The organism is Streptomyces sp. NBC_00846, from assembly GCF_045207325.1.
GTDB lineage: Bacteria > Actinomycetota > Actinomycetes > Streptomycetales > Streptomycetaceae > Streptomyces.
Window position 1 is genome coordinate 288358 of sequence record NZ_CP108847.1, and the last position, 55492, is coordinate 343849.

Annotated in this window: 54 protein-coding genes and 5 pseudogenes (1 of these 59 cut by a window edge); 32 read left to right on the top strand and 27 right to left on the bottom strand. The window is 69.0% G+C overall.

The window, feature by feature from the left end:
- Positions 1–146: 146 nt before the first annotated feature.
- From OG936_RS38615 to OG936_RS38630, 4 genes are all read right to left on the bottom strand, one after another.
- Positions 147–698 (bottom strand): TerD family protein, encoded by a 552-nt coding sequence (locus OG936_RS38615; RefSeq protein WP_331755279.1) that lies wholly within the window; start codon positions 696–698, stop codon positions 147–149.
- Positions 628–1962 (bottom strand): hypothetical protein, encoded by a 1335-nt coding sequence (locus OG936_RS38620; RefSeq protein WP_406500833.1) that lies wholly within the window; start codon positions 1960–1962, stop codon positions 628–630. The genes OG936_RS38615 and OG936_RS38620 overlap by 71 nt, the downstream gene beginning before the upstream one ends.
- Before the next feature lie 169 nt (positions 1963–2131).
- The gene (locus OG936_RS38625; protein ID WP_331755281.1) at positions 2132–2548 is read right to left on the bottom strand and encodes an SsgA family sporulation/cell division regulator; all 417 of its coding nucleotides are present in this window, start codon (positions 2546–2548) and stop codon (positions 2132–2134) included.
- A 246-nt stretch (positions 2549–2794) separates the two neighbouring features.
- The gene (locus OG936_RS38630) at positions 2795–3184 is read right to left on the bottom strand and encodes a hypothetical protein (RefSeq protein ID WP_331755282.1); all 390 of its coding nucleotides are present in this window, start codon (positions 3182–3184) and stop codon (positions 2795–2797) included.
- A gap of 151 nt (positions 3185–3335) precedes the next feature.
- On the opposite strand from OG936_RS38630, the gene OG936_RS38635 reads away from it, so the two are divergent.
- Complete coding sequence (locus OG936_RS38635; protein ID WP_331755283.1) at positions 3336–3767, top strand: hypothetical protein; 432 nt, start codon at positions 3336–3338, stop codon at positions 3765–3767.
- 112 nt (positions 3768–3879) lie between these two features.
- On the opposite strand, the gene OG936_RS38640 is transcribed toward OG936_RS38635, so the two are convergent.
- Complete coding sequence (locus OG936_RS38640) at positions 3880–5586, bottom strand: alpha-L-fucosidase (RefSeq protein ID WP_406500834.1); 1707 nt, start codon at positions 5584–5586, stop codon at positions 3880–3882.
- 702 nt (positions 5587–6288) lie between these two features.
- Here OG936_RS38640 and OG936_RS38645 point away from each other — a divergent pair.
- Positions 6289–7407, top strand: coding sequence for a PP2C family protein-serine/threonine phosphatase (locus OG936_RS38645; protein WP_406500836.1), 1119 nt, complete (start codon positions 6289–6291; stop codon positions 7405–7407).
- 1679 nt (positions 7408–9086) lie between these two features.
- Here OG936_RS38645 and OG936_RS38650 read toward each other — a convergent pair.
- From OG936_RS38650 to OG936_RS38660, 3 genes and pseudogenes are all read right to left on the bottom strand, one after another.
- Complete coding sequence (locus OG936_RS38650) at positions 9087–9851, bottom strand: hypothetical protein (RefSeq protein ID WP_331755286.1); 765 nt, start codon at positions 9849–9851, stop codon at positions 9087–9089.
- Between the two features lie 94 nt (positions 9852–9945).
- Positions 9946–10488 carry a DUF4232 domain-containing protein gene (locus OG936_RS38655; protein ID WP_331755287.1) on the bottom strand — a complete coding sequence of 181 codons (543 nt, stop codon included), beginning with the start codon at positions 10486–10488 and terminating at the stop codon, positions 9946–9948.
- A 688-nt stretch (positions 10489–11176) separates the two neighbouring features.
- Positions 11177–12502: pseudogene (locus tag OG936_RS38660) on the bottom strand (ISL3 family transposase); the annotation flags it as partial.
- Between the two features lie 381 nt (positions 12503–12883).
- On the opposite strand from OG936_RS38660, the gene OG936_RS38665 reads away from it, so the two are divergent.
- From OG936_RS38665 to OG936_RS38700, 8 genes and pseudogenes are all read left to right on the top strand, one after another.
- Positions 12884–13150, top strand: coding sequence for a hypothetical protein (locus tag OG936_RS38665; protein ID WP_331755288.1), 267 nt, complete (start codon positions 12884–12886; stop codon positions 13148–13150).
- Positions 13151–13485: 335 nt separating this feature from the next.
- Positions 13486–14604, top strand: coding sequence for a PP2C family protein-serine/threonine phosphatase (locus tag OG936_RS38670; protein WP_331755289.1), 1119 nt, complete (start codon positions 13486–13488; stop codon positions 14602–14604).
- Between the two features lie 312 nt (positions 14605–14916).
- Positions 14917–15321 (top strand): annotated as a pseudogene (locus OG936_RS38675) (integrase core domain-containing protein); the annotation flags it as partial.
- 131 nt (positions 15322–15452) lie between these two features.
- Positions 15453–16202, top strand: a pseudogene (locus OG936_RS38680) (transposase); the annotation flags it as partial.
- 226 nt (positions 16203–16428) lie between these two features.
- Positions 16429–17634, top strand: a complete 1206-nt coding sequence (locus tag OG936_RS38685) for an IS4 family transposase (RefSeq protein ID WP_331755290.1) — start codon at positions 16429–16431, stop codon at positions 17632–17634.
- A gap of 401 nt (positions 17635–18035) precedes the next feature.
- A complete protein-coding gene (locus tag OG936_RS38690) occupies positions 18036–18467 on the top strand; it encodes a DUF3592 domain-containing protein (RefSeq protein ID WP_331755291.1) in 432 nt (143 codons plus the stop codon).
- Positions 18468–18700: 233 nt separating this feature from the next.
- Positions 18701–19159 (top strand): SRPBCC family protein, encoded by a 459-nt coding sequence (locus tag OG936_RS38695; protein ID WP_331755292.1) that lies wholly within the window; start codon positions 18701–18703, stop codon positions 19157–19159.
- Positions 19160–19511: 352 nt separating this feature from the next.
- Positions 19512–20054 (top strand): DUF1707 domain-containing protein, encoded by a 543-nt coding sequence (locus OG936_RS38700; protein WP_331755293.1) that lies wholly within the window; start codon positions 19512–19514, stop codon positions 20052–20054.
- Between the two features lie 259 nt (positions 20055–20313).
- Here the strand turns inward: OG936_RS38700 and OG936_RS38705 are convergent, their stop codons facing one another.
- From OG936_RS38705 to OG936_RS38720, 4 genes are all read right to left on the bottom strand, one after another.
- The gene (locus OG936_RS38705) at positions 20314–20568 is read right to left on the bottom strand and encodes a hypothetical protein (RefSeq protein ID WP_406500837.1); all 255 of its coding nucleotides are present in this window, start codon (positions 20566–20568) and stop codon (positions 20314–20316) included.
- Between the two features lie 475 nt (positions 20569–21043).
- A complete protein-coding gene (locus tag OG936_RS38710; protein ID WP_331755295.1) occupies positions 21044–21784 on the bottom strand; it encodes an alpha/beta hydrolase in 741 nt (246 codons plus the stop codon).
- Positions 21785–22149: 365 nt separating this feature from the next.
- Positions 22150–22446 carry a hypothetical protein gene (locus tag OG936_RS38715; protein ID WP_331755296.1) on the bottom strand — a complete coding sequence of 99 codons (297 nt, stop codon included), beginning with the start codon at positions 22444–22446 and terminating at the stop codon, positions 22150–22152.
- A 28-nt stretch (positions 22447–22474) separates the two neighbouring features.
- Positions 22475–23188 carry an SDR family oxidoreductase gene (locus tag OG936_RS38720; protein WP_331755297.1) on the bottom strand — a complete coding sequence of 238 codons (714 nt, stop codon included), beginning with the start codon at positions 23186–23188 and terminating at the stop codon, positions 22475–22477.
- A gap of 196 nt (positions 23189–23384) precedes the next feature.
- Here OG936_RS38720 and OG936_RS38725 point away from each other — a divergent pair.
- A pseudogene (locus OG936_RS38725) lies at positions 23385–23573 on the top strand (sulfurase); the annotation flags it as partial.
- Between the two features lie 102 nt (positions 23574–23675).
- Here the strand turns inward: OG936_RS38725 and tnpA are convergent.
- Positions 23676–24104 carry an IS200/IS605 family transposase gene (tnpA, locus tag OG936_RS38730; RefSeq protein WP_331755298.1) on the bottom strand — a complete coding sequence of 143 codons (429 nt, stop codon included), beginning with the start codon at positions 24102–24104 and terminating at the stop codon, positions 23676–23678.
- Between the two features lie 23 nt (positions 24105–24127).
- Between tnpA and OG936_RS38735 the strand changes: the two genes are divergently transcribed.
- The 5 genes from OG936_RS38735 (at position 24128) to OG936_RS38755 (ending at position 28423) form a co-directional block, all read left to right on the top strand.
- Entirely contained in the window at positions 24128–25408 is a 1281-nt protein-coding gene (locus OG936_RS38735; RefSeq protein ID WP_331755299.1) for a transposase, read from the top strand.
- 41 nt (positions 25409–25449) lie between these two features.
- The gene (locus OG936_RS38740; protein ID WP_331755300.1) at positions 25450–26232 is read left to right on the top strand and encodes an MOSC domain-containing protein; all 783 of its coding nucleotides are present in this window, start codon (positions 25450–25452) and stop codon (positions 26230–26232) included.
- A gap of 248 nt (positions 26233–26480) precedes the next feature.
- Complete coding sequence (locus OG936_RS38745; RefSeq protein ID WP_331755301.1) at positions 26481–26897, top strand: type 1 glutamine amidotransferase domain-containing protein; 417 nt, start codon at positions 26481–26483, stop codon at positions 26895–26897.
- Positions 26898–27251: 354 nt separating this feature from the next.
- Positions 27252–27923 carry a hypothetical protein gene (locus OG936_RS38750; protein WP_406500840.1) on the top strand — a complete coding sequence of 224 codons (672 nt, stop codon included), beginning with the start codon at positions 27252–27254 and terminating at the stop codon, positions 27921–27923.
- A gap of 47 nt (positions 27924–27970) precedes the next feature.
- Positions 27971–28423: a hypothetical protein gene (locus tag OG936_RS38755; RefSeq protein ID WP_406500842.1), complete on the top strand. Its 453-nt coding sequence runs from the start codon at positions 27971–27973 to the stop codon at positions 28421–28423.
- A 177-nt stretch (positions 28424–28600) separates the two neighbouring features.
- Here OG936_RS38755 and OG936_RS38760 read toward each other — a convergent pair whose 3' ends face one another.
- The 3 genes from OG936_RS38760 to OG936_RS38770 form a co-directional block, all read right to left on the bottom strand.
- Complete coding sequence (locus OG936_RS38760) at positions 28601–28732, bottom strand: hypothetical protein (RefSeq protein ID WP_331755305.1); 132 nt, start codon at positions 28730–28732, stop codon at positions 28601–28603.
- 311 nt (positions 28733–29043) lie between these two features.
- Positions 29044–29250, bottom strand: coding sequence for a hypothetical protein (locus OG936_RS38765; RefSeq protein WP_406500844.1), 207 nt, complete (start codon positions 29248–29250; stop codon positions 29044–29046).
- A gap of 299 nt (positions 29251–29549) precedes the next feature.
- The gene (locus OG936_RS38770) at positions 29550–30074 is read right to left on the bottom strand and encodes an ATP-binding protein (RefSeq protein WP_331755306.1); all 525 of its coding nucleotides are present in this window, start codon (positions 30072–30074) and stop codon (positions 29550–29552) included.
- A gap of 506 nt (positions 30075–30580) precedes the next feature.
- Between OG936_RS38770 and tpg the strand changes: the two genes are divergently transcribed.
- A complete protein-coding gene (gene tpg, locus OG936_RS38775; protein WP_331755307.1) occupies positions 30581–30919 on the top strand; it encodes a telomere-protecting terminal protein Tpg in 339 nt (112 codons plus the stop codon).
- 95 nt (positions 30920–31014) lie between these two features.
- Here tpg and OG936_RS38780 read toward each other — a convergent pair whose 3' ends face one another.
- Positions 31015–32046, bottom strand: a complete 1032-nt coding sequence (locus tag OG936_RS38780; RefSeq protein WP_406500846.1) for an endonuclease/exonuclease/phosphatase family protein — start codon at positions 32044–32046, stop codon at positions 31015–31017.
- A gap of 578 nt (positions 32047–32624) precedes the next feature.
- On the opposite strand from OG936_RS38780, the gene OG936_RS38785 reads away from it, so the two are divergent.
- Complete coding sequence (locus OG936_RS38785; RefSeq protein WP_331755308.1) at positions 32625–32825, top strand: hypothetical protein; 201 nt, start codon at positions 32625–32627, stop codon at positions 32823–32825.
- 60 nt (positions 32826–32885) lie between these two features.
- The gene (locus OG936_RS38790; RefSeq protein WP_406500848.1) at positions 32886–33338 is read left to right on the top strand and encodes a glycerol-3-phosphate dehydrogenase C-terminal domain-containing protein; all 453 of its coding nucleotides are present in this window, start codon (positions 32886–32888) and stop codon (positions 33336–33338) included.
- Positions 33339–33564: 226 nt separating this feature from the next.
- Here OG936_RS38790 and OG936_RS38795 read toward each other — a convergent pair whose 3' ends face one another.
- Entirely contained in the window at positions 33565–35124 is a 1560-nt protein-coding gene (locus OG936_RS38795; protein WP_331755310.1) for an aldehyde dehydrogenase (NADP(+)), read from the bottom strand.
- A gap of 145 nt (positions 35125–35269) precedes the next feature.
- On the opposite strand from OG936_RS38795, the gene OG936_RS38800 reads away from it, so the two are divergent.
- The 7 genes from OG936_RS38800 (at position 35270) to OG936_RS38830 (ending at position 42220) form a co-directional block, all read left to right on the top strand.
- Positions 35270–36430, top strand: a complete 1161-nt coding sequence (locus tag OG936_RS38800; RefSeq protein WP_331755311.1) for an FAD-dependent oxidoreductase — start codon at positions 35270–35272, stop codon at positions 36428–36430.
- Complete coding sequence (locus OG936_RS38805; RefSeq protein ID WP_331755312.1) at positions 36427–36681, top strand: (2Fe-2S)-binding protein; 255 nt, start codon at positions 36427–36429, stop codon at positions 36679–36681. Before OG936_RS38800 ends, OG936_RS38805 begins: the two co-directional genes overlap by 4 nt.
- The gene (locus OG936_RS38810) at positions 36674–38110 is read left to right on the top strand and encodes an FAD-dependent oxidoreductase (RefSeq protein ID WP_331755313.1); all 1437 of its coding nucleotides are present in this window, start codon (positions 36674–36676) and stop codon (positions 38108–38110) included. Before OG936_RS38805 ends, OG936_RS38810 begins: the two co-directional genes overlap by 8 nt.
- Positions 38111–38119: 9 nt before the next feature.
- Positions 38120–39016, top strand: coding sequence for a dihydrodipicolinate synthase family protein (locus tag OG936_RS38815; RefSeq protein ID WP_331755314.1), 897 nt, complete (start codon positions 38120–38122; stop codon positions 39014–39016).
- A gap of 1 nt (position 39017) precedes the next feature.
- Entirely contained in the window at positions 39018–40019 is a 1002-nt protein-coding gene (locus tag OG936_RS38820; RefSeq protein ID WP_331755315.1) for a proline racemase family protein, read from the top strand.
- A 207-nt stretch (positions 40020–40226) separates the two neighbouring features.
- Positions 40227–41282: a proline racemase family protein gene (locus OG936_RS38825; RefSeq protein ID WP_406500886.1), complete on the top strand. Its 1056-nt coding sequence runs from the start codon at positions 40227–40229 to the stop codon at positions 41280–41282.
- The gene (locus OG936_RS38830; protein WP_331755316.1) at positions 41279–42220 is read left to right on the top strand and encodes an ornithine cyclodeaminase family protein; all 942 of its coding nucleotides are present in this window, start codon (positions 41279–41281) and stop codon (positions 42218–42220) included. The genes OG936_RS38825 and OG936_RS38830 overlap by 4 nt, the downstream gene beginning before the upstream one ends.
- A gap of 65 nt (positions 42221–42285) precedes the next feature.
- Here OG936_RS38830 and OG936_RS38835 read toward each other — a convergent pair whose 3' ends face one another.
- Positions 42286–42990, bottom strand: coding sequence for a GntR family transcriptional regulator (locus OG936_RS38835; RefSeq protein ID WP_331755317.1), 705 nt, complete (start codon positions 42988–42990; stop codon positions 42286–42288).
- A gap of 426 nt (positions 42991–43416) precedes the next feature.
- Between OG936_RS38835 and OG936_RS38840 the strand changes: the two genes are divergently transcribed.
- On the top strand, positions 43417–45741 hold the full coding sequence (locus OG936_RS38840) for a collagenase (protein ID WP_331755318.1): 2325 nt from the start codon (positions 43417–43419) through the stop codon (positions 45739–45741).
- Between the two features lie 445 nt (positions 45742–46186).
- On the opposite strand, the gene OG936_RS38845 is transcribed toward OG936_RS38840, so the two are convergent.
- On the bottom strand, positions 46187–46777 hold the full coding sequence (locus tag OG936_RS38845; RefSeq protein ID WP_331755319.1) for an HAAS signaling domain-containing protein: 591 nt from the start codon (positions 46775–46777) through the stop codon (positions 46187–46189).
- Entirely contained in the window at positions 46774–47148 is a 375-nt protein-coding gene (locus OG936_RS38850) for a PadR family transcriptional regulator (protein WP_331755320.1), read from the bottom strand. Before OG936_RS38850 ends, OG936_RS38845 begins: the two co-directional genes overlap by 4 nt.
- A gap of 62 nt (positions 47149–47210) precedes the next feature.
- Here OG936_RS38850 and OG936_RS38855 point away from each other — a divergent pair, with 62 nt between their 5' ends.
- Positions 47211–47555: a hypothetical protein gene (locus tag OG936_RS38855; RefSeq protein WP_331755321.1), complete on the top strand. Its 345-nt coding sequence runs from the start codon at positions 47211–47213 to the stop codon at positions 47553–47555.
- Between the two features lie 456 nt (positions 47556–48011).
- Here OG936_RS38855 and OG936_RS38860 read toward each other — a convergent pair whose 3' ends face one another.
- The 5 genes from OG936_RS38860 to OG936_RS38880 all read right to left on the bottom strand — a co-directional run bounded on the left by OG936_RS38860 (position 48012) and on the right by OG936_RS38880 (position 51293).
- Entirely contained in the window at positions 48012–48458 is a 447-nt protein-coding gene (locus tag OG936_RS38860; protein WP_331755322.1) for a hypothetical protein, read from the bottom strand.
- Entirely contained in the window at positions 48455–49429 is a 975-nt protein-coding gene (locus OG936_RS38865; protein ID WP_331755323.1) for a hypothetical protein, read from the bottom strand. Before OG936_RS38865 ends, OG936_RS38860 begins: the two co-directional genes overlap by 4 nt.
- 135 nt (positions 49430–49564) lie before the next feature.
- The gene (locus OG936_RS38870) at positions 49565–50329 is read right to left on the bottom strand and encodes a hypothetical protein (protein WP_331755324.1); all 765 of its coding nucleotides are present in this window, start codon (positions 50327–50329) and stop codon (positions 49565–49567) included.
- Between the two features lie 106 nt (positions 50330–50435).
- A complete protein-coding gene (locus OG936_RS38875; RefSeq protein ID WP_331755325.1) occupies positions 50436–50564 on the bottom strand; it encodes a hypothetical protein in 129 nt (42 codons plus the stop codon).
- A gap of 138 nt (positions 50565–50702) precedes the next feature.
- A complete protein-coding gene (locus OG936_RS38880; RefSeq protein WP_331755326.1) occupies positions 50703–51293 on the bottom strand; it encodes a hypothetical protein in 591 nt (196 codons plus the stop codon).
- 136 nt (positions 51294–51429) lie between these two features.
- On the opposite strand from OG936_RS38880, the gene OG936_RS38885 reads away from it, so the two are divergent.
- A complete protein-coding gene (locus OG936_RS38885) occupies positions 51430–51660 on the top strand; it encodes a transposase (RefSeq protein WP_331755327.1) in 231 nt (76 codons plus the stop codon).
- Between the two features lie 58 nt (positions 51661–51718).
- A complete protein-coding gene (locus tag OG936_RS38890; RefSeq protein ID WP_331755328.1) occupies positions 51719–52681 on the top strand; it encodes a hypothetical protein in 963 nt (320 codons plus the stop codon).
- 293 nt (positions 52682–52974) lie between these two features.
- Here the strand turns inward: OG936_RS38890 and OG936_RS38895 are convergent.
- Positions 52975–53121: pseudogene (locus OG936_RS38895) on the bottom strand (integrase); the annotation flags it as partial.
- A gap of 679 nt (positions 53122–53800) precedes the next feature.
- On the opposite strand from OG936_RS38895, the gene OG936_RS38900 reads away from it, so the two are divergent.
- Positions 53801–54748 (top strand): Ku protein, encoded by a 948-nt coding sequence (locus OG936_RS38900; protein ID WP_331755427.1) that lies wholly within the window; start codon positions 53801–53803, stop codon positions 54746–54748.
- Positions 54749–54768: 20 nt separating this feature from the next.
- Positions 54769–55492, top strand: partial view of an ATP-dependent DNA ligase gene (locus tag OG936_RS38905; RefSeq protein ID WP_331755329.1) — the 5' portion only. Its footprint extends 230 nt past the window's final position; 724 of the gene's 954 nt are visible here — the first part of the coding sequence; the start codon lies at positions 54769–54771; the stop codon falls past the right edge of the window.

Here is a 55492-nt window from a genome sequence, read left to right on the forward strand (position 1 = left end):
TGGGTGCCGAGCGGGCCGCCCCTGGGTGCCTTCCCTGGGAACGGTGCTGACACCGTAGGAGTCATGAGAGCAGAAGGAACGACACCGGAACCGGAAACCCCTATGCAGAGTGGCCTCACGTCTCTGGGGGAGGTGGCATGCCGATATCAGGCGGATGGGCCGGTTTCACGACTCGGGGGACTGCCCATGATCCTGGTGAAGGCCGCCGGTTCCTCGTCGTATCCGCGGATGCCCGGGCGGAAGGCCCACGCTCCGGAGTTGTCGCGTACGAACTCGCCGACCGTCGCCGCCGTCGCCTCCAGGACACCGCCGAAGTCGTCCTCGGCCAAGATGGTGTAGCCCTCGCGCAGGCGCAGGCCGCGGCCGAGCACGCCGGCGAACGTCCTGCGGCTGGCGTTCTGGTGGATGACAACGCCGACCACCACACGCGCGTACCGGCTGTCGAGGCGGTCGAGCTCCAGCGTCATGACCTCGTCCCAGCCGAGGCCCTTGCCGTCTTTGCTGTCACGGTTGAGGTAGATGGTGCCGTCTGGGGAGCGGCTGTCCCAGTGCACTATGTAGGAGGGGTCTCCGTAAGGGGCAGCCGCCAGGTAGGTCGCGGCGACGATGTCGAGGTGGCTGGCCGGTTCACCGATGGGGCTCGGATCCCACTTCAGCGCGACCTCGATCTTGCGAATGTCCTTGCTGGTGCTGTTCAACAGCCCCGTCTCCCTCGTATCCACGTGCTTTCCATCCCAACTTCTTTGAGACCAAGGACGATTGTCCATCGTGCCACGTCCCGGCGGGGCGGGGCGCGCGGTCGAGGTCGGCGAGCAGACGTTCGGCGTCGGTCATCAGTGATCCGTACACGTGCCAGGCGCCCGGCTCGGTCAGTGTGCCCTGCTCGATCTCGCCGGTCATCATCGTGTGCCACGCGGCGGCGTCGTCGATGGCCCGGCGCAGTCGCTCGCGGGCGTCGTCCTGGGCCGGACCCTCGGCCGGGCCGGGGGTGGCGAAGCATGTCACCGCCTCGCCCGCCGCCTCCAGGGTCGCCGCGTAGCGATCGAGGAACATCTGCCCCAGGCGGTGGTCGTCGACGGCGTCGGCCAGCGTCCGGGCGATGCCGCGGACCTGGAAGGTGATCCGGTGCAAAGCCCGCAGGGCCTCGCCGTGACCCGACAGCTCGCGTCGTCCGCGTACGACGACGCACCGAGTGTTCCAGCGCAGGCTCTCCTGACTCTCACGGACGTCCTCGTGCGCCCGCACCGCCAGGTCCTCCAGACGTCTGCCCTTCTCCAGCCAGGTGTGCGCACGGTCGGCGGGTTGCCGTTCCCTCAGCCCGCGGCCCATGTCGACGAGCAGCTCCCCCATGGCCACGGCCAGACCGCGTACCGCGGAGTCGGAGGCGCTCAGGTGCACGGGCGGCAGGATGACGGCGTTCACCGCGATCCCCACCGCCGCTCCGGTCAGCGTCGCAAGGGTCAGCGCGACCACATGGCCCACGGGAACGGCCGTCGCCGCGGCCAGGGCCAGCACCGCCGTCGAGGCGACCTGCAGACGGCCGTCCGACCCCCGCCGCCCGGCCACGACCAGCGCGATCGCCGGGATGACGGCGGCGCTCCCCGCAGCCGGGCCCAGCAGCCACATGACGGCCACGGCCACCGCCAGCCCGGCCGCCCGGGCGCCCACGCTGCGCAGTGCCTGCGTCACCGACCGATAGACGGTGGGGGCGCTGACCATGGCCAGCGCGGTGGCCACGGCGAGATACCGCTGCTCCCGCGGCAACCACCACGAAGCGGCCTGCCAGGCCAGGAGGGTCGCGATCAGGACCTTGGCGGTCCGTACCGCTGCCGGCCGTATCGTCGCGGACCGTATCGCCGCAAGCCATACCGACCGGACGACTCGCGGTGGCCACCAGGCCCGACCCGCGTTCCGCCACCACACGGCGACGGCCTGACCTCGCGCGAGGACGTGTGCTGTCATGCTTTCGGCTCCTGCTTCGTCCTTCATCCGCGACGGCGCTGCGCCGCTCATCCGATCGGCAGCCGCCGATGCCCCCTCTTCGCGGAGCGCTCGGCGGCCTCCGGCATCTGCCCCCTCGCCCCGGCCCGCCGCGAAGGCGGCTTCCCCGAGGTCCTCGCGGCGGGTACGTTCAGGACGCCCCGTTCAGGAACCGGTCGAGGTGGCCGTCCAGGTCCAGTGCCTCGGCCTCCTGGGTGGCGGGCACCAGCTGGTAGGTGCGCAGCAGCCAGTGCTTGAGGGCCGGGAGCGGAGCGATGAGGTGGGCGGAGCCGCCCGGAGAAGTCAGGAGAAGGTGCAGGAGGGCATTTGGGCCGGTCCCGGTAGGCCGTACCCGCACGTCGCCCTCTCCGCTGGGTGCCAGCATTCCCCGGGCGAGCAGCTCGCGTGAGATGACCCAGAGTACGGGGCCTCGGACGAGGTCTTGGAAGAGGAACTCCACCACCAGCGGGTCCTGCGACCTGTACAGCAGGTGGGCTGGTACCGGGAGCCGTGCGCCCAGGGGCGACACGAACTCCATGTCGAGCATGTGGTCTACGCAAGTGATCATGGCTTTGTGTTGGTTCGGGGGCCGGGGCGGCGCCTGGGCTCTGGTGGCGGTGGTTGCGGGGCCTTCGCGCGGGGCGCGGGGGCGGTATGCGGTGTCATGGCCGTTGCTGTCCCTTGAGCGGCCATGACACCGCATACCGCCCCCGCGGTGCCCGCCCGCATGTGGTGCGGGGGGTGATTCGGGCCGTGTCATTTGCCTGTCGGTGTGCGGCGGCCAGGGCGGTGATGTTCCTGGGGTCCGCGATTCTCAGCGGTGTGAACGGTCGTGGTGCCCCAGGCTGTCCCAGTAGGTGTGTCCGTGGTTCTCGGCCCAGCGGATCTGGTCGAGGACCCACTGGCGACGGTCTTCGTCGATCCGTGCCTGGTAGCCGTGGCGGTCGTCGTGCCGGATCCAGTGGCGGCCTCCATCGCGATCCTGCTTCCAGTGGCCACGGCCGTCGCTGCCCCGGCCGCCGGGTGCGCTGTGCCGGTCCTCGTTGTGGTGGTCGGTGATTCGGACGGTGGATACGGCGCCCGGCTGGGTGCTGCTCGGGTGCGTCGCCGCCGAGGCGGTGCCACCGGTGGCGAGGAGCCCGGCTGCGGCGATGGCGGTCGAGGTGATCGCGACGACAGTCCGACGGACGGTCCTGCTTGTCATGATTTCCTCTCTTTCTCCACCCTGCGATGTGAATGGGTGAATTAGTGCGTGTTTGCCTTGCTGACATTGAAGACACTAACCCCAAATGGTTGAACAGTGAACTACCTGAACTGCCTCTGGTGGGTGAGGTCCACCACGCGCCGAAGAGCCGTTGCGTCGGAATATTCGCGCGAAACCCGATGTTGCGAGCCGGTTCCCGGGCGGCTCGGCCTGCGCGCACCCGGGCGAGGAGGCGCCGTTCGACGGCCGCGCACTGGTCGCCCAGCTGCGCGGGCGCCTGAGCGCGGCGGCGGCAGCGGCGGGCGGCGAGTACCCGGACAACGACGAGCTGTTCATCGCCCCCGACTTCAGAGCGCCCAGGCTCAAGGCCCGCCGGGCGGAGAAGCCGCGCGGGAGCGCGCAGGTGCCGGAGCAGGCCGTCTACGCCCAGGTCTCCGACAACGACCTCCCCCGAGTCGCGCAACGCATCCTTGCCCGAGGGAACCTGACCGCCGCGATGCGGCAGCGGGCCATGCACGAGAAGACGGGTCAGCTCGTCGACGTTGTCTCCGAGGCCGTCCGCGAGAGGTCGTCGGGGCCGTAAGAACGCCGCGGGTGGTGAGGGCGCTGTGCACCCCACCGCCCGCGGCGCTCATGAGCCGGAGAGAGGACCCCGGTGCCGGCTCGGGAGGGAAGTCGCCACCGGGACCGGACGCTCAGGAGTTCCCGCGGTAGCCGTCGACGGTGATGTTCGTGACGGTCGCCCCCAACGGATCAGCGAAGTAGTCGGGGTCGGCCGGCGCGATCGTGATCGGCGTGATCCGTTGCGATCGGTACCGAAGGCCGTCCACCGCTCCGGAAGCCAGCTGCGCTCCAGTGGCCACCACGGACGTCTCGCCGAGGGTGATCCGGTACTTCGTGTCCGCCTTGAACGTGCCGGACACGGTGACCCTGGCCGCGTTCCAACCGCTGTTGCCATCCTGGCCGGCCAGCCACCCGGTCACGGAGGACGCATTGCGGCCGCCGTTGATGGGTGAGAGCCGACTGGTCAGAGAATCGGCGGCGATCGAGAAGTGCTGGTCCGCGCTGACGGCGGTGCCGGCCGGCCGCACGAGCGGCGCACCGTCCGTGTGCACCTTGATGACCGGCAGGTCGGCATCGGTCGGCTGAGCCGGCAGGGTGATCACCAGATCGTTGCCGTCCGTCCGGTACGGCAGTTGGTCAGCCGTGCCGTCCACCGTGACATCGAGGATCGTGCTGGCCATACCGGGCAGCCTGATGTCGCCACCGCCGTTCGGCCAGTTGCTCACGCCGAGGTAGACCGCGTTGCCCTTGATCGTGCTGTCGCCCCAGGACATCCGGCCGTAGAGCGTCGGCCGGGCACCCTCGACGGCGTTGGGGTGGCGTGCATTCCAGGCGCCGATTCCGGCCATCACACCGGCCTGGAAGTCGTCGATGGCGCCGTTGTCCTGCGGTCCGACGTTCAACAGGTAGTTGCCGCCGCCCGAAGTCACGGTGAACAGGGACCTGACCTGCTGGGTGGTCTTGGACGTCTTGGAGGCGTCGGAGCGATCGGCGCTCGGCCAGGTGCAGTAACCCCAGCACATCGGGAAGATCGAGTAGGCAGACTGCCACGGCGCCTGCAGCTGCTTGGTCGGCACCGAGTTGTCGCCGCCGACCTCGAAGTCGCCCTTGTTGTTCCAGACCCGGGAGTTGACCATGGTCTGTGGCTGCAGCCGGTGCACCGTCGCTGCCATCTCCGCGCTCTGTGCGGCGGTCGGCTTGCCCATGTCGAACCACAGTTCGTCGAGCTGCCCGTACTTCGTCAGCAACTCGGTCAGCTGCGACTTGATGTACGGCATCATCGAGTCGGGAATCGGGTTCAGGTTCTGATACGGCTCGGGGGTCTGCAACGTCCAGTCGATGATGGAGAAGTACAGACCGAAGCCCATGCCCTGAGCGCGGCAGGCGGTGCTCAGCTCCTTGATGGGATCACGGCCGAACGGTGTCTGAGCGACGACGTTGTAGTCGGTGGTCGCGGTGTCCCACATGGCGAAGCCGTCGTGGTGCTTCGACGTGAGCACCAAATACTTGGCACCCGCCGCCTTGGCGGTGGCGCACCACTGGGCAGCGTCGAACTTGTCGGCGGTGAACTGGTGCGCGCCGGCCAGGTAGTCGGAGGTCGGGATGTTCATCCACGCCTTGATCTGCTCCGGGTAGCCGATGGTCTGCTGCACCCCGTTGTAGTAGCCACCGTAGGAGGAGAACATGCCCCAGTGCACGAACATGCCGAACTGGAGCTTCTCCCAGTTCGCGATGTTCGTGTCGGTGCTCAGCGGGATCGCTGCGGGGTAGGCATCGATGGGCTTGGGGGCCGGATTGGCCTGGGCCGGGCCGCCGGCGGCCAGAGCACAACCGGCCACGAGGGCGACTGTCGCGAACGCCGCCTTCAAACTTCTGGTCAAACCGGTGACTTGGGGGTGCACGTCACTGTCCTCCCGCTGCTTCTGCAGCCGTGTGTGAGTGGGATCTCCTGGCATCCGACTGGAGACTCAAACATCGGTTCTATTGATCTTGAAGCTGCCTAATAAAGCCTGTCAAGGGCACTTGCAGCGAGAAGGGCTGAAATCATCGGAGGTATGGCGTCGACAGGTCGCATTGGGTGGGGCGAGCCCCCGTGGCCGGGGTCCGAGTAGGAACGGACCAGGAATCCGGCGTTGCTGTCAGAGATCGGTGTACTTCACCTACGACCAGGGCGCCGGCGCGGTCGGCATTGATGAGGACAAGAGACAACTGCCCGACGCCCTCACCTGCCAGAGGTCTGACGGCAACCGGTTCACCTTCGGCGGGCCGCCGGTCACCGGGCGACCCGCCCGGCACGCTCCGTCTCCTACGCAGCCCAGTCGAGTCCGCGTTCGGCCAGCTGCTGGAGCTTGTCGACGGCAGGGCCAGTGGACGGACAGAACGAGGCCGCCGCGGGAAGGCTGAGAGAAGCCCCGACCCGTGCTCGTCGGCTGGCTGGGGGTGCACTATCGATGGAGCATAAGGGGTATATGGGTGTGCGACGTGTCTGGGATCACTTTCGGGAGCATCCAGCCGGTGGTGGGCTGGTTGCGGTCCCGTTCGTGCTGATTGTGACGATCGTCGCGCTGGATATCTACACCGGGCGCGATATCCATCTGGGCCCACTGCTGGTCATCGCGCCCGCTCTGACCGCCTCCCTCGCCGGGCCACGGCTCACCGCTCTCGCCGGGGTCCTGGCAGTGGCGGCCCAGGTGTTCATCGCCGTCTTCCTCGGCGGACTGACCACGCCCGACCACTTGGCGCAGATCATCGCGCTGACCGCGCTCTCCGCCTTGGTGATTTTCATGCGGTGCGTGCGGGAGCGGCGCGACCGGGCGCTGAGCCGGGCACGCTCCGTGGCGGAGACGGCTCAGCGTGTTCTGCTTCGGCCTCCGCCACGCCGGATCGGGCCGTTGCAGGTGGCATGGCTGTATATGTCCGCGGAGGACGAGGCCGAGATCGGGGGTGATCTGTTTGCGTTCGCCCGCGCCGCGCATGCCGCGACCCGGGTGGTCATCGGTGATGTCCGGGGCAACGGGCTGGCCGCCATCGGTGAGGCCTCGCTGGTGCTGGGGGCATTCCGTGAGGGCGCTCACCGGTATGCCACCCTCCCCGGGCTGGTAGCTGCCCTCGGAGACAGCGTCTCCCGGAACCTGGAGGACGTGACGGACACCGAGCACGACCCCGGCGAGCACTTCATCACCTGCCTCGTCCTGGAGATCCCCGACGGCGCCCCGTCGGCCGCCGAGATGATCAATTGCGGGCATCCGCCGCCTCTGCTGGTGCACGATCAGCAGGTCACGGTCCTGTATGCCCGACAGCCCCTGCCTCCGCTGGGCGTGTGCGAAGGAACGATCGAGGACGACAGCATCGACCCGTTCACCTTCGAAGGCGGTGACATGCTCGTCCTCTACACCGACGGTGTCATCGAAGCCCGCTCGCCGTCCGGAGCGTTCTACCCGCTCGCCGAACGGGTCGCCTCCTTCCCCGCCACCAACCCCGACACCCTGCTGCACCACATCCACCGCGATCTGCTCGCCCACGTCGGCGGCCACCTCGCCGACGACGCCGCCCTCCTGGTCATCGAACGCACCCCGTCCCACCGGCCGCACCTCACACCCCATCCCATTGGTCACCAACGGCACCACCTCAGTGGATCGCCCCCGCCCCCAGGCTGCTGAACCCAAGAACCGGGCGCCGGCAACGGTTTCGGCAGCGCTTCGTATCCGGCGAGGCAGAGCCTGAGGCGGCACTGGTCTTCGGCTTCGACGAACACATGCTGCCCCCAGCGGCCATCGATGTCGGCGCCGAGGTTTGCTGGTGGCGGCTTCGACAACGGCTTGCCCTCCGGAGAAGCCCGCAACCTCGAAGAGAGCGATTCGCCATTGCCCCGGGGTCGGATCGCAGTCCACACTGATACGTCGCGCGCGGCCACCGTCTCCCCCTCCCGCGTCCCACCGCGGCATCAAGCGGTACGTGCACACCCAGCCCCGCGAGACGGTGCCCCACCCCGGCTCCACCTCACCGGTACAGGACGCGCATGCGACGTTCCACCCTCATCACCCGGGCCCTCGGCAGCACCGCACTGGTCTGCGCCGCCGTGGCCCTGTCCCTGGTCTTCGTACGCTACGACGCGCCCGCGCCGCGCTGGGACATACTCGGGGCGCTCGGAGCGGCCGCCCTCACCGCCGGAGGGTGGATGCTCGCCTGCCGTACGGCGCCACCACTCGGCGCCGCGCCATCCACCGCGGCAGACAGGCCGCCGCTCCCGCACCGCCTCCCGCTGCCCGCCCGTGACGTGGGCCGGGCTACCGGAACCGTCCTCCTTGTCCTGACCCCGCTCGTCCTGACCCGGCTGGCCGCCGGTTCGGGTGGGGTGCTCTCCGGACTGCTGATCATCCTGGTCCTCGTGGTGACGGTGAAAGCACTCCTCTTCGCTCGCAAACGGGGCGGTGAGGCCGTGGAGCGCAGCAAGTTCCGGGTACTGACGGACGACGCCACGCGGGGCGAGCTCCACGCCGTACGTGTCCGGGTCGGCGAACCCGTACGGATGCGCTACCTCCAGCGTGGCGGCAAGCCGGGCGAACTCGACGTCACCCAGTTCCACTGGCTCGTCCTCCAGGACGGCGAACGTGGCATCAGACTCAGCAACGCCCCCGAGGAGGTGGGCCGGGCGACCCTGCGCCTCGCCGGCCAGGACGGCTGGCTCTGCTGGCCGGAGCGGTGGAAGCTGATCGAGGCGGAACTGCCCGCATCATTTGTTTCCGACAGCGGTGAAGTGCTCATGGGGCTCACGGACCCTGACGAGGCGCGCCCGTACCTGACCGGAACACGCCCCCCCATCGTCCGACCGCGCCGTCCGGCGCCTGCCCCGCACGGCCAAGTTTGCCGCACCCGTACACACCCGGATCCTCGGCGGCGTCCTGCTCGCTGCCCTGCTCACCGCCCCCGTCCTCTACATCGGCCCCGACCGGCTACCGGCCCTGCTCGACTGGCTCCTGTGCGCTTCGGCGGCGGCGATCCTGATCGTCCTCGCCCTCCGCGGTTGGGGAGAGGCAACCCGGTCGCTGCCCGAAGGAATGTCCTGGACCGTACAGGAGGAGTCGGACCCGTCGATCGCATGACGCAGGCGGGCGGGACCGAGCGCCGTGCGCCCGGATCCAGCCAGCCCGCAGCCGCCGGAGTGAAGTTCTCCAGGGCACGCGGGAAACGTGACGAAGCCCTTCCCCGGTGGGGGAAGGGCTTCGTGAGTGAGCGCTGGGCAGGCCTTGCACCTGCATTTCCCCGCAGGAAGCGGGGCGTCTTTCCTTGGACCACCAACGCAGTGTCAGTCGCCGTGAGTTGCGGCGAACTTTCAAGATCAACTATAGCGCATGCGGCCGTCGGTCGGCCCCCGGCCATCGCGGAGGCGGTGGAGTGGCAGACAGACGGTGCTGAACAACGCGGTGATGGCGTATCCGACCGAGAAGAAGGTACGGATTCCGCGCGTCCGCAGGTCTCGGACGTGGGTGAGGAAGGCTTTGGCGGATCCGGCACTGTCGGTGCGAACGAGGATGTCGGTGCCGTGCCGGTGGGCGTCGGGGAGCTGCGCGAGCGCGTCGCCCGGCACCGGAAACTGCGGGGATCGGTCCGATCTGCGGGGGAGGTGCCAGATCCAGGTGCCGCGGTGAAGCCTTCGGGCCGAGGCGAAGCCGTGGTCGCCGCGTAGCCGTACCTCTACGTTCAGCGGTTCGCGGAACGGGGTCAGCTCGGTCGTGTCGTAGCCGATGCGGAAGCTGACCTCGGCTTCCTTCCAGTCCAGCCGATCGGCTTCCGCGATTCGCTCGCGCGCGATCCGGGCGCCTTTACGGAGGAACACGGGGTCATGGATGACCAGGGCGTCCGTCTCCAGGGTGAGCCGGGGTCTGGACAGCAGAGCCCTAACAGTCTCCACCTGAGCCGGAACGGTCGCGAAGGACGCCGCACCGGCTGCCACGGCCATCGCGGTGCCCAGCACATCGGGCTGCCCCGCAGCGGCGTCCAATCCGAATGCGAGGGCCGTCAACGGCAGGCCCAGCCCCCACGGAGGCACGGCGAATACGGCGAATACGGCCCGCCATCGTGAACGGACAAGCGCGATGTCCATGACCGGCGATGCCAGGCGGCCAGGGCCGGCCATGCCAACATCGCCCGCTGGCCACCAGCGACGCTGAAGGGAAGCTCAGAGGCTGTCCAGGTGGTTACAGCCCGACCGGGTTGAGGTAGGTGGCCGGGCGGGTGGCGCCGTCCTGCTTGAGGATCTGGCCGCCAAACGGCCACTTCAGGGTGAAGTACTCCGTCTCGTTCGGCGGGGTGACCAGGAACTTCGCCGGAACGAACTTCTCCTTCTGCGGAGTGGACTTGGCCACCGGGAGCAGGTTGATGCTGAAGTCCACCGTGTCCCCCTGCTTCAAAATCATCTTTTCGGGCTTCTTGGAGGAGCGCGCCAGCGACCAGGTGCGGTCGGTCTTCTGAGCGCCGATCATGTCTACTCCGGCGAAGCCGGACAGGGTGCAGGTGCGCTTGCTCTGGTTGGTGAACCAGATGTACGCCTGGGTCTGCTTCTTGGTCTGCTCCATCTCCGGCTTCGCGTCATCCCCCATGGCGAAGCCGGCCTTCAGGTCGGCGGTGTGGCAACGGGTCGGCTCGGCCTTGGCGGGGGCGGCCGAGGCCGGGACGGCGGTAGTGGCCGTGCCGGCGACGACGACGGCCGCAAGGGCCACGGCGGTCAGATTGCTCTTCATGAAGTTTCGGGTTCCCCTCGAATGAGAATCGGCGCGCGAGGTCAGTGCGCGCCTACGCACCTGAAGATGTGCAATGCCTGGGGGAGGTTCGGTGTGCCGGAGAACCTTTTTCCGACAGCCAGGCTCGCGACTGTGGCCGCGTACAAGAACTCATGCGGTGTGGCGCCGCCGCCGAGTGCCGTGACCACGCGTTCTCGTTCTCGGCGCGCGTGGGCACGGGTGCCAGTGACGCCCATGACGGCCGGGGCGTACACGCGGTGCACGCGGCAGGCCCGCGACCGGGGGGCGGTCGCGTTTCTCCCCGGAGTTGCGGCACGCGCCGCTGGTAGCGAAGAGGGGGCAGTTTTGCGGTTGACAGGCGGCAGATCCAGACGGCGGTCCTGGGGAGTGCGGACTCGGAGGAGCCGCTGATGCTGCCGCTGGAGGCGATCGAGCTGGACGCCTTCCGCCGTCGGCACGAGCACGACACGTTCTGGTGCGGGCTGCTGCTTGGTGGCTGCGGCGGCCGGCTGACCACGAAGCTCTACACCGACCTCGTGTGCCACTTGGCTCACCACCCGGGCCCGGACGGACTGCCCCAGGTCTGCCGGCGCCACGCCCGGGGAGTCGCCAGCGCCGACCACCTGTACGTGAAGTCCGCAGCCGCGGCAGGTCGACCGTCGCGCCCAGCGCCACGCGGTCACGGCCGGGGCAGGTCAGCGGTGCGAACCGTAGTGATCCAGTTGGTGAGTTTGGCGTCGTTGCCCTCCGCCGGGGCCAGTAGCTGGGCGAACTTGCCGGCGGGGGAGGCGAGTTCGGTCATTTCGGGGCAGGTTCCGGTGAGTTCTCGCAGTAGCGCGGTGTCCTTGTCACGCAGGTTCTCCGGGCGTGTGAGCAGGAGACGGGCGAAGCGCTGCGGGGTGGTGACCGGCTTGTCGCCCTCGGCGCGGCCCTGGGTGATGTAGCGGTAGAGCAGGTTGAGGCTGCCGGTGTAGCCCAACTCCTTGATCTCCCGGAAGAGCTGGAGGACGGGGACGGCCGGGTCCGCGGCGCGGCGGGTGCGCAGGTGGTCGCGGTAGGGGTCGACGAGCGTGGGCTTGTAGCGGGGTGCGCGGCGGTCCCCGGTGGGCTCCTTCATGCGGGAGTAGCGCTTGACGGTGTTCAGGGCGACATCGAGGCGGCGGGCGCATTCGAGCAGGCCGACGCCTTGGCCGAGCAGGTCGTGGACGCGCTGCCACCGCTCGCGGGTGGTCTGTTGTACGCCTCCGGGCCGGGCGGGGTTCACGGCGGTTGCCCAGCAGGCCGCGTGGGAGCGGACTTCGGCCAGGACCTTGCCGCACAGGTTGGACCAGAGGTGCCACGGGTCGCTGACCTGCACCGCTTCGGGCAGAGCCTGGCGGATGGCCTCAGCGTAGGTGGCGGAGCCGTCCCGGCACACGTACTCGACCCCGGGATGCTCGCGCAGCCAGGTGACCAGGGTCGGGGCGGTGCGGTCGGGCAGGACGTCGATCCGCTCGCCGGTCTCGGTGTCGATGATCACGGTGGCGTAGCGGTGCCGGCGCTTGAGGGCGAAGTCGTCGACGCCGATCACCCGCGGCACACGTGGCGGTGGTGTCCGCAGGCGCGTGAGCAGGCGCAGAGCCGTCGAACGGGAGATGCCGCAGCCCCAGGCACGGGACAGGCGGGCACCCGCCCGGCCAGCTAACTCCTTGACTACGAAGCCGAGTTGGCGGGCCAGGCGTGGGGTGCGGCGCTGGTAGCGCTCCACCAGGCCCGGCACCTGTTCGCGGAAGGTCTGCCGCGGACATCCCAGCACCGGGCAGACCAGACGCCGAACCCGCACCGACACCACGACCCGCCGCCCGTCCACCGGCACGTCCACGAGCGTCCGGCCGTGCAGGCCGTGCACCTTGGCCGTCGGCGCCCCGCATGCCGGGCACGGCACCGGATCGTCCCGGGTCCGCGCAGACACCCGGATGACCTCGCCCTCGTCCTGTACACCCTCGACAACGAGGGCTGACAGCCCCGAAAACACCACACTCACAAGCTCGTTGACATCACTCACACCAGAACAACGACGGCCGTCACCCTTCGTTACCACCGATTACGGGACAGAGCCGAACGTTTTACAGTCCCGGGCCCGGGTGCCCGGCCCGGGCGCTACCGTGGGGACACACGCCAGATGACAGCCCAGGAGCCCCGGATGAGCCAGCGGCCGGCCACCGCGCCCGACCGCCGGCCCCTCGGTGAACACGCCGCCGAACGGTCCGCTCGTACGCGGCCGCGGAGCGCGCCAAGAAGGACGTCCCTGCCTCGGCGCTGGAGGACATCGCCGCAAACGGCTACCCCTCGCCCGAGTCCGGTGTGCTGGGGGAGAGTGCCCGGGACACCCCCCGCCTCGGGGACGAACCGCCCCGTGTCGCCTGAACACGGCGCGCGCCGCTCGCACGTCATCATGGTGGAGCCCGCGCTCACCCAGCTGGCGAAACTCACCGCGAGCGAGACGCACCGCCTCGACCGCGCGATCGTCGACATCAGCGTCAACCCGGAGCTGGGCACCGAGGTGCCCGGCACCCTGCTGCACGACCACGCGGACGCGTTCGACGAAGTCCGCGTCATCTACTACGTAACCGCTTTGAGGACGATCATTATCTCCGGTTCCGATCTGGCACTTGTTGTGTGAGGCACATGGGCTCACCGGTTCGTGTGACTGTGGGATATCTGCTGGTTGTGAGGCACGTGCTGCCGGGGTCAGTCATGGGCGTCATGAAGTTTCGTGCTGCATGTGCCGAGTCGCCCGTCGACGGGCGCCCGCTTTGGGTCGTGGTCGATGAGTCGTACCGGCCCCACCACGAGGGATGTCTCTTCCTGAGCTCGACCGGGCCAAGGGAGTGCCAGGGCCGTGCTCCGCACGCAGTGGTGCTCACCGCGCAGAGGCCATCGTCCGGCGGGGCGCGGCTCGCCCGCGGCGGAGCCCGCCTAACGTACGGGAAGCACGTCACTTGCCCGGGAGGTTCCGTGCCCCGTACTCACCCAAAGAGATTCACGCGTCGCTTCGAGGCCATCGAACCGCCGCGCAACGCCGAAGTCGTGATCGGCGTGGTGTCAGTGACGGTCCTGGTGATGGCCCTCGGTGCCCTGTCCGGGTCCCCGGTATGGCTTCTGGGGCTGCTTGTGTTCCTGCCGGGGACGGCGTCGGCGCTGTGCACCGTACGCCAGACGAAGTTTGTGTCTGCGTGGACCACGCTCGTGGTCACCGTCACCGCGCTGGTAAGTAGTGACGGGCGTTCGTGGCTCAACACGATCCTGATGGTGCTGCTCACCCTCGCCCTGGGCGCGGCCTCCGTCTACGCCTGCCACCATCGTATCCACCGCGAGCACGAGATGCTGCGGCTACGCTCCACCGCCGCAGCGATGCAGCGCCACATCCTGCGCCCTCTTCCTCTGCTCACCGACGACGTCCTGGTCGACGGCGTGTACGAGCCTGTGCAGGAGGACCGGCTCGTCGGTGGCGACATCTACGACGTCGTCGTCTCTCCGTGGGGGTCCCGGGTTCTGATCGGCGATGTCCAGGGCAAGGGGCTGCCCGCAGTCGGCGCCGCGTTCGCCGTCATCGGCGCCTTCCGTGAAGCGGCCCACCGGGAGCCCACCCTGACCGCGCTCGTCGATGCCCTCGATGCCTCCGTCGTACGGCACAACTCCTACGCCGCACAGACCGGCGACGACGAACGGTTCGTCACAGCGCTCATCGTCAACGTCGACGCGCACGACGAGGTACAAGTCATCAACTGCGGGCACATTCCGCCGCAGCTACTGCACGACGCCACCGTCATCACGCCGGCCCTCGACTCCGGCGTCCCCCTCGGTCTCGCCGAACTCACAGCCGAACCCGCGACCGTCGACTGGTTCTCCTTCCCGCCCGGCGCGACGTTGCTGCTGACCACCGATGGGCTCACCGAGACCCGCGCCGCCGACGGCACGTTCTACCCCGTCACCGAACGCCTCAACGAGCGCGCGTCGCTCTCTCCCACCGAGCTGCCGCGCGCCCTCTACGACGACGCGCGTGCGTTCGCCGGAGAAGGCGGCCAGCACGACGACGTCGCGGTCCTGTCTGTCCGACGGTCACCGCACCGCTGAGCGCGACACAGCGCACGTACACGCAAGGGCCCGGCCTCCCTCGGATGGCAAGCAGGGTCCGAGCTGAACTTGTCCCGCTTGGACGGACACCCTTGGTGTGGTGGTCAGGCCGCCGACGCCTTCCGGCCGGGCAGCAGATCGACGGGACAGCGAGATTCCGCGTCCACCAGAATGGTGCCGTAGCGGCGGCCCTTGCGGGTGGCGTACCCATCGACACCAACCATCTATGGGCATGGTGTCTGTGGGTCGGTCAATGCGTGGACCAGCCGCAGCAGGGTGCTGCGGCTGGCGGACACCCCGAAAACGCGGGCCATGGATCTCCAGGAAGCAGGCAGCACAGCCAAGGTCTTGATCCGCGACCGGGACTCCACGTTCACCAAGGCCTTCGACGCCGTGATGGCCGACGCCGGGCTGGAGGTCGTCCTCAGCGGTATCCGGATGTGGCGGATGAATTCGATCACGGAGCGATGGATACAAACCTGTCGACGTGAGCTGCTGGACCGCACCTTCATATGGGACCAGCGGCACCTACTCCATGCCCTGCGCGAGTTCGAGTCGTTTTACAACGGCCATCGCCCCCACCGGGCCCTGGGGCAAGCCGCTCCGCTCCGCCCGCTGCCCACACCGACCGCCGAACCAGGGCAGATCAAGCACTTGGAGATCGGCCGACGAGATCGACTCGGCGGAACCCTTGGCGAGTACCAACATGCCGCCTGATCAGGGCGGATGATTAGCCTCGGGCTTTCACGTGGCTGGGTGTCCGATGCGTGATCGGAAACGCGAAGAGTGCTCCTGACCTGCAATGCCGGTGAGTTAGCGCGTCAGTGCAGGTCAGGTGGGGTGCCACTCAACTCGCTTTGGCCCAGCTCCCCAAGCGTCACCGGCGCGGCCGGTCCACACTCATCCGTACCGACTCCGCGGGCGGCACCCATGAGTTCCTCGCCTGGCTCACGAAACGGGGCCGGTGGCTGTCGTACTCGGTCGGGATGACCATCACTGAGCAGATTCATCAGGCCGTGTTGAAGGTCCCGGCCTCCGCCTGGACACCAGCGGTCGAGCCGGGCGGCGAGATCCGCGACGGCGCCTGGACCGCCGAACTCGACGGCGACACACTCAAGGGCTGGCCGAAGGGAATGCGGCTGATCGTCCGCAAGGAACGGCCCCACCCCGGCGCCCAGTTGCGCTTCACCGACGCCGACGGCCTGCGGCTCACCTGCTTCGCCACCAATACGACGGGCGGGAAGATCACGGACCTGGAACTGAGGCACCGCCGACGGGCGAGGGCAGAGGACCGCATTCGGAACGCACGGGCCACCGGCCTGCGGAACCTGCCCCTGCACGAGACCGCACAGAACCGGATCTGGCTGGAGATCGTCCAGCTCGCCCTCGACCTGCTCGCCTGGATGCCGATGCTCGCTTTGACCGGCAAACCCCGCCTCTGGGAGCCCCGCCGCCTGCGGTTGCGGCTGTTCTCCGCCGCTGCCCAACTCATCACCACCGCCCGCCAACGGCTCCTGCGATTCGCCCACCACTGGCCATGGACCGACGTGATCACAGACGCGATCAGACGGCTCGACACCCTCCCGAACCCACGCTGACCAGCAACAACCCGTCCCGACGAGCAGAAGAGCCACCGACCGGAACCGTGGAATCCGGCGCCCACCCGATGCGACGATCGGGCCTACCTGTATGCCCGCACACGCTCCACAACGACGCATTGGCCGCCAGCCGAAGCTGACGACCAATCACGAAAGATCGAGGTTAGTCGCAATACCAGTGACTTAAGGGCCTCGGCTGGTAGCCTGGCATCCAGGAGGTGCCTGGATGCCACGACCTGGGCAGGTCAAGCCGGAGACGGATGAGCGGTTGTCGGACCGGATCGCGGTCGGGCTGCTGACACGCACGTTTCCGCCGCAGCTGGTGGACCGGGTGGTCGCCGAGTGCGGCCGTTCTGGCCTGCGCACTCGGCTGCTGCCGCCGCGGGTGGTGGTCTATTTCGTGCTGGCGATGTGCCTGTTCTCGGGGCAGGGCTATGAGGAGGTCGCGCGGCTGCTCACGCAGGGTCTGACCTGGGCGAAGCGTTGGTCGGGCTCGTGGCAGGTGCCGAGTACGGCGGCGATCTCGCGGGCGCGGGTGAAGCTGGGGCCGGAGCCTTTGAAGGCGCTGTTCGCCGAGGTTGCCCGGCCGTTGGCGACCGAGGAGACCCGGGGTGCCCGGTATGGGCGGTGGCGGCTGGTGGCGATCGACGGCACGGTCTTCGATGTGCCGGACAGCGAGCAGAACGCCGCGCATTTCGGGCGGCCGAAGACCCATCGCACCGAGCGGTGCGCGTATCCGCAGGTGCGGATGGTGGCGCTGGCCGAGTGTGGCACCCACGCCATCACCGCCGCCGCCCTGGGGCCGCTGTCGTCCTCCGAACCGGCCCTGGCTCGTGGGCTGTTCGGTCATCTCGACGAGGGGGATCTGTTGCTGGCCGACCGTGGGTTCACCGGGGTGGAGCTGTGGCGGGCGGCCTCGGCCGGCGGCGCGGACCTGCTGTGGCGGATCCGCTCGCATCAGATCCTGCCGGTGTGCGAGGAACTTCCCGACGGCTCTTATCTGTCGGAGATCGTCGTCGCGAAGGACCGTAAGCGCGCCGACCCCACGACCGTGCGGGTCGTCGAGTACACACTTCACGGCACAGGCTTTCCCGAACAGGATGCCCCCTACCGGCTGATCACCACGATCCTCGACCCCGAGGCCGCCCCGGCCGCCGACCTGGCCGCCCTCTATCACGAGCGGTGGGAGATCGAGACCACGCTGGACGAGCTGAAGACCCACCAGCGCGGTCCCGGCCAGGTCCTGCGCTCCCGCTCGCCCGACGGCGTCGAGCAGGAAGTCTGGGGCCACCTGCTGGTCCACTACGCCATTCGGAGCCTGATGCACGACACCGCGGACGCCGCCCAACTCGACGCCGACCGGCTCTCCTTCACCCGTAGCCTCCGCCTCGCCCGCCGCCAGGTCACCGCGCAGGCGGCCTTTTCCCCCTGACCACCTGGCCACAGCCCTCGCCGAAGGTCTGCGGGAGATAACCCGGCACCTGCTGCCCGCCCGCCGTAGACGCTTCAACCCCCGCGTCATCAAAAGCAAGATGTCCGGCTTCGGCGTCAAACGCGACGAACATCGACACCCTCCGCAACCCGACCGGAGCCCGGCCGAGGCCGTCGCCATCGCCCCGCACTGGCGCACAGCCTCAATCAACCCACCGACGAAGGTCCCACGAAGCTGGGACGTGATCCCTTAAGTCACTGGTATTGAGGTTAGTCGGCATCCGCAGAGTCCTGGTCCGGCAACGTCACTGGCTCCGATACAGCCGCTCTCACCGGAACTCTCCGAGTAGCGCCCGTACCTGATCACGATGAACTCGAAGAAGGACACCGACCGATGGCGTCTTGGACATCATCGATAGTGTTGCGCTGAAGAAGGCGAAGGGCGGCGGCGTGTCGACGACGGAGATTGGCGCCCTGGCCGCTGGTCTGGCCTGCGCGACGGGCGTCGCCCTGTTCTTGCACCGGACGGTCATCGTGATCTGGCTGGTGCTGCGCGGCGAGCGGACCCAGGGGCGGTGCGTGAAACGCGAGCTGATCCGGTCTGTGAGCGCCGGCAGCAGCACTCGCGCCGAGTTCACCTTCTCCTTCCGTACGCCGGAAGGCGAGACCGTCGAGTTCAAGGATCGGCCGGGCGCCTTCGGGTACGAGGAGGGCACGCCAGTTCGTATCTGCTATGATCCGGCGCTCCCGCGCAAGCGAGCCACCATCGCGGGGCCGGACACCTGGGGACGGAGCACGCGCGGCTTTTGTTCTATTTTCCTCTGGGGCTCATAGGGTTCGTGATGCTGTACAGCTTGGCCCTGAGCTGGGGTCTCGTCAGGTCGTATTGAGGGTGCGCAAGGCCGTTGTTGCGCACTGATCGCGTGTGAAGAGCATGTGGGCCCCTACTCGGGTGCCCTCAACTCAGGCACAGGGATCTTCTCTTGGGGCGAGGGCTCAACGACCTTTACGAGCGCCCGCGATGGGAGGATCACCGTGCCACCACACCGTATCGAGGAGGGTCCGAGGTGCCGTCCGCCGAGCTGAAACACACGTTCCGGATCACAGCGCCGCCTGAGGAGGTCTTCGCGCACTTGGCCGAACCGTCGCACTACGTCGGCCTGTCGCCGCTCCTCGTCGCCGTCCGCGACGTCCGCCGCAGCGGCGGGACCGTGCACTACACGGCCGTGGAGCGCTTCCGGTTCCTCGGCGTCCTACGGCACGACAACATCATCGACGTCACGCTCGTCGCCGTCTCGGACGGTCTTCCGCAGTCCGCCGAGATATCCGGCGAGGTCCGCAGCCCCGGCCGGGTCCGCATGAGCTACCGCTTCACCATCGACCGCCATGAGGCCGGCTGCGTCGTCACCGACACGCTGCACCTGCGGACGCCCCCGGGCCTGCTCCGCTTCGCCGCCTCCCAGGCGGGGGCGGTCCAGCAGGCCCGGGCCCGTGTTCTGACGGCCCGCCTGGCGCGGCCGGCTTGACGTCGTGCCCATTGACGTGGGTGCAATGGTTCTCGCTCCACGACGTCGGCACGTCGGTCGGAAACGCCACAACGACCGCGTCGGCCAATGGTCGCTGGACCCCGTACAGGCCCTCACCCCAGAACGTCGCCTTACCCTCATCAAACCGAGCCACGAACGCATCCTATGGACACCGCGACCCAGCTTGACGATCTATAGGAGCTTCAGAGTCAAGCTAGTGCTGTGACCGCATAGGTTCGCCGGGTTGAGCGACCAAGGCCATGGTGGTGAGCGGTCGGCCTCTTCATCAGATGCCTTGCCCGCTCCGGACCTTGGCACGTTCACATCGTCGGGGCGGCACTAGAGTGAAACGGTGACCTCTCCGCAGGAAGATCGGTTGCCACTGCTCAGCGAAGACGACCGCGAGACGGCCGTGCAGCGCCTGCAGGAGGCATACGCCTCTGAGCGCATCTCGCACGAAGAGATGGACGAACGTCTCGACCAGGTGCTCACCGCACATACGCATAGCGAGCTCGCGTCGGCTATGGCCTCGCTCCCGGAGGGGAGTCCGGACGCCACGTCAACGATCTCCGCCGCTGGCGGACGGATCCAGCGGCGCGGCGTATGGCGGGTACCTCGGATCCTCAAGGTGGAGTCCGCATTCGGAAGGGTGCGCCTGGATCTGTCCCGGGCGGTCATCGAGCATCCGGTTGTCGATATCGAGCTGCTACTCGGCGCCGGCGGGGCCAAGATCACAGTGCCTCGCGACGCGGTCGTTGACGTCGAGGGTCTGCGCACGGGATGGAAGGACCTGCACTACAAGACCCGGCGACGTTCCCGCCCCGGTGGGCCGAAGATCCGAATCTCTGGGGCCATGGAATTCGGACGGTTGATAATCCGCCACGCGCGGCGCTGAGGCTTCATTCGGCATCCGGAGTACCCGTGCGGCATTTCGTCCCCGCCCGGCTGCCGGTGCCATGGCGGGTTGGGCAGGCTGCGGATCCGAGGCGGCAGACCACTACCGAGCGCTACCTGACCGCCCAACCCGGCACCGCTAGGAGTCGGCGGCCATTGCCAGGACGCGGGCGAGTTCGCGGGGGCGGGTAGCCATCGGCCAGTGGCCCGAGCCGAGGTCCACGTACTCAAGGTGGGTAGCGCGGGCGAGCTCAGGACTCTCACCGGCGAGTGAGCCATGTGGACAGCGAGCGGGCGAGCGCCGCCCCCGCCCCGCCGGAGCCCATCGCGATGGTGAGCACCTCGTGCAGACCGCCCATCTCGCCGCCAGTCCCACCGGAGGAGGGTTCCAGGCGCAGCCGCCCGCGGAGCTCGTCCTCATGCCGCAGCCAGTCGAGCAGCGACTGCAGCGCGTTCGGGTCATCGGCCACGGTGATCCGCAGCAGCGGCTCGGTCTGTTCCGCTGTGGTGTCCATGACGCCATCGTGGCAAGGGCGGGGCCAGCCCGTCATGAACTCGGCCGTTCTCCAGATACAAATGACGGAAAGTCAGCGGTCGAACAGTAGTAGTTCACACACTCCGCCGGCGGTGAGAGGTTGATGCCGCGCGGACACCGCCGCCATCTCCTCTTCTCCCAGTACTGATGTACCTGGAGAAGCGTCTCGGCCCCGGAAGACCGCGGCGACGAAGGCCGGAGCGGACATCAGCGGCGAGGTCCTGCTCACCCTCGCTCAGCTGCGTCTGGCCACACCCCGCCAGCTCCGGAGTTTGGGCAGCACTCGAAGCCCTGCAGAAATCGAACAGTTCATGACTTCAGGCGGCACGGGCCCCTGCCGAGAGTTCAGCAGGGGCCCACGGTGTGGAGAGCTGCGGAGGGCCGGGACCTTTCCTCGATGAGTGGCATGCCGGCCGACATCAGCTACCGTCTGCTGCCGGTCCGACGGCCCGGCCTCACTTCAGATGTCGGGTGAAGAACTGGGCCGCGGCCTCCCCCGCGAACTGCGGGACGCCGGTGTGCCCGCCCATGTTGGCGTGCAGGGACTTCTCCTTGGAGCCGAAGGCGTCGAACAGGTTCAGGGCAGTCTGCCGGTCGTTCCCTTCGTCGTCCCACTGCAGCAGGACATGCAGCGGAATAGTGACCTGCCGGGCCTCCTCGAACATGGCGCGAGGCACGAAACTCCCGGCGAAGAAACCGGCGGCCACGATGCGCGGCTCGACCACCGAAAGCCGGATGCCGATGGAGATCACTCCCCCCGAGTACCCGACGGGGCCGCCGATCTCGGGCAGCGAAAGGAGGGCGTCCAGGGCCGCCTGCCATTCCGGGACCGCCTTTTCGACCAGCGGGAGGATGAGGGCGTCGACGATCTCGTCGCTGACCGGCTCACCGGCCTCCATCGCCCGGCGCAGGTCGGCGCGGGCCTGCTCGGCGGCGGGCCAACGGGGCCGGTCGCCGCTTCCGGGGAGCTCGATGGTGGCCGTGGCGAAGCCCTCCGCCGCGGAGTGCCGGGCCCGGGCCACCAGTCGGGGGTACATCTTGCGCAGCCCGAGAGGAGGGTGGCCGAGCAGGATCAGCGGCGCCGGTGCGGATGCGGATGCCGATGCGGGTGTCCACAGGATGCCGGGGATCTCGCCGAGGGTGAATTCGCGTTCGAGGACGCCGTCGTCGAGGCGCTGCTCGGAAGTGAAACGCATGGTCGTGCCTTTCGGGAGTGCACTGGAACGGCGCTCCCGGACGACCTGTCTATCGCCCGACCGTGACCCCGGAGGGGAGCACCCATGTCGATACTGCGTTCATGGGTACCACCTCCTCGATCTCTCGCACGGCCTCCGGAAATGTAGCAGTGGTCGCCCCTCGTCCGCCAAACGGGTTTTTGCGGAGCCTCCGTGGCCGGATACCACGGAGACACTACGCAGAGCTACTTGGGGTGTCGTCGCGGTCCGTCCCCAGTTTGTTCCGCACCATCACCTCCGACTCCGCTGAGTAGGCCCGGAGCGCGGTGCCGGGATTGCTCCCGGTCCGTTTCTCCGGACCTCTCGCCGAACCCGCCGTGCGCCTCTCATCGCAACGGGCTCTCTCTGGCCCAGTGCATGAACGTGCTGACGGGGAACGCCGCGCTGTCCGGCAGCTCGCGCAGGGTGAAGACCTCGGCCAGGCGCTTTCCGACCTGCCCGGGATCCGGCGCCTCCTGCCAGGTGCGGACCGGGGCGAACTCCCAGCGCAGGGCGTTGTGTTCGCCGCCGGCCCGGCGCTGGCGCAGGAACCGCACGGTGTCCATGCAGACGGTGCCGATCACTCCCGCCGCCAGACCCGCACCGACAGCCCCGAGCGGATCCAACTGCTTGCGAGTGCGCATAGGTCGATCACTCCCGATCCCGGTACTTTCAGAAGCCGGCGCTCTGGCCGCCGTCGACGTGCAAGATCTCGCCGGTGACGAACGAGGCCTGTTCGAGGTACATGATCGCCTCGACGACGTCGTCGATCTCGCCCATCCGCCCGAGCGGGTGCAGCGCGGCGAGCGTGCCGCCCGGGTCATCCGGGTGCATCGGCGTGCGGATGACGCCGAGTGAGACGGCGTTGGCGCGGATGCGGCGCGCCGCGTATTCGATGGCCAGCTCCTTCGTCGCCGCGACCAGGCCGCCTTTGGTCAGCGAGGCGAGCGCCGCGGGTATGCGCGCGTTGGCGCGGTCGACCAGTGACGTCGACACGCACAGGACGTGCCCGCCGTCGCCGCCCGCGAGCATCGCGGGGATGGTGCTGCGCGTGACGTCGAAGAAGCCGCGCAGGTTGACGCCGGTCACCAGGTCGTAGTCGGCGTCGGTGTAGTCGGTGAACGGTTTCTCCCGGTAGACGCCGGCGTTGTTCACCAGCGTGTCGATCCGGCCGAAGCGGTCCAGCGCCTGCTCGACGATCTGCGCACCGGTACCGGGCCGGCTCAGGTCGCCGGGCACGGCGAGTACGTCCGGATCGTGCGACGAGGGGATGGACCGGGCGGTCACGACGACGGCGTGCCCGCGCCTGCGGTACGCGTCGGCGACGGCCGCGCCGATGCCTTGTGAAGCACCGGTGACGATTGCCACCTTCTTCTCCGAGCTCATGGGTATGTCCAAGCTGAGGTTTCTCGCGCTGGAAGTCTCCGGCTCACGGCGGGCCACACGCGGCGACGGCGCCCACCGGCTCTCACTCTACGTGTCGCCGAGCCCCGGCGCCGCGTAGAGCTCTTCGGGTGCGGTCGGCGGCCGACCGTACGACGCTGGAGACACCGGCCTGTCGAGCGCGGGAGGAGCACAGGTCATGGCCGCTCTGATCGCCGTGAACGTCGGCATGCCCAAGGACGTCCCCTGGCACGGCAGGACCACCCGCACCGGCATCTGGAAGCACCCCGTCGCCGGGCCCGTGATGGCGCGCCGCCTCAACCTGGACGGCGACGGGCAGGGTGACCTCGCCGGGCACGGCGGCGAGCAGCGTGCCGTGCTGGTCTACCTCTGATCTTGGCCAGTGTTCCGCCCTTCAGGTCGGGGGTGAAGGCCATCTTTGGCTCGGAGGCGCGGAGTGCCGGAGTGCTCTTCGTCTCCGGGGTGACGGTCAGGCGGGGCGCTGCTGGTTTTCGATGTACTGCTTGACGACGGTCAGGGGTGCCCCGCCGCATGATCCTGCGAAGTAGGAGCCGGACCAGAAGTGTCCGTCCCACAGGTGCCGGCGGACATGCGTGGTGTACTCCTGGCGGAGCCGCCGGGAGCTGACGCCCTTGAGGGAGTTGACCAGCTTGGAGAGCTGGACTTTCGGCGGGTAGTGCACGAGCAGGTGGACGTGGTCCTGTTCTCCGTTGAACTGCTTCAGTTCGGCCTCGAAGTCGGCGCAGACCTCCCGCATGATCTCCTCGGTGCGGGTCAGCATGGCGTCGGTGAACGCGTTCCGCCGGTACTTCGTAACAAAAACCAAGTGAACGTGCAGGTTGTAGACAACATGGCGACCGGTTCTGACATTGGGATTTGGGTTCCAGCGTGGCGACATAAACCAATGTTAGGTTTTCGATCGTGAGTCAAGACACCCTGGTGAAGCGGCAGTTCGGGCACCGTGCCCGGCTTGCACTGTCGCACGCCGAAGTGTTGAAGACCGATGACCAGGCGCACGCGGCCCGCACCCTGTGGAACCTGCTGCACGCCTGGTGGCAGATGATGCCGAAGGAGAAGCGGACTCTCGCCAACGCGGATGCCGCGATCCGGCAGGCCCGCGAGGACATCGACTTCCTGGCCGTCCTTCCCGCGCAGGCCGCGCAAGCGGTGCTCAAGACGTATGTCCGGGCGTGGAAGAACTGCTGGGAGGGCCGCGCCGACGCCCCGAACTTCAAGGGCCGTCTTCGCACGGTGATGTCCGTGGACATCCCGCAGGGCCGCGACCTGAACATCACCCGCGTGCATCGCCGGTGGGGGCAGGTCAACCTTCCCAAGGTGGGCCGGGTCCGCTTCCGCTGGACCAAGGACCTGCCCGTGGGCAAGCACGCCACCACGGAGAACCGGATCACCGGGGCCCGGCTGGTCAAGGATGTGCTCGGCTGGCACATCACCTTCCGTGTCCAGACCTTGGAGGCCGGGCCCGAGCCCCACCAGGGGCCGGAAGTCGGCATCGACGTGGGCGTCAACGTGCCCATCGCCCTGTCGGACGGGCAGACGTATGAGCACGGCGAGTGGCTGACGGAGAAGGAGAAGGCCAAGCTCCTGCATCTGGATCAGCGCGCCGCCCGGCGTAAGCAGCACCGCAAGCCCGGCGAGCGCACCAGCCGCCGACTGCACCGCACCTACGACCAGATCGCAGGACTCCGCGCGAAAGCCAAGCGCCGGGCCCTGGACTGGCAGCACCGGACGACCACCGCCATCGCCCGCACCTACGGCACGGTCGTGGTCGAAGCACTCACCATCACGAACATGGTCAAATCCGCCAGAGGAACCATCGAAGAGCCGGGGAAGAACGTCGCCCAGAAATCTGGGCTGAACCGCTCCATCAGCGGGGAGGCGTGGGGCCGGACGGTCACCATGCTGACGTACAAGACCGCCAGGCTGGGGGGCACCCTGCACAAGGTCCCCGCCCCCGGAACTTCCCAACGCTGCTCGGCGTGCGGCATCACCACGCCCGGCAGCCGGGAGAGCCAGGCCGTGTTCGTGTGTAAGAACCCGGACTGCGGCTGGTCGGGCAACGCCGACCACAACGCAGCCCACAACGTCTTGCACCTGTACCGGATGGGCCTCGCGCTCATCCCGGCTGCCGGGAGGGCAGTCGTCAGGCGCGCGCAGCGCGTCAAGCCCGCTACCGCAAGGTAAGCAGGAATCTCCCGGCTTCAGCCGGGAGAGCACTTCAACAGTTGAGCTCCTATCGCCATTGGCAGGAGTACCTGAAGCGGGACGACTTTACGTACGGCCAGTTCGGCGAGAACCTCACTGTGGACGGACTCGCCGACGACGAGGTGTGCATCGGTGACCGCTACGAGATCGGCGGTGCGGTGTGGTGGCTGCACGCGGCCCGGGACGGCGAGAACCACCCGTTCGCCGGCGAAGTGCGCGCACTGCTCTCCCAGCTGCCCGCAGGCCGGTCGTTCGTCTCCTACAGCCGTCCGTCCGGCGTCGACCGCCCAGGTGTCGACTACACGGTCAGTGGGCGCTTCAGTCCCGAGCGGATCCGCAGCCTGGAGCCGCTTCCGGACGCCGACGCCTACATCTGCGGGCCGAGCGCGTTCATGCGGGACATGACCGGAGCCCTGGATGCCTGCGGCCTGCCGTCCTCCCGGATCCACACCGAGGTCTTCGGGGCCACGTCCGCCGTCACCCCCGGTGTGGTGACCGGATCCGTCCGGGCGCCGCACCAGCCGGCCGCTCCTCCCGGCGGCCGCCCGGGGCCGTCCGTAGCCTTCGCGCGCAGCGGGCTGATCGTCCCCTGGCACCCTGACTACGGGACGCTGCTCGGACTCGCCGAGGCGTGCGACGTGCCCGTGCGCTGGTCCTGTCGCACCGGAATCTGTCACACCTGCGAGACCGCGCTTCTCTCCGGCCACGTCGAGTACGCCCCGCAGCCCCTGGAGCCCCCCGCCGGAGGAAGCGCGCTCATCTGCTGTTCGACGCCCCCGGCCGACGTGGTCCTGGACATGTGACCGGATGCGTCCGTGGCCGAGGGCGCCACCGCCGACGGCGCGATACGCGTCCAAGGCCGCCGACGAAGCACCGGGTTGCGCGCGGTCGGCGCAGCTGCCTAGCGTGGTTGCGTGGGAAGGGGGGAGAAAACCGGCGGGGCGGGCCGGTTTCGTGGGGCATCCCGCCGAACCCGCTCCTGGCATGCGCCCGAGAGGGGATTTCTCCCATGGCAGAGGTGCTTTTCATCGTCAGCGGAGCCACCTGCTGAGTGTTGAAGGACGGCACGCGGCACGCGACCGGCTACTGGGCCGAGGAGTTCGCGAACCCGTACGAGATCCTCACGGACGCCGGTCACGGGGTCGTCGTCGCGACGCCGAACGGTGTGACGCCGACCGTCGACATGATGAGCCTGCGCCCCGAGATGGTCGGCGGAAACGACAGCGCCCTGGAGCTGGAGGCCATCATCCGTTCCGCGGAGGTGATGCGTCGACCGCTGCAGCTGTCGGACGTGCGCCTGGAGGACTACGACGCGGTCTACCTGCCGGGCGGTCACGGTCCGATGGCGGACCTGGCGTGGGACGCCGACGTGGGGCCGGCTGCTGACCCGGCAGTTGGCCTCGGGCAACCCGCTGTTCATCGTCCGTCACGGTCCCGCCGCGATGCCGGCCACCAGGATCCACGGTGAGTCGCCGTTCAAGGGCTACAACATCACCTGCTTCACCGACGAGGAGGAGGAGGACGGCGTCGGACTGGCCTCCAGGGCGCCGTGGCTGCTGGAGACAACGCCGAGCTGCCGAAACCCGCCACCGATGGAACAACACCACCGCTACCGCAACGACCTGACCAGCAGCAACGCCCTACCGATCAAGAACTACAGCTGCCGTGTTCGAGTGACGCAGGTGATACCTCGTGCGGAACGAGGGCTTCCATCCTCAAGTTGCGATCAGTTCTTTGTGGTGACTCTAAGGTTTTCGATCACGTGTATGACTTAATGAGGCCATGCCGTCCTGACGGGGGACGCCTAGGGGAAAGGTGCCTCGTGAGCATCATCAGACGGGGATCAGTAGGTTCCGTCATCGCGTTCGCTGTACTCGCCGGGACAGCGACGGCGCCCGCGTACGCGCAGCCGGCATCGGCTGTTTCTGCCGATGACCCGGAGCCGGTGGGCACCGCTCCGCCGATGGAGCCGGAAGAAAGCGATCTGGTCGACGCCACGGATCCCGAGCCCGAGCCGGAGGAGACTATTTCACCGGGCAAGGCGGGGAACACGACGAACGGGGAGCAATGCGGTCCGACGCAGGCCGTCTACACACCCAAGACCAAAGGCGCCAAGTACCACAAGGGTGTGGGGCCGACGAACGCCAACTACAACGCGACATCACGCACCGCGCGTTGGACGTTCACCTCCGAGGTCACCGGTGAAGTCGGAGTCAGCGTCACGGCAGGCCTGACGCCCGGCGTCGACGTGTTGATCGCGAAGATCGAGGGCAAGTACGACGTCAACCTGAGCGCCAAGCTGACAGCGAAGATGGGCAACCAGATCTCGGTGGACACACCGCCGAAGACGACGACGAACGCCAGGTACGGCGTCTACCGGCTCAAGAACACCGGCACGAGCTACAAGATCTACAGCAACTGCAAGACGTTGTCGGTAAAGACCAATACCAGCTACACACCCATGAAGGTGGGGTGGGCCCTGTGGGAGGGCTGAGCTTTCCGGTTCCTGCCCGTGTTTCTTCCTGCCTCGCTGCGACTGTCATGACCGCGCTGGCGCTGGCTGGATGCAGCGGGGAGAAGGAGCCCTCAGCAACCGAACCAACCACCTCGCGATCTGCACGGCCCAGCCCCTCCCGGATTAGTGACCGGGCCGAGCACATCGAAGGCGAGACGGTTTCCCGGGCGCCCAAGCCTGTCAATGACGGGCAGGTTCTGTTGTCCGTCGCGTCCAAGCAAGGGAATGCTGAACTTCCTCTGACCAAGGAAATCGGCGCGGGAACGCTGGCCATCCAGGTCAATTGCCAAGGCAAGGGAATCCTTAACGTCACCGTCGACCCTGTGGGGCTCTCCTTTCCTCTGAACTGCGTGAACGAGGAAGTCAGCAGCATCTACAACGAAATCCATCTAAAAAGAGCGCGCAGCGAAGGCACCGTGCGGGTATCGGCCCCCTCGACGGTTCGCTGGGCCCTCTCAGTCGAGCAATGGGCGGAGTAGATCACCCCGAGAGGAGAACTGGTCCCAGACAGGTCGGCTGAATCCGTCTGGGGGCGCTCTCCATCGATTCCGTTCACCGCGGCGCCAGCCTTCGGGGGAAACCGGGGGGCGACTGCCACGGTGGAAACCTCACTCCAAGAGCGACTGCGGCCCCGCCACTGGCGGGGGCCGCAGTCGTTACGGACTCAGCCGGTGCGGCGCCGACAAGCGGATCAGCGTCCGTTCGCTCATGCGCTGCAAGCCGAGCAGCTCGGCCTCCGGCGGGTCCAAGCCGGCCAGTTCTTCCGCCTTGGCCTTGCGGCGCTGCATCAGTGTCGTGCGGACCGGACGGAGCTGACGGACGCGCTGGCCGCGGCTCGCCCGGCCTGGCCCTGGCCGGGTGGCCGTCCCGAAAACCGGTGACCGCCTCCCGGACGTGCTCGGCCCGCAGACGGGCGCGCTGAAGCTGGAGAGGCGTCAGGTCCGCAAGGATCCGCGGCTGGGCCCGCCGTCCTTCCCGGCCGGAGGCCTCGGAAGGCGCCACCAAAGGTTCGGGCCGGTTTGGCTCAAAAAAACCGTCAAGATGTTTTCCTTGAATCCGTCAAGGCGAGGCGGCTGCCCCTCCACGATCAAAACGTGGCTCAGGTGGCGCCGTCTGAGGTCGTTTCGGGTTTCGTGTAGAGGACGTCGCGGGCCTGATCCGCGGCGCGGGCGAGGCTTTCGGAGACGAATTCGAGGAAGCGGGCGACGTTCTCGAGGCGGGCAGCGGCGGCGGTGCCGGGGCCGAGGACGCCGACGCCCTGCCGTGCGGTCTCGACGAGGTGGGCGGTGGACCGGGCGGTGGCCATCATCGACTGGTACCAGATGTCGTCGTCGACGATGTAGCGCTCGCGACGGCGTTCGTCGCGCTCCCGGCGGACGAAGCCCTGGCTCTCGAGGTACGCGATCGCTTTGGAGATGGACGGCGGGCTGACCTGGAGGCGCCCAGGTAGTCGGGGACGTGCCCGCCATGGCCGCCGACGTTCTCAAAAGTCAGGGCAAAGGGCTATGCGACTTCTCCGGATAGGCAACACCAGGGTGGCCGGCTGTCGGGTACGCCGCCCACCTTCCTGCATGCCGGTTAACGCGTGTCGGGCGGAAGCAAGCTTCAGCCCTTGACAGCCTCCGCGATCTGCAGAGCGGCCTGGGCGGGCGTGAGGTACGTGGTGTCGACGACCTCGGCCTCGTCGTGCAGCCATGTCCGGGCCGCCTCAGCGTAGGGCTCAAGGTATTTCAGACGGAACGGAGAGTTGGGGCCGAGAACGGTGTCGCCCGCGATCCGCCCGCGAAGGGTGTCCTGGTCGGCATGGAGGACGAAGTGCCGTACTGGAATGTCATGCTGGGCAAGGCCCGAGCTGATCTCGCGCCAGTACTGCTCGACCAGAACAGTCATGGGCATCACCAGAGTGCCGCCGGTGTAGTCGAGTACGCGGCGGGCGGTCTCGACGACGAGCGGCCGCCACGGCGGCCAGTGCTGGAAGTTGCCCGTCCAGGGCAGCTCCGGCGTGATGTCCATGAGTGTCTCGCCGACCTTCTCGGCGTCGAACACCCGTGAATCCGGAATCAGCTGCTGCACGAGTGCACTGGTCGTCGTCTTGCCTGCGCCGTGGGTGCCGTTGAGCCATACGATCATGGGTCCGACGCTATCGGTGTGTGGACCGCAGGCCGGTGCCGAGCACGTCACAAACAGGGTACGACGGATGACCGACACGGCTTTGGCGTCTCATTAGCACCTGCCGTCGTGTGCCCGTAACGCAGAGCAACATCAGTGACGTTTGCCAACAAGCATGCCGATCTGCCAACTGTGATGCTTCTTCACAATGCTGACAGCACGTCGCCACCTGCGCGGACTTCGGAATCTTTCCACAGGTGATCCGTGGTCTCTGGAGGCATGGGCGATCACGAGCAACAGCAGCCGGCCCCGCGACGCGGCAAGGTTCTGGAGGCCCTCGCACGGGCGGAGCGGAAGGTTTTCACCCGGCCCGCGCCGAAATCGGCAAAGGCTCAGGTGAAATTCCTTCTCACGCGAACGAAGGACTCAGCGCGGAACCTGGCGGAGCGCCCGGGGGTCTCGACACGGACGGTGGAGCGCTACCGTTCCGGCTGGCGAAGCCGCAGAAGCGGCTCCAGGCCGCGCTGGTGGAGGCGACCGAATCCGAGTGGCAACCGCAGGTCAGAGCGCAGGCAAGGGAGCAGGCGTCCGCCTCTGGCGGCATGATGGTGCGCGTCGTCGCCCACTTCGGGTTCACCGCCTCCCGGTCCTTTGACGACGGCCGTGTACGGCACGTCACCACCGCGATCTCACCCACCTACGCGAAGCAGATCTTCCAGCTCCAAGACGCCGGTGCGACGGGGGAGGACTTGTATCCGATCGTCGCCAAGGCCATCACCGAGTCCTATCTCACGGACTGGGGTTCCCAGTGCGATGGGCTGGTCGCGCATTTTACGGACGTTCAGTCGATAGATTTCGAGTTCTGACACGGTCGAATTCATGGCCTGCTATAAAACGTATTCGTGTGCCGAAGCACGCTGGTTTTCACATACGCAGACTTGTTGTCACCGAGTCCGTTCCTTCAGCCCCATGTGATCCGGGCGGCAACCGGCAGGTGGTCGCTGCCGGTGGCGGGCAAGGTGCGGATGTGGCCGACGGTCGCCGAGCGGGCCATGACCTGGTCGATCCGGGCCAGCGGGAAGGCGGCGGGGAAGCTGAAGGCGAAGCCCCGTTCCGCCACGTTCATCCGTGAGGTCAGCGGGGCCAGCCCACGGTCATCGACCGTGCTGTTGAGGTCGCCCAGCAGGATCACCGTTTTCAGCTTCTCGGCGGCGATGGCCTTGCCCAGCAGGCCGGCGCTTTCGTCGCGCCAGGAGGATGCGAGGCCGCTCGCCCGGACGCGGACCGAGGGCAGGTGTGCGACGTACGCCGCGATCTCGCCGTGCGGGGTGTGGACCACGGTCCGCAGCCCGCGACTCCAGGCCTCCGCGATCCCCTGGGGTTTGATGTCCAGCAGCCGGGCATCTGTGAGCGGATGCTTCGACCAGAGTCCGACGGTGCCTCGGACTGCGTGGTACGGGTAGTCCGGGGCGAGAGTCTTCTCGTAGACCGGCAGCGCCGGGGGCACCAGCTCCTCCAGCGCGATGAGATCGGGCTCGGCGTCAGCCAGGGCGCGGGCCGTGCCCACCGGGTCGGTGTTCTCGTCGCTGACATTGTGCTGCACCACGACGAGGTCGTGCGCGCCGGGCTCCGCCACGGGCAGGAGCAGCCCGCCGAAGAGGTACGTCCAGACCGCCACGGGCAGTAGCAAGGCCACCAGCGCCGTGGCCGAACGAAACAGCAGCGCCAGGCTGAGCAGCACTGCGACCACCAGGCCGAGCCAAGGCAAGAAGACTTCCAGTGAACTGCCCAAGCGGCCCACGGAGTTGGGGACGACCCGGTGGAACGCAAGAAGCCCGGCCGTCAGCACCGCAAGCGCGGCGAGGACCCGCTCCCGCGTCCAGGCCGGCCGGCCCCTCGCGCCCCCCTCCCACCACCCCGCCCGGCGCCGCGCCCACCGGGGTGCTGCTGCCTTCACCGTCGACATCGCACCGCTGTCCGCCCGCTTCACCATGGCTTCCCATCTGCTTGGCCTCGCCCCCCAAGACGAGGCATCAGGTGAATCAGTTTCTGTTTTCCGCGAGCGCGTGCCGCGTCCTCCGCCCAGGGGCACGGATTTCTGCGGCGGCCCGCTCTCGAATCCGCACTATGAATGCGAGGCCCTGATGACCACGCCCTGGCCGCCCCGGCTCAGGCCGAGCTCGCCGCCGACGCCGCAGGCGCCGCCCGGGAAACCGAACTGCGCGAGGCAGCCCGGATCGCCGTCCGCGCCGATGAGCTCCAGGCGCTATGCGAGCTGGGCACGTTGAACCCGCGAGGGCGTCCAAGCCGTTTGAGACGAACTCACCCACCGCGCGGGCGGGTAGGTCGTTGCCGTTCAGGGCTTCGCTGCTGTGTGAGGGACGTTAGCGACGGTCCCGCTTCACATAGGGTGACGGTGTGCCTCAGAGTCCTGATCTGCCGCCTCTGCCGTCGCGTCATCAAATTGGCAGTCTTCGTGACTTCCTCCATGGAAGGACGTACTCGGCTGCCTCAGCCACCATCCGGCTCGACGGTGCACCGTCTCATGCTGCGGGCTCGCCTCTGGACGACGTGAGCAAGGTCTCGAATGCCCTGTATGCGGTTGTCGACGGTCTTGCCAGGCGGGTGCTGGACGCGGTTTTTTCCGGGCAGTCGAACGCTGAAGCGCGTGACGCATGGGTCGCGCTCTTGCTGATCGCCCAGAACTGGCGGGACTCACCTGATCTGCCGGCAGACCTGAAGACCGTGGTTGATGAGGCCCTTCCACTCTGATAGGCGCTGGTAACGGGTGGGTCGCCACCCAGCCAAACTCTCGTCAGGTCACGGCTCCTGGTGTCCAACCGCGCGGAGTCTGGCAGCGGTTTCAGCGGGTGTGTCGTAGTAGCCGGGTCGAGCGAGATCTTCCGCGCACGACAGGACGTGGCCTCGGCTCCCGTCACACCAGAGACCAGGCAACGATGGCTTCGCCGCTACGGCGGCAATGCCGTCGAACTGGCCGACGCTGCGGCACGGGTACCGAAGGACGGCGCAACGATCGGTCACTCCGTCCTCACCCAGGCCGAGATCGAATACGCCGTGCACCGCGAAATGGCCATGACAGTGAGCGATGTTCTGGTCCGTCGGACCGGCTCCTTCTTCTGGTCCGCCGACGGGGAAGCCTCCGTGATCGACGACGTGTCGGACACGCTCGGCACCGCGCACGGCTACACCGCAGAGCAGAGGACTGCGCAACAACGCGACTACAGGCATTGGGTCGAACGCAACCGAGGGAAAGAGAGCTTCTGACTCCGCGCGCGGGTACGGACGCGACGGGACATCGGCTCAGATCGCCCTCTCGTCCGAAGCCGGCTCTCGCTTTCACCGACGACCTGTACGAACATGACCGAGGCCGAGGCGGTCCAGAAGCCTGAGCCGCAGCCAACGACAGCGGCGGACGACCGGCTGACCGATGGGTTGTTGGGATGGGCCCAGGCCGGGGCCTGCAGTTGACGGGCGCGGGCGGTCTGCTGGCTTACCCGGGCAGGTGGGCGCCGTTCATGAGGCGGGGGACCCGCAGGGGGTTGTCGTCGCGGAGTTCGGGGGGCAGGAAGGGGTCGGGAAAGGACTGGTAGCAGACCGGGCGCAGCCAGCGCTCGATGGCGAGGGTGCCGACGCTCGTGGTTCCGGGTGAACTCGTCGCGGGCCACGGCCCCCCGTGCACCATCGCGTGGCAGACCTCGACCCCGGTGGGCCAGCCGCCCCACAGGATGCGGCCCGCCCGCTCCTCCAGCACGGGCAGGAGTCGCAGGGCCGTGGCCAGGTCGGCGTCAGTTCCCTGCAGGGTGGCTGTCAGCTGCCCCTCCAGATTCTCCAGCAGGGAGAGGAGTTCTTCCGTCCCGGACCAGCGCACGATGAGCCCCGCGGCGCCGAAGACCTCGCCGGTGAGATCCTCGTGTGCGGTGTACGTGGCCGCGTCGCATTCGAGGACCACGGGGGCGGGCGCGTACGGGCCGTCCCCGGCTGTGCCCCGGGCCACCTCCCGCACCCCTTCGACAGCCGCCCACCGTTGTACCCCCTCTGTGTACGCCCGGGTGATTCCCGGGGTGAGCATGACCTGGCCCTCCGTACTCGACACGGCCTGAGTCACGGCGGCGAGGAAGGCTTCGCCCGTCGGCCCGGCCGGCAGCAGCAGGAGGCCGGGGTTCGTGCAGAACTGCCCCGCGCCGCTGGTCAGCGACGCCACGTATCCCTCGGCCGCCGGTCCCGGCTCGGCGAGGGCCCCGTCGAGCACGATCACGGGATTGACTGCGGACATCTCGGCGTGGACCGGGACGGGCGCCGGGCGGGACTGCGCGGCGGCGACCAGCGCCAGCCCACCGGCCCGGGAGCCGGTGAAGCCCACGGCAGCGATCCGTGGATCACCGACCAGGGCGAGACCGACCTCGTTGCCCCGGCCCACCAGTAGCGAGAACACACCGGCCGGCACACCTGTGCGCGCGGCGGCCGTCGTGACGGCGCGGGCCACCGCCTCGCTGGTGCCCGGGTGGGACGGGTGTGCCTTGGCCACCACGGGGCAGCCGGCGGCCAGTGCGGACACGGTGTCTCCGCCCGCGACCGAGAACGCCAGCGGGAAGTTGCTCGCGCCGAAGACCGCTACCGGACCGACGGGAATCCGGCGCAGCCGTACATCCGTCCGGGAGGCCCCGGAGTCGATCCGTGCACCGAGCGCGGTTCCACTTCTGACCAGATCGGCGAACAGGCGCAGTTGCCCGCAGGTCCGCTCCCGTTCACCGGCCAGCCTGACCGAAGAGAGCCCGGTCTCGCGGGCCGCACGTTCCAGAAGGGCGTCGCCGAGCGCTTCGATCTCTTCCGCGCAGGCGTCGAGGAAGCCCGCCCGGCGCTCCGTCGGCAGGGCGCGGAAGGCGCGGGCGTCAGCCTCGGCGAGCCGGGCCGCCTCGGCGATCTGCTCCGCCGACGCGTCCCGGAGCGGAGGGCCGATCGGCTCGCCGGTCGCGGCGGCGATCGCGTGCCAGGCGGCCCCCGTACCGGGGGCGTCACGGCCGGCCAGGATCGAGTGTCCGGTCAGGTTCACAACGATTCATCTCCCTGTGTGCACGGTGGGCAGTGCGCCGTCGTCGGGCACCGGGGCGAAGATCACCCGGTCGGCGGCGTTGTCTTCGCATCACTCCGATGTATAGCCTAGCTATAGCATGTGACATTGCACTGAGGGGGTGGCTATGAAAGTCGTTGTCGTGGGCGCGGGCATCGTGGGCGCTGCGTGCGCGTTCCACGCCGCCGCGGCGGGCCTCGACGTCACGGTTCTCGACCGGGGGCCCGTCGGCGCCGGCACGACCAGTCGGGGGGAGGGCAACATACTCCTCTCCGACAAGGAACCGGGACCCGAAATGGAACTGGCCCGGCTCAGCCGTGATCTGTGGGACGAGGCCGGCGAGGAACTCGGCCCGGACACCATCGAACTGGAAGCCAAGGGCGGCCTGGTCGTCGCGAGCACACCCGACGCCCTCACCGCCCTGCACGCGTTCGCCGCGAGCCAGGCGGCAGTTGGCGTCCGCACCGAACCCGTCGAACGCGTCCGCGATCTCGAACCGCACATCGCGCCCGGACTTCCCGGCGGCGTCCACTACCCGCAGGACGCCCAGGTACAGCCCGTCCTCGCGGCAGCCGGACTGCTGCGCGCCGCAGTCCGGCGCGGCGCACGGGTGCACACCGGCGAAGCCATCGCCGCAATCACCGGACCCGACGGCCGGATCGCCGGAGTCCGCACCGCTGACGGCACCGTGCTGGCCGCCGACGCCGTGGTGAACGCTGCGGGGACCTGGGGCGGCGAAGTCGGCCGCCGACTCGGCGCACCCGTCGAGATCCTGCCGCGCCGGGGCTTCGTCCTCGTCACCGAGCCGCTGCCGCCCACGATCCGGCACAAGGTCTACTCCGCCGACTACGTCGCCAACGTCGCATCCTGCGACGCGGGGCTGGAGACCTCGTGCGTCGTCGAGGGCACCCGGGCGGGAACCATTCTGATCGGCGCCAGCCGAGAGCGCGTCGGCTTCGACACCGCCATGAACCCGGCCGTGGTCGCCGCGCTCGCCGCCCAGGCGTGCCGTCTGTTCCCGTTCCTGCGCGCCGCCCATCTGATCCGCGCCTACCGGGGCTTCCGGCCGTACTGCCCGGACCACCTGCCGGTCATCGGTCCGGACCCCCGCGTGCCCGGCGTCGTCCACGCGTGCGGCCACGAGGGCGCCGGTATCGGTCTCGCTCCGGGAACCGGCGCTCTGGTCACCGCTCACCTGCTCGGCCGCCCCTGGCGGGGCGCCGATCCGGCCGCCCACACCGGCCTCCTGCCCGACCGATTCCTCACCACCGGAGGTATGCCGAAGTGAGCGAGTTCACCGTGGACGGCGAACCGCTGCCGTTCGTACCAGGACAGACCCTGGCCGCCGCACTCGTCGCCTCGGGCCGGGTCGCCTGGAGGACCACCCGGCTCGGACAGCGGCCCCGCGGGGTCTTCTGCGGGATCGGCGTCTGTTTCGACTGTCTGGTGACCATCGACGGAACGGGCGGGCAACGCGCCTGCCTCGTGCAGGCCCGCACGGGCATGGCCATCACGACCGGGGAGGGCGACGATGAGTGAATCCGGTGACCTCGTGGTGGTGGGCGCCGGCCCGGCCGGCATGGCGGCTGCCGCCACCGCCCTGGACGGCGGATTGCGTGTCCTTCTCGTCGACTCGGGCGCCGCCCCGGGCGGCCAGTTCTGGCGCCACCCCCCGCAACAGGCGCGCCACGCCATCCCGACCACGGATCTGCACCACGGACTGCCCACGTACCGGGCGCTGTGCGCGACACTGTCCGCCCACGCGCGCACCGGCCGGCTCACGCTGCTGTTGAACCACCACGTGTGGACCACGGCCCGTGAGGGCGACGGGTTCGCCGTCCACGCCATGGACCGGAGCCGGGCGCCCGAGGAGACCGCCGTAGTGCTGCGCGCACCAGCACTGCTGGTGGCGACCGGCGCCTACGACCGCCAACTTCCCTTCCCCGGCTGGGACCTGCCCGGCGTGCTCACCATCGGGGGTCTCCAGTCGCTGCTCAAAGGCGGGGGAGTCGCCGCCGGCCGCCGGGTGGTGCTCGGCGGTACGGGACCCTTCCTGCTGCCGGTCGCCGCGGCCCTCGCCGCACGCGGGGCCGAGGTCGTCGCCGTGTGCGAGGCGGCTGCGCCCTCGGCCTGGCTGCGACACCCCGTACCGCTGTTGCGCAACCCCGCCAAGTGGGTTGAGGCCGCGCGGTACGCGGGCACGCTCGCCCGGCACCGCGTCCCGGTCCGTACCCGCACCGCGATCGTCGGCGCCGAAGGAGACGGGAGGGTCGCCATGGTGCGCGTCGCCTCCCTGGATGCCGACGGCAGCACGCTCCCGGGTACAGAGCGCCGGATCGAGGCCGACACCGTGGGCGTCGGCTGGGGCTTCGCACCCCAGCTCGACCTCCTCATCCCCCTCGGCTGCGACCTCGCCGACGCGGGCGACGGCACCATGGCCGCCGCCGTCGACGACGGACAGCGCACCGGTGTGCCCGGGCTCTACGCGGCGGGCGAGACCTGCGGCGTGGGCGGGGCCGTGCTCGCGGTGAGCGAGGGCGCGATCGCCGCCGTGTCGGTGCTCACCGACCTCCGGTCGCCCGGCCTACCGAACGTCCGGCGCCTGGCCGCGAAACGTGCCGCGGTGGCCAGGCACCGTGCCTTCGCCCGTGCGATGGCACAGGCGCACCCCCTGCCAACGGCCTGGTCCTCGTGGCTGACCGACGACACGCTGGTCTGCCGGTGCGAAGAGGTCACCGCAGGGGCGGTCCGGGCCGCTTCCGCCGACGGATCGGCATCCGACCACCGGCAAGTCAAACAGTTGACCAGGGCCGGCATGGGGTGGTGCCAGGGCCGGATGTGCGGGCCCGCCGTGCACTGTCTCGTGGCCCGCGATCAGCCGTACGCGCCCGCGGAACGGCTGATCGCGACCCCCGCCACCCTCGGTGGGCTCGCCGGTCTCGACGAGTCCACCACCGATCACACCTGAGGAGCTCAAATGACCCAGAACCGCATGCCCTGGCACGGCGTCATCGTCGCGACCAGCCTCCCGTTCGACCACGACCTCGCCGTCGACCACGGCGCCTACGGGGACAACGTCGCCTGGCTCGCCGAACAGGGCCTGCACGGCGTCGCCCCGAACGGCTCGCTGGGCGAGTACCAGACCCTGACCTACGAGGAACGCGACCGCGTCGTGGAGACCGCCGTCGCGAACGCCCCCGAGGGCTTCACCGTCATGCCGGGCGTCGGAGCCTACGGCGCGGTCGAGGCGAAGCGGCACGCGCAGTTCGCCAAGGACGCCGGCTGCCAGGCCGTCATGTGCCTGCCGCCCAACGCCTACAGAGCTGACCACCGCGCTGTTCTCGAGCACTACCGGATGGTGGCCTCGGCCGGACTTCCCGTCACCGCCTACAACAATCCCATCGACACCAAGGTCGACCTGCGCCCGGAGCTGCTGGCCAAGCTGCATGCCGAGGGTTTCATCGTGGGCGTGAAGGAGTTCTCCGGCGACGTCCGGCGGTGCTATGCCATCAGTGAGCTCGCCCCCGGGCTCGACCTCCTGATCGGCACCGACGACACCCTCCTGGAGGTCGGTCTCGCCGGCGCCAAGGGCTGGGTCGCGGGCTACCCCCAGATCTTCCCGCGCGCCTGCCTCGCCCTCTACAACGCCTCGTTGGCAGGCGATCTCGACACCGCGCTCCCCCTCTACCGCCAGCTTCATTCCGTGCTGCGCTGGGACAGCAACACCGAGTTCGTACAGGCCATCAAGCTCGGCCAGGACATGATCGGCCGGACCGGCGGCTCCTGCCGTCCGCCCCGGCAGGCGCTGGGCCCGGAGACCGAAGCCCTCGTACGTGCCGCCACCCAGGCCCTCATCGACGCCGGGGTGAACTGACATGCGTTCGGTCGCCTGTTACCACGCCGTCGACTCGCACACCGAGGGGATGCCGACCCGGGTTATCACGGGCGGGGTCGGCGTCCTGCCGGGCGCGACGATGGCCGAGCGGCGGCAGCTGTTCGTCGAGCAACGTGACCGGCTGCGCACCCTGCTCATGTGCGAGCCGCGCGGGCACGCGGCCATGTCCGGAGCGATACTCCAGCCCCCGACCCGGCCCGACGCCGACTTCGGCGTCCTGTACATCGAGGTCTCCGGCTGCCTGCCCATGTGCGGGCACGGCACGATCGGCGTGGCGACGGTTCTCGTGGAGACGGGCATGGTCGAGGCGGTCGAGCCGGAGACCCTCATCCGCCTGGACACGCCTGCCGGGCTGGTCACGGCACGGGTCGTTGTGCGGGACGGCCGCGCCGAGTCGGTCACCCTGGAGAACGTCGCGTCCTACAGTCACGGGCTGGACCAGGTCGTCGAGGTCGAGGGCTTCGGCCCGGTCCGCTACGACATCGCCTACGGCGGCAACTTCTACGCCATCGTGCGCACCGAGGACCTCGGCATCCCCTTCGATCGGGAGGAGAAGCATCGGCTGCTCGACGCGGGCCTGGCCGTCATGGAGGCGATCAACACGCAGAACCCGGTGGCGCATCCGGAGGATCCCTCCATAGACGTTTGTCACCACGTCTATCTGGAGGCGCCCGGCTCGACCGCCGAGCACTCGCGGCACGCCATGGCGATCCACCCCGGGTGGTTCGACCGCTCGCCCTGCGGGACGGGAACCAGCGCCCGGATGGCCCAACTGCACGCGCGGGGGCTCCTGCCGACCGGGCGGGACTTCGTCAACGAGTCCCTCATCGGCTCCCGCTTCACCGGCCGGATCCTGGCAGAGACCACGGTCGGCGGCCGGCCCGCCGTACTGCCTTCCGTCACCGGCCGCGCCTGGATCACCGGGACCGCGCAGTACCTGCTCGATCCCACGGACCCCTACCCGGCGGGGTTCACTGTGTGAACCGTTTGAGCAGTCGCGCGATGGGCCGGCCGCCCGTGCGGCGTCCGGCCCATCGCGCCCACCTGTCCGGACGCCGCCTGGCGGACCGGCCCACGGCATATCGAGACATCAGGGAGCGTGATGCGGGTGACACGGGAAAAACCGAAGGCGGCTGACACTTCGGACGGGCACGGGAGGGCGGAGACGCCGGAGAGGCCGGAGACGGCGGTGGCGCGCGGGCTGCTGAGCACCGTGCCGATCGAAACGGTGGACTGGCACACCGGGGGCGAACCGTTCCGGATCGTGCCGCAGGCCCCGCCAGCCGTGACCGGGGCCGGGCTCAGCGTCGCCGAGCGGCGCACGGCCGCGATGGCCAGCGACGAAGTCCAGTGGACGCGGGCCCTGCTGTGCAGCGAACCGCGCGGCCACGCCGACATGTACGGGGCCTTCCTGGTGCCGCCGGACGACGCCGGCGCCCACCTCGGCGCCCTCTTCTGGCACAAGGACGGCTTCTCCACAGCCTGCGGCCACGGCACGATCGCCCTCGGCGCCTGGGCGGTCGCCTCGGGCCTGGTCCCGGCGTCCGCCGACGGAACGACGGACGTCGTGATCGACGTACCCTCCGGCCGTGTCACGGCGAGCGTGCGCACCGTCGGCGGCCGGGTCGCGGACGTGACATTCATCAACGTCCCCGGCTACGTCCACGCGCGCGGCGTCGAGGTGGCAACCTCGCGCGGAACCGTCGCCGTCGACATCGCCTTCGGCGGCGCCATGTACGCCGTGCTTCCGGTGGAGCGGTTCGGGCTGCGGGTCCGGCCGGAAGACATCCCCCAGCTCATCGCGGCGGGCCGCGAGATCCGCGACGCGCTCAACGCCGCCGGCGCCGCCGAACACCCGCAGGATCCCCGGCTGTCCGGCGTCTACGGGACGGTGTTCACCGAAGAGGCTGCCGCACCGGCCCGACGGCCCGACGGCACCCGGCGGTTGCACCACCGCAACGTCACGGTGTTCGCGGACGGTGAGGTCGACCGCTCCCCGTGCGGCTCGGGCACCGCCGCGCGGGTCGCGCTGCTCGCCGACGCCAGACAACTGCACCCCGGTGACGAACTGCGGCACGAGTCAGTGGTGGGATCCGTCTTCCGCGCCCGGATCGCCCACCTGACCAACGCCCACGGCCTCCCCGCGGTCGTCCCGGCCGTGACGGGCACGGCGTACGCCACCGGGACCTGCCGCTTCACCGTCGACCCCGACGACACCCTCCTGCCGGGCTTCGTGCTGCGATGACGACAATGCTCGACGAGGAGGACGTGTTCGCGCTCGGCCCGGTCGGCGCCGTCGCCGCAGTCCGGCAAGCGCTGGCCAGGGGGCTCGACCCGGACGGCGACGTGCCGCGCGCGGTCATTCCGCTGGTCCACGGTCAGGGACTGCTCATGCCCTCGGAATCCGGTGGCTGGTTCGGTGTGAAGATCGCCACCGTCGCGCCCGGCAACGCCGCGCGCGGGCTGCGGCGGATCAACGCCACCTATCTGCTGCACGACAGCGCGACCCTGACCCCGGTGGCGATCCTGGACGGGGTGGCGCTGACGACCCTGCGGACCCCCGCCGTCTCGGTCGCGGCCTGCCTGGACCGGCTGTGCGGGCTCGCAGACGCCGGCGGAGGACTGCGTCTGGTGGTCTTCGGCGCGGGCCCCCAGGGGGAGGGGCACGTCGCCACCGTCCGGGCCCACGTTCCGGTGGCCGACGTCACGGCCGTCACCCGGCGCGGGGGCCCCGTCCCCGGATGGGCGGACCGGCATACGTCGGTGGACGGCGCGGAAACGGCGGCTCTGGTACGTCGCGCGGATGTCGTCGTCACTGCGACATCCGCCCGTGAACCGGTGGTCGACGGGCGTCTGGTGCGCGACGGCGCGGTGGTGCTGGCGGTCGGCTCGCACGAACCGACCGCGCGGGAAATCGACAGCGCGCTGATGGGTCGCGCCACGGTCATCGTGGAGAGCCGGGAGACCGCCCTCCGCGAGGCGGGCGACGTCGTGATGGCGATGCGCGAGGGCTCGCTTGCCCCGGGCTCCCTGGTGACCATGGCGGACCTGATCGGCTCGCGGGCCGTCGCCCCGGCCGACCGCCCGCTGGTCGTGAAGACATGCGGGATGGCCTGGCAGGACCTGGTGGTCGCCGTCGCGGCCTACCGGCGGAAGGGGGGAGCTCCGGGGGAGCGGACCTGACCCCTCCGGCCCGTCGGTGCCGGGTCCGGGGCAGTACCCCCGGTCGTGCCGGATGAGCCTCGGCGTCAGCGGGAGCCGCGCGTGCGGGCCGGGCGCTCGGCTTCCCGCTTCCGCGCCGCCCACAGGGTCCGCACATGCGCGAGATGGTGGCGCATGTGCTCCTCGGCGCCCTCCGCATCCCCGGCGATCATGATGTCCAGAAGTGCTGTGTGCTCCCGCGCCGACCCCGCCAGCGCCCCTTCCTGGGACAGGTCGGCGAGCCCGTAGAGCCGGGAGCGCTTGCGCAGGTCGGCCACCGTCTCGAGGAGGCGGGCGTTCCCCGCGAGGGCGAGCAGGCCGAGATGGAAGCTGTGGTCCGACTCCAGGTAGGCGATCAGGTCGCCCCGGTCTGCGGCGGCCACGATCTCCTCGGCCATCGGCCTCAGCGCCTCCAGTTGCTCGCGTGAGGCGGACCGAGTCACGCGGCCGATGGTGGGGATCTCGATGAGTGAGCGGATCTCGGTGTACTCGTCCAAATCGCGGTCGGAGAGTTCGGTGACGCGGAACCCCTTGTTGCGCACCGCCTCGACCAGGCCCTCGCGGGCGAGATCCAGCATGGCTTCGCGCACGGGCGTGGCGGAGACGCCGTATTCGGCGGCCAGCGTGGGCGCCGAGTAGATCACGCCGGGCTGCAGGTCTCCCGAGATCAGCGCAGCGCGCAGGGCGTTGGCCACCCGGTCGCGCAGGTGCTCCTGCACGGAGAGGAGTTTGCGGGACTTCAGCCCACTCATGCGTTCCCTTTCAGCGATTTGTTAGTGCAGTATACAATGTCACGTTGCGCAGCACCCGGCATCGTCCCTCGACGGACGATGCGGGGTGCTGCCGGCAGTACCCGGGAAATGACATGGAACTCGGTCCCCGTGCCCTGCGGCGTCCGGTCCGCACCGTGGCGCCGGGCCCGGCCGGGCCGCGCCGCTGCCCAACAGCCGGTCAGCCGTCCAGGAGCCGGGTCATCCTCTCCTCGACACTGTCGGCCGTGCGGGGCAGTGCGGCGGAGAGAAGTTCCGCGCCGTTCATCGGGGGCCGAACGCAAAGATGCTGGACGGCAATCCGGTCCGGAATCTTCCCGCGCGATGCGACATGTGCAATGTTACATGTCACACATCAATGGCCGTATGCTCAACGTGCGGCCACGACGGCCCCGGAGGCCCCAACAGATGCGCCCCTCCTGGATATCAACGGCCAACGCGCTCAGGCTCCCTGCGCTCGGCGCCGCTCTCTTCATCGCGTTCGGCCTGCTCACGCCGCAGAGCCAGGCCACCCCCGTCGGCGCCGTGCCCCAGGTCGGCGCCAACGCTGCCGGACCCGTGGCTTCGGCGCCGCGGTCGATCCCGGTCCCCAAGTCGCCCGACGCCACGACCGACGGCTCCCGTTTCAAGATCTCCTCGCAGGACTCCACCGAAGAGTCCGCCCCGGCGGCCGCCCCGACCGCCGAGCCCGTCAAGGCCGGCAAGCGGTCGGCCGCCGCCCGGAACGAATGCGGCGACCTGTCCGGAGTGATCAACGCCACGGGCAGTGCGCTGATCCAGCAGCTCAAGGCCCTCCCCGAGGTCACTTGCACCTACCCGCTGTTCAACCTCACCGGCACCGACGCCGGGAAGACGTTCCGCGAGCCCCAGATGGTGACCGTCGCCAACGCGCTGCGCGACGCCTCCGCCACCTACCCGGGCGACAACAGCACCTCCGTGGGCCACTTGGTGATGTTCCTGCGCGCCGGCTACTACGTGCAGGACAACCACCAGGACGTCGTCGGTGACTACGGCACGGCGCTGCAGACCTCGGCCCGCGGCGCGCTGGACGCCTTCTTCGCCGCCCCGCGCAGCAAGGACGTCACCGACGCCAACGGCGACACGCTCAACGAGGTCGTCACGCTGATCGACAGCACCCACGAGGCCGGCCGGTACGCCGGCGTCGTCAAGTGGCTGCTCGCCAACTACGACGCCACCTGGCCGAGCCGGATGACCCTCTCGCTCGAGAACGCCGAGCGCGTCGTCGAGAACGGCTTCGATGCCAAGAACGACGGCCGGGGCTGGCGGGCCGCGCTCAAGGCCGACCCTGCGATCCTCAACACCTGGGCCGACTTCATCACCCGCAACGACACGCAGCTGAACCGCTTGGACGTCGTCAGCAACGTCGGCCGCTTCCTCGGTTACGCCCTCGACGTTCCCGAGCTCAAGGACCGGGTCCGGCCGCTGCTGAAGGACCTGATCAACCGCTACCCGAACGTCGGCCCCACCGCCCCGATCACCATGAACCTGGGCTGGGCCACACGTCAGTACGACAAGGGCAACTGCGCGGCCTACGGCATCTGCGACCTGGGCAGCCGCGTGCTCCCGGTGATCCTGCCGATCCAGCACACCTGCAGCCCGGGCCTGAAGATCCGCGCCCAGGACATGTCCCCCGGGCAGCTGGCCAACACCTGCACCAGCCTGATCAACCAGGACGTCTACTTCCACCGCGTGATCGGCGACAAGGGCGCGATCCCCGGTGACGTGAACACCAACCTGGAGGTCGTCGCCTTCGACGACTACACCCAGTACTCGCTGTACGCCTGGGCCATCTACGACATCGACGTCGACAACGGCGGCATGTACGAGGAGGGCGACCCGACCAAGCCGGGCAACCAGGCCCGCTTCATCGCCCACGAGGCGTCCTGGCTGCGCCCCAAGTTCGAGATCTGGAACCTCAACCACGAGTACACCCACTACCTCGACGGCCGCTACAACATGGACGGCGACTTCGACGCCAGCCAGACCACGCCGACCATCTGGTGGGTCGAGGGCATCGCCGAGAACATCTCGTACGGCTACCGCCAGGAGCGCAACGCCGGCGCGATTGCCGAGGCCGGTAAGAAGACCTACAAGCTCAGCGAGTTGTTCGACACCGTCTACGGCCAGGACGAGGACTCCGACGTCAACTCGACGCGGGTCTACCGGTGGGGCTTCCTGGCGGTCCGCTACATGCTGCAGGCGCACCCCGCGGACATCGAGACCGTGCTCGGCAAGTACCGCACCGGTGACTGGAACGGTGCCCGCACCTTCCTGAAGCAGACCATCGGCACCAGCTACGACGCCGGCTTCGCCACCTGGCTGACGACCACCTGCGCGACCGACGACTGCGGCCCTCTGCCGGAGGCCCGGTCCACCCCGCTCTGCACCAACGCAGACACGCGCCAATTCGACAAGAACTGCCGCCGGGACGACCTCGCCGCCACCACCGGCGACCACAGTAACCACTTCCTGTACCTGCCGGCCGGCGTCCAGCAGCTGACCATCACCAGCACCGGCGGCACTGGCAACGCCGACCTCTACTACAACGGCACCAGCTGGGCCACCACCACCTCGTACCAGGCGAAGTCCACCAACGCCGGCAACAACGAGACGCTGACCATCGACAACCCGCCGTCCGGCTGGGTCTACTTCAGCCTCGACGCCGGACAGCAGGACTTCAGCGGCGTGAGCGTCACCACGCAGTACCAGTAGGCCGCTTCACCGGAACCCACCGAGGTCCGCCGAGCAGGGAGGGCCCCGCCAGTGTGAACTGTCGGGAAACGGGGCTCGGGCGTGCGTCCCGCCGCCGTCAGGCGGCGGGACGCAGTGCCGGTCCCGCCCGACCATGTCCGGAGCCGGCGGCACCTGGTACAACCGCCTACGAAGCGGGCCGAGGCCCATGAGCTGGGCGCATCCGATCACCTCGCCCACGGAGTGAGGGTTTCGGGGAAGCGTGTGGACGCGCAGCGCGACGGGTCGTCATGATCACGCGCGCGTCCGGCGCGGACGGCTACGGCCACGCGGCCTGACCGCGCATGCCGGGTTCACCACTCCAGTGGCAGCGCGATGCTGTCCGGAGCCAGCGCCATGCACACGTACCAGCCGGCCGACGCGGATGTGCGTGGAGTTGTTGACCTTGCTGTGCCGGCGGCCGCGCTCAGGCGCGGCGGACCCGCCAGAGCCATGCTGCCGTGCCGGCCATCAGGGCGAGCATCGCCAGGTTGGCCAGGAGGGCCGGTGTACCGGCCGCCGGGCCGCCGCTGGACAGGTTCCAGGCGGCGATGATGACACTCGGCAGGACGGCGGCGAGCAGTACGCCGGTGGTCTTCTGGACGGCGGTCCAGTGCACTGAGGTGCAGAGAAGTACCGCGCCGATTACGCGGAACAGGACGCCGAAGAGCTGGCCTGGGGCGGCGGGGAAGACCATCATGAAGGGCATCGAGAGGGTGAGCATCAGGAGCGGGGCCAGGGGGTGCACCTTGCCGCGCCGGGGGGTTGCACCGCCCCGGGCCGGGGCCCCGGCGGCCCCGTTTTCCGCCTCGGTCAGCGCCGTCGCCGCGATCGTGCGGGGGTCTCCCAGCTCCGCCAGGACCTCGCCGATCGCGGCATCGGGGCGTTCGGCGCGCGTCACCTCGATGTGTTCGGCGAGGTCGGCGAGGAGTTCCTGGCGACGGTCGGCGGGGAGCGCGGAGGCCTCGCGCTCGACGGCGGAGAGGTAGTCGCGTACAAGGTCGGCAGAGGTCTTCATGCGAGGTCTCCGGTAAAGGGGTGCGGGGTGGTCAGGAAGGCGTCGACGGCGTTGCGGAAGCCGGGCCAGATGCGGGTGAACTCGTCAAGCGCGGCCCGGCCGCTGTCGGTGAGCGCGTAGTAGCGACGCGGTGGTCCGGAGGCGGACTCCTGCCAGGTAGTGGTGACCAGGTCGTCGCGGCGGAGCCGGGAGAGCAGCGGGTAGACCGTGCCCTGGCTGGTGGCCAGGGCACCGGAGTCCTGCAAGGCATGGAGGAGTTCCACGCCGTAGCGGGGGCGGTCCCGCATCAGGGCGAGTACGCAGTACTCCAAGACACCCTTGCGCAGCTGGGCGGCCGCCCGGGCCTGCTTGGTCGAATCACCTGGTTCCATGCGATGCAAGATACCTGGTGGGGCAAGTAAATGGGAAGCGGGGGTGTGGATGCCCTTGACCCATGACCCATCAGTCCGGCGGTGCGCTCGCTGTGCGGTTGCAGCACCTGCGCAAGGACGCCGGCCTCACCGGGAAGGAACTCTCCGCCCGGTGCGGCCGGCACCCCGCGAAGACCACCCGCATCCAGAAGGTCGACGCCGTGCAGCGCACCGTGTGGCCGCTGGAAGCGTTCTACCTCCACGACGACACCCAGGCCGTGGTGGAGACCCTGACGGCGGAGATCAAGGTCAAGCAGCCGCGCGAACTCGCCGACTGCGCGAAAGCGTTCACCGGACTCGCGGAGATGGCTGTCTACGACGACGCCGCCCGCACGCTCATCCAGGCCGCGATCGACGCCCTGGAGTGAACCTCCGCAATTCTCCGCAACTTCGTTGAAGGCCGTCCCCGACGCTGCGTGGCGTCGAAGTCACCGACGGACCACCAGCCTGAGAGGCGGGGCCGCATGCGCGCACACACCAACACCACCGCGCCGGCCCCGTAGGGCCGCGGCCTCCAGCCACCCGCCTACGGCGTTCCCTCCCCGGCCCTGCCGGCCTGCGCGGACCGGGGCTTCGCCCGGTTCCGAACGGCTGTGGTGGCACCCCTACTGGGAGACCGTCCCCTCGGTGCCAGTCGAGCTGCGGCAGCTGGCCCGCTCCCAAGAAGCAGTCCGGGGCGCGTGAAGGGCCGCCGGGTGTCCTCGGCGGGTCAGGAGGACCGACGTTGCGGCGAGGAGGTCGAGCGGGGTCCACTCCTGGTCGAGACGCTGGTTGATCCAGGTCCGGGCGGCGGATACAGGGCCGCGTGCATGGGACCGGCGCGCTCAGGCGTCGCGCTGGTCCTGTCCGCTCGCGGCGGCGGTTCCGCCCGGCTGCGCCTTCTTCTCCGCCTCCGCCAGCAGTGCCCGCGTCTTCTCGGCGCTCACGCGGCCGGTGACCTTGTCGTACGGGAGCTTTCCGTTGAACGAGTACTTCCGGTTGGCCTGAGAGGTGATCGGCCCTGCCTCGGGGCCGCCGGGCACGGTGACCGTCTTCTTGTTGACTCGCAGGACCTCCAGTAGACGGCTGCCTGAGCGCACGAGGTCACCGGCCATGAAGTCGTCCGGCCTCCACAGCTTCACGCCCTCGGCCTCGGCCTCCTCGATGATCCGCTCCCCATGGCCGATCTCGTCGCACAGGTCGGCATGGTCGGCGTCGAGCCCGACGATTGCCTCCACCAGAGCCTCAAGAGTGATCTCACCCGCCTGCCGCCGCGCTCGGGCGGCACTCACCCGAGGAACGACAGCAGTACGGTCAGAGCCAACAGCACAGCGAGGACGGGACCCAGTGGCAGGCCGTGGTTGCGCGGTGGACTCTGCTCGATGGGGCGCAGCTCCGGACGGGTGTGCAGCGCGTTGATCTCGTCGGTCAGCCGCTTGTACGGCGGGCGCAGTCCCAGTCGGCGTTCCGCCCAGGGCCAGCCGATGCCGGGCAGCTCCCAGGTGTCCTGGTCGCGCACTCGGATCTCGACCGTGCCCTCACCGGTGTAGGCGGCCCCCCGCAGCCGTTCCCACGGCACATGCCGCACCTTCCAGGCTCCGGTCAGCCACAGCCCCGCGCTGTCCGCGGTGACCCGCCAGTTGAGCAGAGTGGCCGCCAGATTGAGCAGCATGAACAGTCCGAAGAAGCCGAGGACGTGCCAGCCGAACCCGTCCGCCAGCAGCGTGTCGGTGACGAACTCGGTCCCCACCACTGCGCACGCCGTGAAGGCCAGCCCGCCGGCCCTGGCCGCCTTGCCAGGTCCCCAGCGCATCGGCCGGCCGGTGGGTGTCAGGGTCGCGGCCACCTCTGCCACACGGTCGTCCGGCAGCGGCTTGGCGCCGGCGGGTTCCTCGATCGCGTCGAGGTTCGGGGCGTGCGCCAGGGGGCCAGGGCCCCTCCTGGGCAACCGGACCGGCCCCCTGGTGCGCGTCACCACCGGGTTCCCATCACCGTCGACCGTGAGGAAGACCAGCTCGCCGCCTTCGTACGGGGCGCCGAACATGACCGCCTCGTGCAGCCGCGTGTCGAAGACCGGGGCGTCCTCGCCCTCCCAGTCCTCCTCGTCGTACTCCCCCTCCCCCTCATCGGGCTGGTCCTCGTCGGGCAGCACCTGCACGAGAAGACAGCTGAAGAGGGAGGTGCTGCCAGAGGCGTCGTCGGCGGCGTAGACCCAGGTCCGTCCGTTGAGATCGACGCGCTCCAGCACCCGCAGAGCCGGCACCGGTCCCCAGCGCAGCGTCGCACTGCGGCGGCGTGCCAGGACGCCCGTCGTGAGCAGCGAGATGCCCGGCAGCCCGGCGGCCAGCGCCAGCAGTTGCCAGCCGAAAGCGTCGTACGGCTCGGCGGCCAGGCGCCGCTACCGTCCGTCCTCCAGCACCGTCACCGTGGTCCCGACGGCGTAGTCCTCGGGGAACGCCGCGTCGACGGTGATGCGCCGCGCGTCGTCGGTGCGGACACGGACCGACACGTCGTTCCGGCTGATCACCTCGGCCGCGATGCGCTCCGCCCCAGCGGCATGGCGCTCGTCCTCGCGCACACCGCTCAGGCCCAGGCAGACCGCGCCGGCGGCCACGACGCACAGCATGGCACCGACTGCGAGGGGGATCGTCCCCCGCCACAACGGGCCGACGGGCTCGGGCAACCGGTGCCGTATCCCGGCGGCGGCCCGCTCCACGAGTCGCCGCTGCTCACGCCGGGCGGCCAACCGCGCCCAGGCCGCGGCACAGCCGAGCGCGAGGACCGCGATCACCGCCATGTTCGCGGCTCGGGACACCTCTCCGGGGGCGGGGAACTGCTCCCACGCCACGAGGACCGCCAGGACCGGCGCGGTGACGAGGGTGAGTTCGGGAAGCCGGGCGAGCCAGTACAGCAGGCCCACGGCCAAGCCCGCCTGCACCATGCCGGCCCAGTCCGGACCGCACGGAACCGCATCGCTGCACACCGGTTCCGGATCAGCGCCGATCGCCACGACCAGGGGGACGAGCAGTGCCAGGACGGACCACAACGGCCTCGTCCACGGCGTCAGGCCGGCCTTCCGCCACGCCGCGGCGTCGACGGACTGCCAGTTGGGAATGTCTGCGGGGACGGACCCCGACGGTATGGGAACCGGGCTCTCGGACACCCGAGGATTATGCGGTAGGCCATCGCACCTGTTCCCACCGGCCCTCACCGGCCGGACCGGGCTCCCCGACGGCGACCGGAACGGTCCCGGACGCCGTCGGCCGGGTTCACTCCGTGTGGACCGCCTCTCCCGCGACCGGAGTGAGCACCGAACAGGTGCCGGCCACGTCCGTGTCCGGGGCGAACAGGTCCCGGTCGAGGACGGCGAGGTCCGCGGCGATGCCCTTGTGCACCACGGGAGTGGGGGATGGTCAGGGGGCCTTCGCCGTACGCCCCTGTGGCTTTATTCACGAGTAGTGGTTCTGGCTCGCTTTCCGTGACGGGTGCACGGTGAGTGATATCCGCTGGGAGACCAGCGGGACCGAAGATGGGTCTCAGGTGCAGACGATGGGGCAGCCACGCCGGATCGAGTGCTGGGCAGCGCGCAGGAACAGTGCGACGTAGAAGGCTGCGTCCAGGTCCGTCACCCACAGTCCTGTTCGAGTAGTGGCCAGTTCCTTTGCTTGCTCCCTGAACCACATGCTCACGTCGAGGTTGTCGCATGTCGCCGGGGTTTCGGGCGGCAATTCGATGGCTGCCGCCAGCTTCTCCGCGAGCGGTAGCACCTGGGGAGCACCGACAACCATGGTCGACTCGGAATCGTGGTAGCCGGAGTCGATGGGCAACCAGATCTCCTCATCGAGCGAGAAGGGTACGAGTACGGTCCAGCCGCAAAGGATCTCTGACTCCTCTTGTGACAGGTGCGTCTCGCACAAGGCGAGGAACCCGGTCATGGAAGGGGTCAGCTTCTCCTCGAAGGCTTGCCCTGAGCCAGCGGCGAAGTCCGTCTCCGGGGGTACGTCCTCGTAGGGCGGCAGGCCCCGCCGCCTGAGTTCAGCGTTGAGAGCTGAAGCAACTTCGCCCCATCCATCTTCCTCCTCACCGAACCATTCCTCCGCGCCGACGCTCACCAGGTACACACCCATGTGAGGAAGTTACAGCGCGCATCTGACATCGATCAGTGAGCCAACAGGACTCGCTTGCGTAAGAGAGTGAGGTTCCCCCGAGATGCGGGGATGGGTGACAGAGAGTCAGATGGGTGTCATGAGAGGAGCCCAGACGATGCCTGCGCCGAGGAAGTACCCGCTGGAGTTGCGTGAGCGTGCGGTCCGGATGTACCGGACCGCCGAGCCGAAGCCCGTGATCCGCCGCATGGCCGAGGAGCTCGGGGTGCATCACGAGGCCCTGCGTAACTGGATCCGCCAGGCCGAGGCCGACGCCGGCGAACGCGACGACATGCTCACCACCGCCGAGCGGGAGGAGCTGGCCGCCTGCGGCGGACCGCGCTCTTGATCACCGGTCGTTAGACTCCCGGGGTTCGGATGGTGTCGGTGGACCGGAAGGCCAAACCATGGACGATGATCGCTGGGCCAGGTGGCCCGAGCCGTGGGCAGGTACGGATGCCGACATGCGGACGGTCATGGGCGCGATCCCGCGGGAGGTCAAGGACGGGTTCAAGTACGACGAGATCCCTTGGCAGCGGTTTCCGCACTTCTACGGCCCGGGCGAGGAGGTACCCGGTCGCCTCGCGACGCTCGCCTCCGGAGATGCCGAAGCCGCTGGCCGGGCCTTGGGGGAACTGTGGGAAAACCTCCACCACCAGGGCAGCACGATCGCGGTGGGAGCACTGGCATTGCCATTCCTGCTCCGGATCGCGACTACCGGGGTTCCCGGGCTCCGGGCGAGCACCCTTCGCCTGGTCGCCGAGATCGGACGATGCCAGCACTTCGGGGACGGAACACGCGAAGGCCTTCTCCAAGTCGCCGAGGATCCGCTGGAGGCGGAGGGCACCACGATGTGTCCGACGAACTGGACGATTCAGGCTGCTCGCGATGCCATCACGGACGACCTGCACCTCCTGTTCCCTCTTCTCCCCGACCCCGATCCCGATGTCCGCTCCGCGACCGCCTTTGTCCTGGCGGCGGCGACCAGCGAGATCCCGCGCGTCTCCTCAACCCTGCACCGCAGGCTGGCGGTAGAAGACGATCCGGTGGTCCGTGTGAGCTTGATCCTGGCGATCGCCCAGCTCGCACGCGAACACCAGGATGAACACGCTCCGGTGTGGGCCCGGGAGCTGTGGTCGGATCCCGGCCGATCGCCCGAGATCCGCATTGGAGCCGGCCTCGCCTGGCTGTGCCTGGTCGGCAACCCCGTCCCCGACGAGCTCCGAGCCCTCCTGACCGACCTGACTACCGACCAATGCAGCGACCTGTTCCAGCGGGTGCCGTGGCTCGGACCGGTCGACTCCAACAGCGGGCTGCGCCGCTGCATCCACGAGATGCTCACGCCGGATGTTCCTTGGCACAGCGTTTGATGGACCTCCGCGAGAAGGGCGGAGGTCCATCACGTTGGAGCCTTCAACGGTCAGCCAGCCTTCGCTGGCTCCTCGGCCCGCGCCCGAGTCGAGGCGAGGCGGTAGACACCTCACGGGGCTAAGCGGTCAAGCCGGGGTCGTGAGAGGCCGGTGTAGCCTTCTGGCTGTTCGATTTCAGGCAGGGGGTGGGGATGCGATGGATGTAGCGCGGGTCATGGAGTCGTTGGCAGAGCAGGGTGAAGTTCCCCCCGGGGCCTGGACAGCGGGTGTTTATGCTGCGGGGGGAACTTCACGGCGGCGAGCCGTTCGGCCTGGTCGGTGGGCAGGGCCAGGCCGTGGAAGGTGAAGAAGTCCTCAAGTGCGCGGGCGAAGGAGCCCATGGACCGGCCCGGTCGACGGGACCGCTCCAGCAGGGCCTGGGGCGAGTTGGAGTGCTCGTCCTACGGTGACGTCGACGTCGTCTTCGACGTGACCGATTCCGAGCCGCCGCTGAACCGTGAGAGCTGGGACGAGACCGTCGAAGTCAGCCTGTACTTCCCGTCCGAGGGGCCGCTGGTGGGCGATCCCCTCTCCGAAGACCTCATGGAAGTCCCTCTCCTCGGTGAGGAGGGGGAGTACCAGTGGTGGAGGTTCGGGATCCACGCACGTGGACGAGACGCGGCATCCGAGGCCGGCGACATCTACGCGGAGGAGGGCGACACCGTTCCGGAACAGCACCTCGTCCAGATCTGGGCCGCCCCCCAAGCACCGGAGACCCGGCACCAGCTCACCGACGAGGTCGGCCGGCGCAGGCGCACGGCCAGCCCCGAGGAATACACGGAGACGAAAGCCGCAGAGGCAGCGCACGCGGCACAACCACCCGCTCCCGACCAGCACCAGCACACCGCCCCCTGCATACCGAGCTGCACGACCGCACCCCGGACAGCACTACATAGCTCCACCCTCCGGCACACCTGCCCCATGATCCACATGCGACGCCCGGGCACCGGCGTGAGGATCGGGGTACGGGCGGTGGCCCGGCCGCGCTCCGACCCCTTGTACGTACGGGGTTGGTACCCCTTCCCTGGCGCTCCGGTCCGCTTCCCGGCTCACACCGCTAGGGGGGGCCTGGAGGTAGGTATGCCGCGGCCCTTGTGGACCGGAGCGATCAGCTTTGGCCTGGTCACGATCCCCGTCAAGATCATCAGTGCGACCGAGGACCGGTCGGTCCGCTTCCATCAGGTCCACCTGAAGGACGGCGGCAGGGTCCGCACCCGCAAGGTGTGCGAGCTCGATGACGAGGTCGTGCGGCAGGAGGAGATCGGCAAGGGCTACGAGCTCACCAAGGATCAGATGGTCCCGATCTCTGATGAAGAGCTGGAAGAGATGCCGCTGCCGACGGCCAAGGCGATCGAGATCGCCGCGTTCATCTCGGCCGACAGCATCGACCCGATCCGGATTGGCGACAGCTACTACCTTGCGGTCGACGGTCAGGTCGCTGCCAAGCCCTACACCCTGCTCCGCAAGGCGCTGGAGCGCTCTGACAAGGTCGCCGTCGCGAAATTTGCCTGGCATGGGCGCGAGCGTCTCGGACTCCTTCGCGTGCGTGAGGGCGCGATCGTGCTGCACAGCTTGCGGTGGCCGGACGAGATCCGCAGCCCCCAACCTCTCGCCCCCAGGGCCATCGATCTGGACGACGACGAGATCGAACGGGCCGTCCAGCTCACCGACACGATGGCCATGGACGACGCCAGCGGCTTCCGGGACCAGTACCGCGACGCCCTGGAAGAGCTGATCGCGGCGAAGTCGGAGGGCAAGGAGTTCGCGGAGCCGGCCGAGGGCGAGGAGCGGGAGCCCGGGAAGGTCGTGGACCTGATGGCCGCCCTGAACGCCTCCGTGGCGGCGGCCAAGGAGAGCCGTGGCGAGCACGGCGAGGACGCGACCGTGCACGAGATGCGGCCCAGCAAGAAGACAACGGCGAAGAAGAAGACCGCACCGGCCAAGAAGACGACGGCGAAGACGACGACGGCGGCCGCGAAGAAGAACACGGCCAGGAAACCGGCTGCGAAGAAACGCAGCGCATCCTGACCGGACAACGGCGCCCCATCATGGTCATGCTGCCGCGGATTGCACCCATGCTCGCCACCCCCGGCAGCCTGCCGCCCGCGGCCGTCGAAGACCGGTGGGCGTTCGAGGTGAAGCACGACGGCCAGCGCGTCGTGATCTACCTGCCGGGCGACGGGACGGTGACCCTGCGGGCCCGGTCCGGTGCGGACATCACTCTTGCCTACCCGGAACTCGAACCACTTGGCTCCATGCTCGGCCGGCCCGCGGTCCTGGACGGTGAGATCGTCGCTCTCGACAGCGAGGGGCGCAGTGACTTCGAGCGACTGCAGGCCCGGATGGGACTGGCCGGATCCCCGACGAAGGCCGCCCGCATGACCCAGGTCGTGCCCGCCCACCTGATCCTGTTCGACGCCGTGTTCCTGGACCACAGCCTGATCCGGCTGCCCTACACCCAGCGCCGCACTCTCCTGGAGGACTTGGACCTGAACGGGGCGCACTGGGCGACGCCGGCAGCGGTCGTCGGGCACGGGGCTCAGGCCTTGGAGATGACCCGGACCGCGGGACTTGAGGGCGTGCTCGCCAAGCGGCTTACCTCCGTGTACGAACCGGGTGTCCGCTCCCGCGCGTGGATCAAGATCAGGCACGTCCGTACCGCCGACGTGATCGTGGGCGGGTGGGTGCCCGGCCGCGGCCGGCTCGCCGGTCTGCCCGGCGCGCTCCTGGTGGGGGAACGGCATGAGGGCGCTCTGCGGTACGTGGGCAGCA

What these genes read in the sequence shown, in the direction of transcription:
- OG936_RS38620 (WP_406500833.1), bottom strand. Translation starts at nt 1,962, where the DNA reads ATGACAGCACACGTCCTCGCGCGAGGTCAGGCCGTCGCCGTGTGGTGG.
- OG936_RS38625 (WP_331755281.1), bottom strand. Translation starts at nt 2,548, where the DNA reads ATGATCACTTGCGTAGACCACATGCTCGACATGGAGTTCGTGTCGCCC.
- OG936_RS38630 (WP_331755282.1), bottom strand. Translation starts at nt 3,184, where the DNA reads ATGACAAGCAGGACCGTCCGTCGGACTGTCGTCGCGATCACCTCGACC.
- OG936_RS38650 (WP_331755286.1), bottom strand. Translation starts at nt 9,851, where the DNA reads ATGGACATCGCGCTTGTCCGTTCACGATGGCGGGCCGTATTCGCCGTA.
- OG936_RS38655 (WP_331755287.1), bottom strand. Translation starts at nt 10,488, where the DNA reads ATGAAGAGCAATCTGACCGCCGTGGCCCTTGCGGCCGTCGTCGTCGCC.
- OG936_RS38685 (WP_331755290.1), top strand. Translation starts at nt 16,429, where the DNA reads ATGCCACGACCTGGGCAGGTCAAGCCGGAGACGGATGAGCGGTTGTCG.
- OG936_RS38705 (WP_406500837.1), bottom strand. Translation starts at nt 20,568, where the DNA reads ATGGACACCACAGCGGAACAGACCGAGCCGCTGCTGCGGATCACCGTG.
- OG936_RS38710 (WP_331755295.1), bottom strand. Translation starts at nt 21,784, where the DNA reads ATGCGTTTCACTTCCGAGCAGCGCCTCGACGACGGCGTCCTCGAACGC.
- OG936_RS38715 (WP_331755296.1), bottom strand. Translation starts at nt 22,446, where the DNA reads ATGCGCACTCGCAAGCAGTTGGATCCGCTCGGGGCTGTCGGTGCGGGT.
- OG936_RS38720 (WP_331755297.1), bottom strand. Translation starts at nt 23,188, where the DNA reads ATGAGCTCGGAGAAGAAGGTGGCAATCGTCACCGGTGCTTCACAAGGC.
- tnpA (WP_331755298.1), bottom strand. Translation starts at nt 24,104, where the DNA reads ATGTCGCCACGCTGGAACCCAAATCCCAATGTCAGAACCGGTCGCCAT.
- OG936_RS38755 (WP_406500842.1), top strand. Translation starts at nt 27,971, where the DNA reads ATGACCGCGCTGGCGCTGGCTGGATGCAGCGGGGAGAAGGAGCCCTCA.
- OG936_RS38760 (WP_331755305.1), bottom strand. Translation starts at nt 28,732, where the DNA reads ATGCAGCGCCGCAAGGCCAAGGCGGAAGAACTGGCCGGCTTGGACCCG.
- OG936_RS38765 (WP_406500844.1), bottom strand. Translation starts at nt 29,250, where the DNA reads ATGGCCACCGCCCGGTCCACCGCCCACCTCGTCGAGACCGCACGGCAG.
- OG936_RS38770 (WP_331755306.1), bottom strand. Translation starts at nt 30,074, where the DNA reads ATGATCGTATGGCTCAACGGCACCCACGGCGCAGGCAAGACGACGACC.
- OG936_RS38780 (WP_406500846.1), bottom strand. Translation starts at nt 32,046, where the DNA reads ATGGTGAAGCGGGCGGACAGCGGTGCGATGTCGACGGTGAAGGCAGCA.
- OG936_RS38800 (WP_331755311.1), top strand. Translation starts at nt 35,270, where the DNA reads ATGAAAGTCGTTGTCGTGGGCGCGGGCATCGTGGGCGCTGCGTGCGCG.
- OG936_RS38810 (WP_331755313.1), top strand. Translation starts at nt 36,674, where the DNA reads ATGAGTGAATCCGGTGACCTCGTGGTGGTGGGCGCCGGCCCGGCCGGC.
- OG936_RS38815 (WP_331755314.1), top strand. Translation starts at nt 38,120, where the DNA reads ATGACCCAGAACCGCATGCCCTGGCACGGCGTCATCGTCGCGACCAGC.
- OG936_RS38820 (WP_331755315.1), top strand. Translation starts at nt 39,018, where the DNA reads ATGCGTTCGGTCGCCTGTTACCACGCCGTCGACTCGCACACCGAGGGG.
- OG936_RS38830 (WP_331755316.1), top strand. Translation starts at nt 41,279, where the DNA reads ATGACGACAATGCTCGACGAGGAGGACGTGTTCGCGCTCGGCCCGGTC.
- OG936_RS38835 (WP_331755317.1), bottom strand. Translation starts at nt 42,990, where the DNA reads ATGAGTGGGCTGAAGTCCCGCAAACTCCTCTCCGTGCAGGAGCACCTG.
- OG936_RS38840 (WP_331755318.1), top strand. Translation starts at nt 43,417, where the DNA reads ATGCGCCCCTCCTGGATATCAACGGCCAACGCGCTCAGGCTCCCTGCG.
- OG936_RS38845 (WP_331755319.1), bottom strand. Translation starts at nt 46,777, where the DNA reads ATGAAGACCTCTGCCGACCTTGTACGCGACTACCTCTCCGCCGTCGAG.
- OG936_RS38850 (WP_331755320.1), bottom strand. Translation starts at nt 47,148, where the DNA reads ATGGAACCAGGTGATTCGACCAAGCAGGCCCGGGCGGCCGCCCAGCTG.
- OG936_RS38855 (WP_331755321.1), top strand. Translation starts at nt 47,211, where the DNA reads ATGACCCATCAGTCCGGCGGTGCGCTCGCTGTGCGGTTGCAGCACCTG.
- OG936_RS38880 (WP_331755326.1), bottom strand. Translation starts at nt 51,293, where the DNA reads ATGGGTGTGTACCTGGTGAGCGTCGGCGCGGAGGAATGGTTCGGTGAG.
- OG936_RS38885 (WP_331755327.1), top strand. Translation starts at nt 51,430, where the DNA reads ATGCCTGCGCCGAGGAAGTACCCGCTGGAGTTGCGTGAGCGTGCGGTC.
- OG936_RS38890 (WP_331755328.1), top strand. Translation starts at nt 51,719, where the DNA reads ATGGACGATGATCGCTGGGCCAGGTGGCCCGAGCCGTGGGCAGGTACG.
- OG936_RS38900 (WP_331755427.1), top strand. Translation starts at nt 53,801, where the DNA reads ATGCCGCGGCCCTTGTGGACCGGAGCGATCAGCTTTGGCCTGGTCACG.